60 protein-coding genes (1 of these 60 cut by a window edge) are annotated in these 57,364 nt (G+C 39.2%); 22 read left to right on the forward strand and 38 right to left on the reverse strand.

The genetic code is table 11. The features are described from left to right. Positions 1 to 156: 156 nt before the first annotated feature. The 8 genes from M2419_RS26915 to M2419_RS26950 form a co-directional block, all read right to left on the reverse strand. On the reverse strand, positions 157 to 1,359 hold the full coding sequence (locus tag M2419_RS26915) for an IS256 family transposase (protein WP_259256302.1): 1,203 nt from the start codon (positions 1,357 to 1,359) through the stop codon (positions 157 to 159). Between the two features lie 420 nt (positions 1,360 to 1,779). Next, the gene (locus M2419_RS26920) at positions 1,780 to 2,781 is read right to left on the reverse strand and encodes an NADPH:quinone reductase (RefSeq protein WP_202883759.1); all 1,002 of its coding nucleotides are present in this window, start codon (positions 2,779 to 2,781) and stop codon (positions 1,780 to 1,782) included. A gap of 63 nt (positions 2,782 to 2,844) precedes the next feature. Next, positions 2,845 to 3,684, reverse strand: a complete 840-nt coding sequence (locus M2419_RS26925) for an AraC family transcriptional regulator (RefSeq protein ID WP_259256304.1) — start codon at positions 3,682 to 3,684, stop codon at positions 2,845 to 2,847. A 156-nt stretch (positions 3,685 to 3,840) separates the two neighbouring features. After that, positions 3,841 to 4,419: a Crp/Fnr family transcriptional regulator gene (locus M2419_RS26930; protein WP_072963426.1), complete on the reverse strand. Its 579-nt coding sequence runs from the start codon at positions 4,417 to 4,419 to the stop codon at positions 3,841 to 3,843. Between the two features lie 92 nt (positions 4,420 to 4,511). Then, positions 4,512 to 4,922, reverse strand: coding sequence for a nuclear transport factor 2 family protein (locus M2419_RS26935; RefSeq protein WP_259256306.1), 411 nt, complete (start codon positions 4,920 to 4,922; stop codon positions 4,512 to 4,514). Positions 4,923 to 5,051: 129 nt separating this feature from the next. Continuing rightward, positions 5,052 to 5,921 carry an alpha/beta fold hydrolase gene (locus M2419_RS26940; protein ID WP_259256307.1) on the reverse strand — a complete coding sequence of 290 codons (870 nt, stop codon included), beginning with the start codon at positions 5,919 to 5,921 and terminating at the stop codon, positions 5,052 to 5,054. Between the two features lie 21 nt (positions 5,922 to 5,942). Next, a complete protein-coding gene (locus M2419_RS26945) occupies positions 5,943 to 6,488 on the reverse strand; it encodes a carboxymuconolactone decarboxylase family protein (protein WP_259256308.1) in 546 nt (181 codons plus the stop codon). A gap of 223 nt (positions 6,489 to 6,711) precedes the next feature. Then, positions 6,712 to 7,287 carry an isochorismatase family protein gene (locus tag M2419_RS26950; RefSeq protein ID WP_259256310.1) on the reverse strand — a complete coding sequence of 192 codons (576 nt, stop codon included), beginning with the start codon at positions 7,285 to 7,287 and terminating at the stop codon, positions 6,712 to 6,714. 391 nt (positions 7,288 to 7,678) lie between these two features. Here M2419_RS26950 and M2419_RS26955 point away from each other — a divergent pair, with 391 nt between their 5' ends. The 5 genes from M2419_RS26955 to M2419_RS26975 all read left to right on the forward strand — a co-directional run bounded on the left by M2419_RS26955 (position 7,679) and on the right by M2419_RS26975 (position 12,377). Next, the gene (locus tag M2419_RS26955) at positions 7,679 to 8,662 is read left to right on the forward strand and encodes a type I glyceraldehyde-3-phosphate dehydrogenase (RefSeq protein ID WP_072963572.1); all 984 of its coding nucleotides are present in this window, start codon (positions 7,679 to 7,681) and stop codon (positions 8,660 to 8,662) included. A gap of 10 nt (positions 8,663 to 8,672) precedes the next feature. Then, positions 8,673 to 9,284: a pyridoxamine 5'-phosphate oxidase family protein gene (locus M2419_RS26960; RefSeq protein ID WP_259256311.1), complete on the forward strand. Its 612-nt coding sequence runs from the start codon at positions 8,673 to 8,675 to the stop codon at positions 9,282 to 9,284. Positions 9,285 to 9,317: 33 nt separating this feature from the next. Next, complete coding sequence (locus M2419_RS26965; RefSeq protein WP_259256312.1) at positions 9,318 to 10,097, forward strand: MBL fold metallo-hydrolase; 780 nt, start codon at positions 9,318 to 9,320, stop codon at positions 10,095 to 10,097. A 60-nt stretch (positions 10,098 to 10,157) separates the two neighbouring features. Continuing rightward, positions 10,158 to 11,648, forward strand: coding sequence for a catalase (locus M2419_RS26970; RefSeq protein WP_259256313.1), 1,491 nt, complete (start codon positions 10,158 to 10,160; stop codon positions 11,646 to 11,648). Between the two features lie 444 nt (positions 11,649 to 12,092). Next, positions 12,093 to 12,377: a DUF983 domain-containing protein gene (locus M2419_RS26975; protein WP_310442779.1), complete on the forward strand. Its 285-nt coding sequence runs from the start codon at positions 12,093 to 12,095 to the stop codon at positions 12,375 to 12,377. A gap of 143 nt (positions 12,378 to 12,520) precedes the next feature. Here the strand turns inward: M2419_RS26975 and M2419_RS26980 are convergent, their stop codons facing one another. Together M2419_RS26980 and M2419_RS26985 are read right to left on the reverse strand one after the other, a co-directional pair. Beyond that, complete coding sequence (locus M2419_RS26980) at positions 12,521 to 13,495, reverse strand: transporter (protein ID WP_259256315.1); 975 nt, start codon at positions 13,493 to 13,495, stop codon at positions 12,521 to 12,523. 84 nt (positions 13,496 to 13,579) lie between these two features. Continuing rightward, positions 13,580 to 14,506 carry a hypothetical protein gene (locus M2419_RS26985; protein WP_259256316.1) on the reverse strand — a complete coding sequence of 309 codons (927 nt, stop codon included), beginning with the start codon at positions 14,504 to 14,506 and terminating at the stop codon, positions 13,580 to 13,582. A gap of 689 nt (positions 14,507 to 15,195) precedes the next feature. Here M2419_RS26985 and M2419_RS26990 point away from each other — a divergent pair. Then, a complete protein-coding gene (locus M2419_RS26990; protein WP_259256317.1) occupies positions 15,196 to 15,792 on the forward strand; it encodes an isochorismatase family protein in 597 nt (198 codons plus the stop codon). 372 nt (positions 15,793 to 16,164) lie between these two features. Here the strand turns inward: M2419_RS26990 and M2419_RS26995 are convergent, their stop codons facing one another. The 3 genes from M2419_RS26995 to M2419_RS27005 all read right to left on the reverse strand — a co-directional run bounded on the left by M2419_RS26995 (position 16,165) and on the right by M2419_RS27005 (position 18,349). Continuing rightward, on the reverse strand, positions 16,165 to 16,743 hold the full coding sequence (locus M2419_RS26995) for a Crp/Fnr family transcriptional regulator (protein ID WP_072963389.1): 579 nt from the start codon (positions 16,741 to 16,743) through the stop codon (positions 16,165 to 16,167). Positions 16,744 to 16,906: 163 nt separating this feature from the next. Then, on the reverse strand, positions 16,907 to 17,770 hold the full coding sequence (locus tag M2419_RS27000; protein WP_259256318.1) for an alpha/beta fold hydrolase: 864 nt from the start codon (positions 17,768 to 17,770) through the stop codon (positions 16,907 to 16,909). Positions 17,771 to 17,803: 33 nt separating this feature from the next. After that, the gene (locus tag M2419_RS27005) at positions 17,804 to 18,349 is read right to left on the reverse strand and encodes a carboxymuconolactone decarboxylase family protein (RefSeq protein ID WP_072963384.1); all 546 of its coding nucleotides are present in this window, start codon (positions 18,347 to 18,349) and stop codon (positions 17,804 to 17,806) included. A 617-nt stretch (positions 18,350 to 18,966) separates the two neighbouring features. Here M2419_RS27005 and M2419_RS27010 point away from each other — a divergent pair. Next, entirely contained in the window at positions 18,967 to 19,542 is a 576-nt protein-coding gene (locus M2419_RS27010; RefSeq protein ID WP_072963569.1) for an isochorismatase family protein, read from the forward strand. 71 nt (positions 19,543 to 19,613) lie between these two features. Continuing rightward, positions 19,614 to 20,342 carry a pirin family protein gene (locus M2419_RS27015; protein WP_259256324.1) on the forward strand — a complete coding sequence of 243 codons (729 nt, stop codon included), beginning with the start codon at positions 19,614 to 19,616 and terminating at the stop codon, positions 20,340 to 20,342. A gap of 220 nt (positions 20,343 to 20,562) precedes the next feature. Here the strand turns inward: M2419_RS27015 and M2419_RS27020 are convergent, their stop codons facing one another. Beyond that, complete coding sequence (locus M2419_RS27020) at positions 20,563 to 20,901, reverse strand: hypothetical protein (protein WP_259256325.1); 339 nt, start codon at positions 20,899 to 20,901, stop codon at positions 20,563 to 20,565. Between the two features lie 558 nt (positions 20,902 to 21,459). Further along, positions 21,460 to 22,323, reverse strand: a complete 864-nt coding sequence (locus M2419_RS27025) for a restriction endonuclease (protein ID WP_259256326.1) — start codon at positions 22,321 to 22,323, stop codon at positions 21,460 to 21,462. A 368-nt stretch (positions 22,324 to 22,691) separates the two neighbouring features. Here M2419_RS27025 and M2419_RS27030 point away from each other — a divergent pair, with 368 nt between their 5' ends. Further along, a complete protein-coding gene (locus tag M2419_RS27030; RefSeq protein WP_259256328.1) occupies positions 22,692 to 23,426 on the forward strand; it encodes a pirin family protein in 735 nt (244 codons plus the stop codon). A 528-nt stretch (positions 23,427 to 23,954) separates the two neighbouring features. Here M2419_RS27030 and M2419_RS27035 read toward each other — a convergent pair. From M2419_RS27035 to M2419_RS27045, 3 genes are read right to left on the reverse strand one after another with little or no spacing between them, the layout of a single operon-like run. Beyond that, on the reverse strand, positions 23,955 to 24,359 hold the full coding sequence (locus M2419_RS27035; protein WP_259256329.1) for a hypothetical protein: 405 nt from the start codon (positions 24,357 to 24,359) through the stop codon (positions 23,955 to 23,957). 5 nt (positions 24,360 to 24,364) lie between these two features. After that, the gene (locus tag M2419_RS27040) at positions 24,365 to 25,567 is read right to left on the reverse strand and encodes a hypothetical protein (protein WP_259256330.1); all 1,203 of its coding nucleotides are present in this window, start codon (positions 25,565 to 25,567) and stop codon (positions 24,365 to 24,367) included. 41 nt (positions 25,568 to 25,608) lie between these two features. After that, the gene (locus M2419_RS27045) at positions 25,609 to 25,806 is read right to left on the reverse strand and encodes a hypothetical protein (RefSeq protein WP_259256331.1); all 198 of its coding nucleotides are present in this window, start codon (positions 25,804 to 25,806) and stop codon (positions 25,609 to 25,611) included. A gap of 499 nt (positions 25,807 to 26,305) precedes the next feature. Here M2419_RS27045 and M2419_RS27050 point away from each other — a divergent pair, with 499 nt between their 5' ends. The 5 genes from M2419_RS27050 (at position 26,306) to M2419_RS27070 (ending at position 30,318) form a co-directional block, all read left to right on the forward strand. Further along, complete coding sequence (locus M2419_RS27050; protein WP_259256332.1) at positions 26,306 to 26,719, forward strand: OsmC family peroxiredoxin; 414 nt, start codon at positions 26,306 to 26,308, stop codon at positions 26,717 to 26,719. A gap of 5 nt (positions 26,720 to 26,724) precedes the next feature. After that, positions 26,725 to 27,768: an alpha/beta hydrolase gene (locus M2419_RS27055; protein ID WP_259256333.1), complete on the forward strand. Its 1,044-nt coding sequence runs from the start codon at positions 26,725 to 26,727 to the stop codon at positions 27,766 to 27,768. A gap of 321 nt (positions 27,769 to 28,089) precedes the next feature. After that, positions 28,090 to 28,956, forward strand: a complete 867-nt coding sequence (locus M2419_RS27060) for an AraC family transcriptional regulator (protein ID WP_259256334.1) — start codon at positions 28,090 to 28,092, stop codon at positions 28,954 to 28,956. Positions 28,957 to 29,109: 153 nt separating this feature from the next. Beyond that, positions 29,110 to 29,535, forward strand: a complete 426-nt coding sequence (locus tag M2419_RS27065; protein ID WP_259256335.1) for a DUF4440 domain-containing protein — start codon at positions 29,110 to 29,112, stop codon at positions 29,533 to 29,535. Positions 29,536 to 29,565: 30 nt separating this feature from the next. Next, positions 29,566 to 30,318, forward strand: coding sequence for an SDR family oxidoreductase (locus M2419_RS27070; protein ID WP_259256336.1), 753 nt, complete (start codon positions 29,566 to 29,568; stop codon positions 30,316 to 30,318). A 363-nt stretch (positions 30,319 to 30,681) separates the two neighbouring features. Here M2419_RS27070 and M2419_RS27075 read toward each other — a convergent pair whose 3' ends face one another. The 10 genes from M2419_RS27075 to M2419_RS27120 all read right to left on the reverse strand — a co-directional run bounded on the left by M2419_RS27075 (position 30,682) and on the right by M2419_RS27120 (position 37,042). Beyond that, complete coding sequence (locus M2419_RS27075) at positions 30,682 to 31,128, reverse strand: GNAT family N-acetyltransferase (RefSeq protein ID WP_259256337.1); 447 nt, start codon at positions 31,126 to 31,128, stop codon at positions 30,682 to 30,684. Positions 31,129 to 31,158: 30 nt separating this feature from the next. Beyond that, complete coding sequence (locus M2419_RS27080; protein ID WP_259256338.1) at positions 31,159 to 31,659, reverse strand: hypothetical protein; 501 nt, start codon at positions 31,657 to 31,659, stop codon at positions 31,159 to 31,161. Positions 31,660 to 31,761: 102 nt separating this feature from the next. After that, positions 31,762 to 32,553 (reverse strand): AraC family transcriptional regulator, encoded by a 792-nt coding sequence (locus tag M2419_RS27085; protein WP_259256339.1) that lies wholly within the window; start codon positions 32,551 to 32,553, stop codon positions 31,762 to 31,764. Positions 32,554 to 32,582: 29 nt separating this feature from the next. Continuing rightward, positions 32,583 to 32,777 carry a hypothetical protein gene (locus M2419_RS27090; RefSeq protein ID WP_259256341.1) on the reverse strand — a complete coding sequence of 65 codons (195 nt, stop codon included), beginning with the start codon at positions 32,775 to 32,777 and terminating at the stop codon, positions 32,583 to 32,585. Continuing rightward, positions 32,765 to 33,556: an aldehyde reductase gene (locus M2419_RS27095; protein ID WP_259256342.1), complete on the reverse strand. Its 792-nt coding sequence runs from the start codon at positions 33,554 to 33,556 to the stop codon at positions 32,765 to 32,767. Before M2419_RS27095 ends, M2419_RS27090 begins: the two co-directional genes overlap by 13 nt. Before the next feature lie 13 nt (positions 33,557 to 33,569). Then, positions 33,570 to 34,481, reverse strand: coding sequence for an oxidoreductase (locus tag M2419_RS27100; protein WP_259256343.1), 912 nt, complete (start codon positions 34,479 to 34,481; stop codon positions 33,570 to 33,572). Between the two features lie 88 nt (positions 34,482 to 34,569). Continuing rightward, a complete protein-coding gene (locus tag M2419_RS27105; RefSeq protein WP_259256345.1) occupies positions 34,570 to 35,325 on the reverse strand; it encodes an SDR family oxidoreductase in 756 nt (251 codons plus the stop codon). Positions 35,326 to 35,410: 85 nt separating this feature from the next. Beyond that, positions 35,411 to 35,854 (reverse strand): carboxymuconolactone decarboxylase family protein, encoded by a 444-nt coding sequence (locus M2419_RS27110; protein ID WP_072961334.1) that lies wholly within the window; start codon positions 35,852 to 35,854, stop codon positions 35,411 to 35,413. Between the two features lie 66 nt (positions 35,855 to 35,920). Next, positions 35,921 to 36,496: a Crp/Fnr family transcriptional regulator gene (locus M2419_RS27115; RefSeq protein WP_259256347.1), complete on the reverse strand. Its 576-nt coding sequence runs from the start codon at positions 36,494 to 36,496 to the stop codon at positions 35,921 to 35,923. Positions 36,497 to 36,820: 324 nt separating this feature from the next. Beyond that, positions 36,821 to 37,042 (reverse strand): hypothetical protein, encoded by a 222-nt coding sequence (locus tag M2419_RS27120; RefSeq protein WP_259256348.1) that lies wholly within the window; start codon positions 37,040 to 37,042, stop codon positions 36,821 to 36,823. A 165-nt stretch (positions 37,043 to 37,207) separates the two neighbouring features. Here M2419_RS27120 and M2419_RS27125 point away from each other — a divergent pair, with 165 nt between their 5' ends. Further along, complete coding sequence (locus tag M2419_RS27125; RefSeq protein ID WP_259256349.1) at positions 37,208 to 37,402, forward strand: hypothetical protein; 195 nt, start codon at positions 37,208 to 37,210, stop codon at positions 37,400 to 37,402. A 148-nt stretch (positions 37,403 to 37,550) separates the two neighbouring features. Here the strand turns inward: M2419_RS27125 and M2419_RS27130 are convergent, their stop codons facing one another. Further along, positions 37,551 to 37,898, reverse strand: coding sequence for a helix-turn-helix domain-containing protein (locus tag M2419_RS27130; RefSeq protein ID WP_259256350.1), 348 nt, complete (start codon positions 37,896 to 37,898; stop codon positions 37,551 to 37,553). Positions 37,899 to 38,003: 105 nt separating this feature from the next. Between M2419_RS27130 and M2419_RS27135 the strand changes: the two genes are divergently transcribed. Continuing rightward, the gene (locus tag M2419_RS27135; protein ID WP_259256352.1) at positions 38,004 to 38,966 is read left to right on the forward strand and encodes an aldo/keto reductase; all 963 of its coding nucleotides are present in this window, start codon (positions 38,004 to 38,006) and stop codon (positions 38,964 to 38,966) included. 413 nt (positions 38,967 to 39,379) lie between these two features. On the opposite strand, the gene M2419_RS27140 is transcribed toward M2419_RS27135, so the two are convergent. Together M2419_RS27140 and M2419_RS27145 are read right to left on the reverse strand one after the other, a co-directional pair. Next, a complete protein-coding gene (locus M2419_RS27140; RefSeq protein WP_259256353.1) occupies positions 39,380 to 39,817 on the reverse strand; it encodes a nuclear transport factor 2 family protein in 438 nt (145 codons plus the stop codon). A gap of 30 nt (positions 39,818 to 39,847) precedes the next feature. After that, on the reverse strand, positions 39,848 to 40,858 hold the full coding sequence (locus tag M2419_RS27145) for a hypothetical protein (protein ID WP_259256354.1): 1,011 nt from the start codon (positions 40,856 to 40,858) through the stop codon (positions 39,848 to 39,850). Between the two features lie 97 nt (positions 40,859 to 40,955). Here M2419_RS27145 and M2419_RS27150 point away from each other — a divergent pair, with 97 nt between their 5' ends. Next, positions 40,956 to 41,522, forward strand: a complete 567-nt coding sequence (locus M2419_RS27150) for a TetR/AcrR family transcriptional regulator (protein WP_139419373.1) — start codon at positions 40,956 to 40,958, stop codon at positions 41,520 to 41,522. A 135-nt stretch (positions 41,523 to 41,657) separates the two neighbouring features. On the opposite strand, the gene M2419_RS27155 is transcribed toward M2419_RS27150, so the two are convergent. Continuing rightward, complete coding sequence (locus tag M2419_RS27155) at positions 41,658 to 42,023, reverse strand: helix-turn-helix domain-containing protein (protein ID WP_259256355.1); 366 nt, start codon at positions 42,021 to 42,023, stop codon at positions 41,658 to 41,660. Between the two features lie 115 nt (positions 42,024 to 42,138). Here M2419_RS27155 and M2419_RS27160 point away from each other — a divergent pair, with 115 nt between their 5' ends. Beyond that, on the forward strand, positions 42,139 to 42,768 hold the full coding sequence (locus M2419_RS27160; RefSeq protein WP_259256356.1) for an NAD(P)H-dependent oxidoreductase: 630 nt from the start codon (positions 42,139 to 42,141) through the stop codon (positions 42,766 to 42,768). A 469-nt stretch (positions 42,769 to 43,237) separates the two neighbouring features. On the opposite strand, the gene M2419_RS27165 is transcribed toward M2419_RS27160, so the two are convergent. Next, positions 43,238 to 44,422: a hypothetical protein gene (locus M2419_RS27165; RefSeq protein WP_259256357.1), complete on the reverse strand. Its 1,185-nt coding sequence runs from the start codon at positions 44,420 to 44,422 to the stop codon at positions 43,238 to 43,240. Between the two features lie 266 nt (positions 44,423 to 44,688). On the opposite strand from M2419_RS27165, the gene M2419_RS27170 reads away from it, so the two are divergent. The 4 genes from M2419_RS27170 to M2419_RS27185 are packed head-to-tail and all read left to right on the forward strand — an operon-like array spanning position 44,689 to position 50,348. Continuing rightward, on the forward strand, positions 44,689 to 45,912 hold the full coding sequence (locus M2419_RS27170) for an ATP-binding protein (protein WP_259256358.1): 1,224 nt from the start codon (positions 44,689 to 44,691) through the stop codon (positions 45,910 to 45,912). A 3-nt stretch (positions 45,913 to 45,915) separates the two neighbouring features. After that, on the forward strand, positions 45,916 to 46,995 hold the full coding sequence (locus M2419_RS27175) for a hypothetical protein (protein ID WP_259256359.1): 1,080 nt from the start codon (positions 45,916 to 45,918) through the stop codon (positions 46,993 to 46,995). Then, entirely contained in the window at positions 46,988 to 48,859 is a 1,872-nt protein-coding gene (locus M2419_RS27180; RefSeq protein WP_259256362.1) for a metallophosphoesterase, read from the forward strand. The genes M2419_RS27175 and M2419_RS27180 overlap by 8 nt, the downstream gene beginning before the upstream one ends. A gap of 10 nt (positions 48,860 to 48,869) precedes the next feature. After that, on the forward strand, positions 48,870 to 50,348 hold the full coding sequence (locus tag M2419_RS27185) for a hypothetical protein (protein WP_259256364.1): 1,479 nt from the start codon (positions 48,870 to 48,872) through the stop codon (positions 50,346 to 50,348). A 176-nt stretch (positions 50,349 to 50,524) separates the two neighbouring features. On the opposite strand, the gene M2419_RS27190 is transcribed toward M2419_RS27185, so the two are convergent. From M2419_RS27190 to M2419_RS27210, 5 genes are all read right to left on the reverse strand, one after another. Next, the gene (locus M2419_RS27190) at positions 50,525 to 51,247 is read right to left on the reverse strand and encodes a hypothetical protein (RefSeq protein WP_259256365.1); all 723 of its coding nucleotides are present in this window, start codon (positions 51,245 to 51,247) and stop codon (positions 50,525 to 50,527) included. A 15-nt stretch (positions 51,248 to 51,262) separates the two neighbouring features. Further along, on the reverse strand, positions 51,263 to 52,690 hold the full coding sequence (locus M2419_RS27195) for a hypothetical protein (RefSeq protein ID WP_259256372.1): 1,428 nt from the start codon (positions 52,688 to 52,690) through the stop codon (positions 51,263 to 51,265). Positions 52,691 to 52,984: 294 nt separating this feature from the next. Beyond that, entirely contained in the window at positions 52,985 to 53,602 is a 618-nt protein-coding gene (locus M2419_RS27200; protein ID WP_259256373.1) for a hypothetical protein, read from the reverse strand. A gap of 92 nt (positions 53,603 to 53,694) precedes the next feature. Beyond that, on the reverse strand, positions 53,695 to 55,557 hold the full coding sequence (locus M2419_RS27205) for a UvrD-helicase domain-containing protein (RefSeq protein WP_259256374.1): 1,863 nt from the start codon (positions 55,555 to 55,557) through the stop codon (positions 53,695 to 53,697). Next, a protein-coding gene (locus M2419_RS27210) for an ATP-dependent endonuclease (RefSeq protein ID WP_259256375.1) crosses the window boundary here: on the reverse strand, positions 55,550 to 57,364 show its 3' portion. It continues 177 nt past the right edge of the window; 1,815 of the gene's 1,992 nt are visible here — the last part of the coding sequence; its start codon lies off the right edge, out of view; the stop codon is at positions 55,550 to 55,552. Before M2419_RS27210 ends, M2419_RS27205 begins: the two co-directional genes overlap by 8 nt.

Consider the following 57,364-nt stretch of genomic DNA (forward strand, 5'->3'; position numbering starts at 1 on the left):
AATGGTCAAGTTGAAGGCCAGGTAAACCGAATAAAAAACATCAAAAGGAAAATGTATGGGAAGGCAGGCTTTGAGTTATTAAGAAAAATGGTTCTCGCTAAATGGGACTGTCCCACTAAGTGTGTAAATAGAAAATACGGAGTTCAGTTATGTTCCTTATAACTGGACTCTTTTTTCAAATAAAGTTAAGAACTGATTTAGGATAATGCCCCAATTATGAATAGGCATAGTCCACTTTTTAGAGATTTCTCTCAAAGCCAAATATACAGATTTTAGTACGGCATCATCGCTGGGAAATGACAGTTTATTCTTTGTGTATTTACGGATCTTCCCATTCATGTTTTCGATGATATTGGTCGTATAGATTATTCTTCGGATCTCAAGTGGAAAGTCGTAAAAGACGGTCAGTTCGTCCCAGTTCTCCTTCCATGATCTTACTGCATAAGGATACTTGGATTCCCATCTATCGGCAAAATCCGCCAGTGCGGCCTGTGCAGCCTGTTTATTGGGAGCATCATAGATAGGCTTCATATCCGCTGTAAAGGCCTTTTTATCCTTCCATACAACATATCTGCAGGCATTTCGGATCTGGTGGACAACACAGACCTGGGTGCTGCACTCAGGAAATACACTCCGTATGGTAGCGGAGAAACCATGGAGATTATCGGTCGCTGTAATCAGCATATCCTCTACTCCCCGGGATTTTAGGTCTGTCAGGATTCCCATCCAAAAACTGGCACTTTCATTCTTACCCAGCCACATGCCCAGAACTTCTTTATAGCCATCCCTGTTTAGGCCCACAGCAAGATAAATGGTCTTATTGACCACTTTGGAGTTCTCCCTGACCTTAAAAACAATGCCATCCATCCAGACAATCAGATAGACGTTGTCCAGCGGGCGGTTTTGCCAGGCGATCACATCACCCGCCACACGGTCGGTAATCCGGGAAATCGTCGATTCAGAAAGGTCAAATCCATACACATCGCGCATCATATTTTCTATATCCGAAACACTCATGCCTTTGGCATATAGCGAAACGATCACGTTCTCAACTCCGTCAATCATGTTCTTGAGTTTGGGAACGATGATCGGATTGAATGTACCATCGCGATCTCGGGGAACCTGAATCTCCAGATCTCCCTGATCACCACGAACCTTTTTACTCGTATGTCCGTTCCGAGAATTGCCCTGACAACTGCGCTCATGCTTTTCATAGCCAAGGTGGCCGTCCATTTCTCCTTCGAGCATTTGCGATACTGCACGTGCCTGTAATTCGCGGAAAAATGATTGCAGCTCTAAACCGTCCTTAAAACTCTTTAAGAACTCCTTGTCGTTTAATAGTGACTCCTTGTCAATCATACTCTTATAAAGTTAGTAAATAAAAAATGCGAAGTCCTTTCAAACTCCGCATTTCTATAACTTACACACTTTATGAGACAGTGTCGGATTTTACTTTTCTTGAAGCTCTAAAATATTGTACAGTATCCTTTAACTAAAAGCCATTAACTCATGACCTTTCTCACATACCGAAAACACCCTTGCAGCACCTTCAACAATAAAGGCCGCGTATTTACATACATCTATTTCCTGCAAAAGATATTGCCTCTTTTTGAGCCGCCTCGGTTTAAACTTTTCTTCAATAGCAGTATCGTCTTCAAGACTTAAACTCAATCCTGATTTTCTTCAATATATCTAAATAGGATTCGTAAATGCTGGTCAATGAAGAACTCTTACTAAAGGTATGTAAAGCGATTTTTAAACAACGAGTTTACTGAATGATTATAACGATACCAAAATCTTTCCCTTAACCTTGCGCATTTCTACTGCCTCATGTGCCTGGTCAATCTGCGCTAAGGGAAATATTTTTCCAATGGTTGGTCTATAATCGCCGGTCGCAAGACAGTTAGTGATATCTCCTACGGCCTTCCTTTTAAACTCTTCAGGAATCGTGTAGACATAAGCAAAACGTAATGCAACATTGCGTTTAATAAGGTCTAGTACTCCCACTGGTACAGTCTGTTCTGGCGAACTAACAGAATAAGTACTAATAGTGCCAGAATTATCCAGGCATCGAACATCGACATCGTAATTTGCCGCTAGATCCACTTCTACTATTTTAGAGACACCAGTACCCTGTGTTGCCATTCTGATTTCATCTTCAACATTTTCACTTCCCAAATGGATAACTAAATCAGCTACTTTCGAAAGTACTCCCTGCTTATCTTTAATATCACGTACAGTTGTGGCAACCCACGCTCCGGCCCACTTGGCCAAAAGAATGGCGGCCTCACCAACTGCTCCCGCTCCCCCTTGTACCAAGATCTTTTTGCCCTTTATATCTCCATCAGCAAATAAACAATAGTGTGCTGTTAAAGCAGGTACACCTAAGGACGCACCGACCTCAAAATTTACATCACTTGGCAACAAGACAGCACGATGAGCTTCGACAATTGCATATTCTGCTGCGGAGCCATCACTCTTTCCGTATTGCGCTTCATAAATCCAAACTCTTTGGTTAATTCTACTCTCCTCGACCCCTTCTCCGACCAGATCGATTACCCCAGCACCATCCTGATGCGGTATTATTCTTGAAAAAGGCATACTTCCCGTAAAGCCTGTCCTTGTTTTTATATCAGAAGGGTTAACTCCGGACACAGCGATTTTCACACGAACTTGTCCGGGACCGGGAAGAGGTATCGGAATTTCCTGCACTTTTAAAACTTCCGCAGCAGAACCTTGCTTTTCATAAAAAGCTGCCTTCATCTTGCCTTCAAAACTCATAACTAAAATATTTTTCGGGTATTTATCTTCTTAATATTGTACTGACCTTTTACAGAATCTGTGTTATGCCACTAGCTCAGTATATTTTTTGCGATATTGTCCTGGGGAAACTCCTTCCTTAGCCTTGAAAAATCGGCTAAAAGTCTGGATATTATCATAACCTAACTCATATGCGATTTCCTTGATTGATAGATTTGAGTAATTAATTTGCCGCCTAGCATGAATCATAATCCGATCATGAATAATGTTTAAGGGCGCCCTATCAGAAATCAGAGAAAACAGATTGGAAAGCGTTTTGGGAGATTTGTTCAGCTGGGAGGCATAGAAGGCTACGTCATGATGCTCTGCGAAATGTCTTTCAACCAAATAGTTAAATTCCCTGATAATATCGCCCTGACTTGCATCAATACGGTCAAAATTTTTATTCTGTCTTAAAATCCGGACAGAAAGGATAAGGAATCTCTTTAAAAGTGCTTGCAGCATATCTTGTTGCAATATATCCGAATTCTTCATCTCACTGCAGAAAATATCCCATGATTTCTCAAAATCACTCAACATGCTTTCCGAGATGGTTACGATAGGAATTTCGGCGGCTCCAAAGAAGAGCAGCCCCTTGCTACCAACCTCATTATCATGATTGACAATACAATAAAATGGCTGATTAAATCTTACCATTCGTGCAGATTCAAAAGTGATTTCATCTATGCGATGAAACTCTGTAAGAAAAATGATCTGGTTATGTTCAAGTACATAGGGAACTTTGTCGATGACCATATCAAGCTTTTTACCCGTATTCCATATAAATGTCATGTCAGTTTTTTTGACATTCAAAATGATATCTTTATCGGTTGGATTTAAATCGTAAATCTGTAAAACCTCATGCGAATTGTTAGTAAAGATCATAATTTGCTTTTCCCTGTTTTTTAATGTCCTATCAAGGTTACGTGTCTTGACATAACATTTGGTTAAACTCTTTAGTCTTCACAAACATACAATAGAGTTTTCAACTTGACGTTGACAAATATCAATTAGTAAAAATGTTTTGTTGCTATAGAAGTACTATTTCACACGTGGTTTTCTAACTCGGCTTAAAGTTTCTTTTGATACTCCTAAATAGGAGGCAATGTGATGAAGCGGAAATCGTTGTGCTATTTCAGGATAACATCGCAAGAACCGCTCATAACGTTGCAACGCATTCAAACTAATTGCCGCGTCCAGACGTTTCTGGGAAGCGATCTGATTATTTTCACTCATTTTCCAGAACATCCTCTGAATTGCAGGTATCTTAAGTAGCACCTCAAGGTCCTGTCTTTGAAAAACTAATAGATCTGTATCTTCCCAAGCCTCGATATAATAAATTGACGGAATACGATTTATAAAACTATCGCGATCTGTAATCCACCAATTCTCAATACATAACTGGTTGATACACTCCGTACCATTCTCCGGAATTGTGAATTGTCGGGCAGCACCTTTTAGTATAAATCCCGTGTAGGCGCAAATTTTACCTTCCTCAAGAAACAATTGCCTACGACGAAGTTTTTTTGGTTTCATGATACTGGCAACACGTTCTTTTTCACAAGTTAGCAGCTCCACATCGCTGTATCGTTCGATATAGTTAAAAAGCGGGTCATACATTATTTATTAATTTTTTTGGTAGCTCATAAATAGTACGTGTACCAAAAATAATAAAAAATCCCGCTTTTCAAAATACAGATTCAGACAACTTACTACAATTTTCGCTCAGATTCTTCGATCTGAAGGTCGTTCACACTAGCAAACCTCCTCTGCATCAGTCCATTTTCGTCATATTCCCAATTTTCATTCCCATATGCACGAAACCACTGTCCCTCAGCATCACGAAATTCGTATTCATAACGAACGGCGATTCTGTTATCTGTAAATGCCCACAATTCCTTTTTTAACTTATAATCAAGCTCCCTCTCCCACTTTCCAGTTAAAAATTCAATGATCTGCTGCCTACCGTTAATGAAGGTGGATCTATTTCTCCATTCACTATCAATGGTATATGCCTGCGCAACTTTTTCAGGGTCTTTAGAATTCCAGGCATCTTCTGCCAACTGAACTTTCTTTAAAGCTGTCTCCAGTGTAAACGGAGGTAAAGGATGTCTCTGTTCCATATTGTAATATTTTAGATTTATAATATTTTTAAAATTTTAGCTATCTTATAGCTGAGATGTTACTACCAGTAGTTCATTAGGGTACTGGTAGTAAAACATTTCTATCTTCTATTTGCTTAGCAATGAATCCTAAACTGAAAGAACCTTTCTATCAAGAAAATCATCTATGATCGCAGATATTTCCTCACCATGAGATTCAAGAGCAAAATGCCCTGCATCAAATAGATGAAACTCTAAGTTCTTAACATCTTTTTTGAATGCCTCAGCTCCTGACCCCGGAAAAATATAATCGTCTTTTCCGTAAACAATCAGCATTTCAGGTTGATAATCTCTAAAGTACTGCTGCCAGCTAGGATATAATGGCACATTTGTTTGATAGTCATAAAACAATGCCAGCTGTATTGCGCCGTTTTCTGGCCTTTCGAGATGTCTAAGATCAATTTCCCAATTGTCAGGTGAAATAACACTCTGATCAGGCACATTGTGTGTATACTGCCATTTCAAACCATTAAGATCATGGAAGCCTCTTAACGTATTTTCGGCTTCTTTGTTGTTTCTGTCAGCCCAGTATGCCTTAATAGGATCCCAAAAGGCTTCTAATCCCTCTTCATACGCACAGCCGTTCTGCACAATAAGGGTATCAATCTTCTCAGGACTTGCGCTCGCGATTCTGAAACCGATAGGTGCACCATAGTCCATCAGATATAAACTATACTTTTGAATATCGAGCTTATTCAGCAGAGCGGTAATTATTTTGGCGAAATTGTCAAATGTATATTCAAATTCTGCCATCGGGGGCTGCTCGCTTCTACCATACCCAGGATAATCAGGAGCAATCAAATGGTATTTATGAGACAAGGACTGGATCAGATTGCGGTACATATGTGAGGACGTAGGATACCCGTGAAGCAAAACTAATGTCGGCTTGCTCTTATCTCCAGCCTCTCTGTAAAAAATGTCTACTCCGTTGATTTTTTCTGTTTTAAAAGTTGTTTTCATTGTTTAAATATTTATAAGTGATTAATTCTTTTCAATTGGTGCCAGTTTTGGAAAATCAATATCTGTATCGGCGAGGATATTGACATAGTTTGTGAAAATACTAAGTGAAACCTGAGCTAAAATTTCAACGATCTGCTGATCTTCATAGCCTGCAGCTCTTACATTGGCTAACGCTTCCTGAGAGACCGCACCACGGTTATCCAAAATTTCTTTGCTGAAAATCAATGCTGCATTTATCTTTGGATCCGTAGAATTAGCGTTTCTCGCACCGACAACATCTTCATCTTTGATACCCATTTTGCCAGCTACAAAACTGTGGGCTGAATTACAATAATTACATCCGTTTTCATTTGCGACTGTCAAAGCGATCAACTCGCCCAATTTACCGCCAAGTGAAGAAGCGGCAAGAGCACTGCTAAATCCAAGGTAACCGTTAAGTACCGCTGGAGAATTAGCCATCGTTCTCATCATATTGGGAACCATGCCCATTTTGGATTTTACAACATCTAAAAATTCTTTTGCTTTTCCGGTAGCTTCTGCCGGATCTACTGTTTTAATACGTGCCATAATATTGTTTTTTAATTTTTAATTTGTTTTAAGTAATTTGATAGTACAAAGTTGATCATAATAACAAAGCGTCTGTTAGTCACCATTTCCCGAATAGTTATCAATTTTTCCTATTCTAAAAAATATTCGTTTTTCCCATTTTCAAATAGTAACTACAGCTAGCGAAGGATTTTTGAGAGATTAGGACACAAGGTTTTACGATAGCCAAATTGACCTGTCGGATCTAATGGTAGTTTAGTATACCCACTAATTTTTGGCCGTTCGGACTTGTCCAGTCAATTGCCAGTTCAGAAATAATCTGGTCGACAGTTGTAATAATGGCTCCAGCAGCGCGCATGCGAGCTAGCGCCAGTTCATCACCATACTTCGTATATGAAGCAGATGCATCGGCAGAGACCTGCACTTCATAGCCCTCATCTAGCATCTGTAAAACCGGGAAAGTAACACAGATTTCCGTTGTAACTCCGGCTACAAACAACTTTTTACGTTCCAAGGCTTTTACCGCATGATTAAAACCATCGTGATGCATTGCATTCACAATGCCGGGACGCTTGATACGCGCTGCAAATGCCTCTGGTAAAATCTCCTCAAGTTCCGGAATTAAAGGACCCTGGACATTTTCTTCCATACTGGATGTCAATACGACTGGAAGGTTTAAGGCAGCTGCAATTTTAGCCAGTTTAATGGCATTTTGCTTGACAAGATTGATGTCATGTGAATGTGTCCAACCCATTGTACCTATTTGGTGATCAATTAAAAGTACTGCTGAATTTTCCGGATTAAAAGCTTTAGTGTGCATAGTCTTTCTGTTTAAATTAGTTGATTTCGTAACGACCAAATTGATCGGCGATTGACACAAATATGCCCTAATTTCTACTGTTCAACGATGACTTTTGCTAAAAAAAAGTATTGATAAATGTCATTATCTCGCAAACTTGAGTCACGAAGATCAAGAAAGTGTAAATTCCAAAAAGAGCAATATGCAACGTAATTTTTTACAACAATTTGCCTTAATCACAATTCATTTACAGCTATACACTTCTAGAAATTTCCAAAATATATAGGACTGATCTGGTGACTTTAGTCAAGGTAATTTTTTGACAAATGTCATCCTTTTTTAGCGAAATATGGAGGAACTTAGCCAATAGATAATACAAGAAAATAACATAAACAATATTAAAATGATCGTTATGAAAAAAATAGCAATTAATGGATTTGGACGTATCGGACGTGCGGCACTTAAAATAATAACAGAAACTGAAGGCCTGGAGGTCGTTGGAATCAATGATTTGATGAGTATCGAAAATGCTGCATATCTGCTAAAGTATGATAGTAACTATGGAAAATATGAGAAGGATGTAAAGATAGAAAATGATAGCCTCATAGTGGATGGAAAAAGAATAAAGTATACCAGCCTGCGGGAAATTGAAAGTCTGCCCTGGAATGATATCAGTGCAGAAATAATTATCGAAAGTACCGGAATTTTCACCAACAAGGCAGATGCGGAGAAACATCTAACTGCAGGTGCAAAATTTGTAGTAATCTCAGGTCCTACTAAAGATACGCCGACAGTCGTACATGGCGTCAATACTGAAGACGGCAAAGTTTCGGTATTTTCATGCGCTAGCTGTACCACCAACAATATAAGTCCCGTGATCGAAATATTGGGCAGAAGACTTGGTATCAAAAAGGCTATACTCAACACAACACATGGTTATACTGCCTCTCAGACATTGATAGATGCTCCATCTAAGAAAGAACCTAGAATGGGCAGAGCAGCAGGTATTAATCTTGCTCCAGCAGCCACCGGTGCCGCAATAGCTACGACAAAAGCACTTCCGCAGTATGCCGGTAAATTTGACGGTATAGCAGTCAGAGTACCAGTGCCCGTGGGATCCATATCGGATATTACTTTTGTTTCCGAAAGACCAACGACTATCGAAGAGATAAATCAAATCCTGATCGAGGAATCTCAAACGGATCGTTATCGTAAAGTTCTTGCAGTAACCGACGAGCCACTTGTATCTACTGATATCATTAAAAGTGCCTTTGCCGCCACTGTTGATATGGAAATGACAAGAGTTGTCGATGGTGACCTTGTAAAAGTGATGGCCTGGTACGATAATGAATGGGGGTTTACCAACCAAATGATCAGACAGATAGAGTCTATTTAATATTAGATCGATGAATTATGCTAATATCGCCTTCACCGACATTATAAAGGCTCTACAGGAAAAAAATGGCAGCCGAGCTGCCTACGACCGTATGCAAAAGTTCAGCTATGTAGATGGCCTTAGCATTACAGAAGAGAATTTTATCCGGGAAATGGACAGTTTCTACATGGCATCTTTCGGAGAAAATGGGTTTCCATATATACAACATCGCGGTGGATCAAAGGGCTTTTTAAAAATCATCAATAAAGATACGATCGGGATCATTGATTTTAGTGGTAACAAACAATTTATATCTGTTGGTAATATCACCACGAATCCGAATGTCTCTTTGATAATGGTATCCTATCCCAAACGTGCAAGATTAAAAATTTACGCTGAAGCTGAAATCTTGGAAATTAACGACGATCCGGGATTGTACGACTATCTAAAACCCGAAAATTATAAATTTAAGGCAGAGCGAATATTGCTATTTCATATTAAAGCATACGACTGGAACTGCCCTCAACATATTGTACCTCGCTATAGCGAAGTAGAAATCGAAGAGATAATACAATCAAAACTACAATACATTGAAAGACTGGAGACTGAACTATCCGATCTAAAGAAAAAACTGAGGCAATAATAATTGACTAACAAAAATTTATCCAAAAATACTATGCAGAGCAAACAAATATATGTCACTTACCTCGGTGGTCCCACAATAATTATTGAGATCGGAGGATTGACATTTATGACGGATCCCACGCTTGATCCGGAGGGAACTTTTTTTAAACTAAATGAAACGATGACAGAAAGGAAATTGGCAGGTCCTGCGCTCTATCCTGAAAAGTCTGTCGATATTGTCCTTTTGAGCCATGACCAGCACTTCGACAATCTGGACGGTTTAGGACGGTCTTTTTTGAAAGAGGTCGGTGAAGTTCTAACTACTAAGGCGGGTGCAGAAAGGCTTAAAGCAAATTCAATAGGACTTGACCCACATCAGCAGCGTACTTTCACAGCTCCGAGCGGAGAAAAAATTAAAGTTACCGCTACACCCGCACGCCACGGTCCAGCGGGAATCGAAAAAATTACGGGTGATGTGATCGGGTTTCATATTGAAGTTGATTCGCCTGATGGTATTCAGCTGTATATTACCGGCGATACGGTATACTACAATGAAATCGAGTCACTTTCCAAGCGTATTAGACCGGACTACATATTTATTTTTGCGGGGGCTGCACGACCACGGGGGCCATTCAATGTGACCATGGGTACAAACGATGCCCTTGATACGGCGGCCGCGTTTCCAAAGTCCATCTTGATCCCTGTTCACTCCGAGGGCTGGTCACATTACACAGAAAACAATACAAATCTAAGAGAAGCATTCCAAATTCTAGGAATTGAACATCAGTTAAAAGTACTTGAGCCAGGTGTTCTTACTGCACTCTCTATTTAGATAAAAAGTTTTTACTAGCAAACCATTTTTTAACAGAACAAATTAAAACAACGAATTATAATGACTAACAATTCGAAAATTACAACAAATGCCGGATCAACAGTACCTCACTATCAAGATTCACTTACAGTAGGACCAAGAGGTCCAGTGCTATTGGAGGATTTTTTCCTTCACGAGAAAATGGCCCAGTTTAACCGCGAGAGAATTCCGGAGCGTATCGTTCACGCAAAAGGAACCGGTGCATTCGGGAAATTTGTAGTTACTGGCGATATCACGAAATATTCCCGGGCAAAGATTTTTTCGGAAATCGGAAAAGAAACTAAAATGTTTGCACGATTTTCTACCGTTGGCGGTGAAAAGGGATCTGCTGATGCTGAAAGAGACCCAAGAGGTTTTGCATTGAAATTTTACACCGAAGACGGAAACTGGGATTTGGTGGGGAATAACACACCTGTATTCTTCATTAAGGATGCGAAAAAATTTCCTGATTTTATCCATACTCAAAAAAGAGATCCGCATACAAACTGCAAAAGTCCGACTGCGATGTGGGATTTCTGGTCACTGAATCCAGAATCACTGCATCAGGTTCTCATCCTAATGTCTGACAGAGGAACACCGAGAACCTTTAGAAATATGCATGGATTCGGGAGCCATACTTTCACGCTGATCAATTCCTCAGACGATGTTGTGTATGTTAAATTTCATTACAAAACAGCACAGGGAATTGAAAATTTTACTAATGAAGAATCGGTAAAGATGAAGGGTGAAGATCCTGATCATGCACAGCGTGATCTTGTTAATGCAATTGCTAATGGCGATTTCCCTAGATACAATGTTTCCATTCAGGTAATGACATATGAACAGGCAAAAAACTTCCGCTGGAACCCCTTCGATATTACCAAAACATGGCCACAGCAGGAATATCCATTAATAGAAGTAGGATATTTTGAACTCAACCAGATTCCGGCAAATTATTTCCGTGACGTGGAACAGGCGGCTTTTTCACCCTCAAATGTTATCGATGGAATTGGCTTCTCCCCTGATAAAATGCTGCAGGGACGGATTTTATCATATCCAGACGCGCAACGATACAGAATCGGATCAAATTATCAGGATCTACCTGTGAACGCATGCCCATTTATGGTAAATAATTACCACAGGGACGGTGCCATGAAATTTACAGACAACGGCGGGGCATCACCCAATTATTTTCCAAATAGTTTCGATGGGAATTACGAAGACCCGGTCTACAAGACGAAAACTTATCAGCTGGAAAGCAACACTGTGGCTCACTTCGACAGAAATGAAAATGATGATGACCACTATACACAGCCAGGTATTTTATTCGATAGGGTAATGTCCGAGCAGGATCGTCTGAACACCATCAGTAATATCGTTGGAGCAATGAGCGGTATCGAGGGGCCTAAACGAAACGAAATAATCATGCGCCAATTGTGTCATTGGTTTAGAGCCAGTGTTCCTCTGGGAATGGGAGTTGCCAAAGGCCTTGGAATTGATATGCAGGAATTGCAGCAGCATATGCCAAGATAATGTACAACTTAGAATTAGTTGAACGGAACAAAAAAAAAGCTATTTTTTTAATCCATCCGTTGCTATTCTTTCTAACAGTCCTCCACCGGTATATTTAGTTGCTAATGGAGATGTTCTAAAATAGACAACAGCATGAACCCGAAGGAAGCCTTTTAATAAGGCTTCCTTTAAAATATCACATTGAACTGAAAATATGATCTTGCAGGCATGTCAGTTTGAACTAAACAGCGTGATTATAGCAACAATTAGCCTGTGGCAGAATGCAGAACAATGAATTAGTAAGTATAAATATCACTAAGAAATTTTACTAAAATGAACAACAGAGAACATCCCATTCAACCAAAGTATGTCTCGCAATGGGACGGAGTAATACAGGCAAAATGTCCTAGATGCCGTATAGGTAAAGTATTTTCCGGACCGGCGTACGGTTTAAAAATGCAAAAAATGAATCTTAACTGCCCGCATTGTAATCTAAAATACGAACGTGAACCGGGTTATTTTTATGTCGCTATGTTCGTCAGCTATGCCATGAGCGTAGCAGAAATGATCACAATAGCCGTAGCAGCCTATATAATTGGCTTACCTTTAAACTTTGAACACCTTTGGTACTACCTCAGTATAATCTTTGCGGTTGTTATTTTGTTAGCGCCATTTAATTACCGCTATTCACGCATGGTTCTTTTATACTGGCTGACACCGGGTTTAAATTATGATCCTCCGAAATCTTGAGAACCAATAACAGATGAAATCCAAATTTAATACTCTGCGGTAAGTTCATCCCGCAAGGTAGGTTGAAAAAATACTTTGTACTGGCCTGCCAAAAATATACTTATGATTTACTCCATCCAACCTTCTTTTATTATAATCCCAGATTATTTGGTGATTGGAATTGTTACTCTAAGAACAGAACGGGTTCCCGCGGGCCTATTCCGGGCATCGGTCTCAAACATAACCTTGGCCTCAAACAAAAGTCCCTGAGGCGCAAAATAGGCTAGTCCGGGTCCAATACCGAGCACGCTTTCGCGCGTATCGCTTATTTGATACTTATTTTGGTAGTAGTTTCGGTCGCCAGCGAAACTATCCTGTTCAAACTGCTTCAGATAGTACGCAACCCCCTCAACACGTAGCGCCGGTATAATGGCGTAATCCACTGAATAGTTCCCATTATAAAAAGCGCCAGCTCTTTCCATGGAACCGATCGTCCTAGAATTGAGGTTCAATTGATTCCTTGCACTTATGCTGATCTTGTCAGTCAACATCATGGTAAAAGCATGGTACCCACTGAAACCCCACAGGTGTGCAGAAGGATTGATCTGATATTCATTTGAGTAACTTCCAAGAGGAATGTTAACATCAATTTCAGCACGATGGTGAAATGCTTTTCCGAATAACTTTTTGTCGGACCACTGAATGGCCGTACCATAAGTGAGGTCACCAACTACCGAAGGATTAGCCCTGGGAATATGTGGGCCACTGCCCGAACTATTAATCTGAACAACCGGAATTAGAACCATGAAAGCTAGCTTTCCCTTAAAAACCTCAACCGGTGAAAGATATATTAGCTGATTTATCTGAACGATGGAGTTGATCTTCAGGTCTGAGGATGTCTTTCTTCCTGCCCCGTCATAGATAGAACGAGTATTGAAGATCTGGGCAAAACCTTGATATACGAATCCCGGCTCACCTGCAAATCCATCAAAAATGTTTGCACTACCAAGATTTGGCGGCGGAAGTACCGGATCCTGCCCATAAACAACACCGCACGAAATTGCCGTAACTAACGTTACCGATAAGAATCGGATAGCTCCTTTCATTTTTCTAATAAATTCCCTTTTACATGTTTTCATTCTACAAATTTATTTAACGGCTTAGGGCTGGACGTTGACATTAGACAATAAATTTTCGTGACAAAAGTCAATTTTATTTACACTTTACTTGAGGTCAGATATTTTCGAAATCATCTTATCTGCATACTGTCTGTAAATTAAAATGGTCCCAAAAGAGAATATAGACATACCAAGTGCGGCAAAAGACAAAACGGAAATGACCTCTTTGGGAAGTATAAAAGCCAGAAAAGGAAAAGCATATACCGCTGGCACATGCATCTTAAATAATTTCAGCATCAGGTACATAAAAAGAAGGTCCGCAACCGAAACTATGAGCCAGTTGTTTACTGTGAGGAAGAAAAAGACCCCTATCGATGCTGAAAGAAATAAAACCGCAATTTGTTTCAGGGCAATTTTTATACTATACATCTTCATTGAAAGTGATTCATAGGTCACAACAGCAACAGGTGGAATTATTGCCATCTGGCCATAGCCAAGAACTGTAGCGATAGCAACCCATGCCACCAGGATTCCGAAGTAGAGCAATAATGTCCTGCTATCAATCGTTGACTTACGGTCACTCCCTTTATTTAAACGGAATATATAGACTGAAACCATTAGAACAGCTGTTGTTGATAGGATTGCAGCAAGAAATGAAAATGAATGTGCTTGGGAAACAATGGGCAGGAATCCTGTAGCTAACGCTGGGGGCAAGCTATACCTAAAGCTATACATCAATATAAGCATTAATATAAGTACAGCGACCAGTTTCATGCCGTAAGGTATTTCCAAAAAATTGATGGAAAATCCAATTATCGCCGTAAGAGAAGGCAATATAAATATCTTCTCTGGCTGTCTCATCCAGGACTGTTCTCGGAATGCAAAAATTGCGACTGCCATCGCAGCAATTTCTGGAAGAATTACCTCTCGATCTGCAAAATGTACCGCCGTTGCCACCATTAGTAGAATAAAGATAAAAGCAGCTGTGTATGATAATATCTCTTGCTTTTTGCTTAGGTTGTGATTGTTCATCTTATCTGTTAATTTTATATTGTTAAGTATTTTATTTTAAGAATCAGAGGCCTTACTGATTCCCTCCTGTTTATTTTCTAAATATTGTAGAACCACCATTAAGCTCTTGAATCATAAAGGGCAAATCCTTCACAGATTAGTACTTTTTTCCAGATTTTGATGATGACACTACAAAGTTGCGATTTTCGGAAAGTTTAGGGTTAGCCACAATTTCCCAAAGAGTTGGCATTTTTTCATTATCTACATTTTTCTTCCTAAAATCCTGGTATAACCAGATTCTAAAATGCCCTGTATAATGAAAGGCTTTTTAAAGTGAACAACAGAAAAGAGCAAATAACTCAATTTAGAATTGGACGTATTTCTAAGCTCATAATTTCATTAGAAAAAGCATATAATCTTAAGCAGGAGGTTTGATCAATAATAAACTACTGAACTCTGATACCTGTAATTCTGTATGAATGCCTGGGAGCAATTCCATTCGGTACAAAGCGGAATTTATTCTCCTCTAGCCAATTAAAAAATCATGTTTTATGAATGTCTTTATGAGCTATGCCTGTTTATTGTAAGATCTAAGCATAATCATTGACTTTTGTCACTAATCTTTTGTGATAAAGGTCATCGTCTCCGGGACGTGTACAGGGCTACATTTGCTATAGAAACTTTATTTAATAATTTAAAAAACAAGTCTTATGAAAAAGTTTAAAATCGAAGACACAGTAATTTTACTGATCGATCACCAAGAAGGAACAATTAATTTTTCTGCGAACCGTGCACATGAAGTAATCATCTCCCGTGCCCGTACGTTAGCACGATTAGCCAAAGGGCTCAACATTCCTGTTATTCTAACCTCAAGCCAGGAGGATCTGCAACAAGGTCCACTCTTAAAAGACCTACAGGAGATTTTACCTGTTCAGTTCGCTGAACGTGTTAAACGCGACGGTATTACAAATGCCTGGGATGATGAAAACTTTAGAAATGCCGTATATAAGGCAGCTGACGGCAAAAAAAATATCGTGATGGCCGGTTTGACTAACGATGTTTGTATTGTATGGCCTGCAATAGACATGCAGGAAGAAGGTTTTGATGTTCAGGTTGTTATTGACGGCGGGGGATCACCTACTGAGATCGCCGAAGATGTGGCCCGCAAAACATGGGAAGCTCAAGGTGTAAGAACAACGACGATCAGTCAATTTATATCCGAGATCATCGGCAGCTGGGCTTCACCTGAAGGTGAAATTGCCAAACCAATTGTGATTGAAGAGGTCTATTCACTTCTGTTCAAATAAATCCAGATCAGTAAAACGAAGCAGCTTTTAGGATCTCTGGCCCAAAGACTGGGAAGACGACGAGCGAAAAAGATCTGCTTATCCATTCAGCAGTTAGCTGATTTATCCAAATAAACGGAAGGCCTGAAAGAAATCAGATACTTCCGTTTATTTTTTTCTGCTCTTAAGTATACACCCCAAACCAGTAACAAATCACAATTATTTACCAAATGGTTCCTAATTGCGTATGTTTTTATATAAATAAATCAAACTTTAAGCACATCTTACTCAGAAAAAGCGCGCTTAAAAGATTGGTATTGTAATGCCTTTAAGTGAAATCAAAAGAAAAACTATTTAGACCTAAAATAGCTAAAAATGAAGAGAAAGATCGGTTTAGCGCAAGCGCTGCTTTCTGATCCTGCTAAGCGTTTCTCTGGATATTCCAAGGTAGGAAGCTATCTGATGGAGCGGAAATCTCTGAATCATTTCGGGATGAAGCTCGACAAAACTTTCATATCGCTGTAAAGCACTCAGACTTATTGCGTCATCGACACGCTTTACCGAAGCTATGTGGTTATTTTCACTCATTTTCCAGAACATTTCCTTAATTGCGGGAATCTCTAACAATGGATCAAGATTAGGCCGTGGTAATACAAGGAGCTCCGTATTTTCCCAGGCCTCAATAAAATATTTTGAAGGTGTCTGATTGATATAGCTATTCCTGTCAACTATCCACCAATTCTCAATGGCAAGTTGCAGAATATATTCGAGACCATGACTATCAACACTGAACTGTCTCGTCGCTCCCTTTAGAATAAAGCCCGTATATGCACAACTACTGCCCTCTTCTAGAAAATACTGCTTTTTCCTAAGCTTTTTTAGCAGGAATAATGACTGTATCTTCTCCTTCTCATCCTGGGACAAAGTTGATTTGCTGTAACGCTCTATATAATTAAAAAGTGGTTCGTACATTGGAAGTATTTTTAGACTGCGACTGGTAAAGTCGCTATAGATCAAATTTAAGAAAAAATCCCATCTTTCTAGATATCGGCATTCTACTTAAACAGACAAAATAAAATCGCTCAGACATTTTTTTCAGAGCGATTTTATAAATCTAATGCTTAAACGTAAATTCTTATTTAACCTTTCTGTCAAGAAAATCTTCGATGATGGCCGAAATTTCCTCACCGTGTGACTCCAGTGCAAAGTGCCCTGTTTCAAATAGATGGAATTCAAGGTTTTTCACATCTTTTTTAAATGCTTCAGCTCCCGATCCAGGAAAAATATAATCATCCTTACCGTAAACGATCAACATTTCTGGTTGGTAATCCCTGAAGTATTGCTGCCAGCTTGGGTATAGAGGAACATTGGTCCGATAATCATAGAACAGAGCCAGCTGTATTGCTCCATTTTCTGGTCTCTCTAAATGTCTAAGATCTATTTCCCAATTATCAGGGGAAACGACACTCGGGTCAGGGACGTTATGGGTATACTGCCATTTTAGTCCATTTGTATCATGGAAACCTCTTAATGTGTTTTCAGCTTCTTTATCGTTGATATTTTTCCAGTAAGCCTTGATCGGATCCCAGAAGGCTTCAAGTCCCTCTTCATAGGCACAACCGTTCTGTACAATCAACGAATCAATTTTCTCAGGATTTGCACTCGCTATTCTAAAGCCAACAGGTGCCCCGTAATCCATTAAATAAAGACTGTATTTTTGAATATCAAGCTTATCCAACAGAGCGCCGATAATCTTTGAAAAATTATCAAAGGTGTAGGCAAACTCACTTATCGGCGGTTGCTCGCTCCTTCCGTAGCCAGGGTAATCAGGTGCGATCAAATGATACTTATGAGAAAGGTCCTTGATGAGATTTCTGTACATATGTGAAGAAGTGGCATAACCGTGCAACAGGACCAGAGTCGGCCTATTCCTATCACCGGCTTCTCTATAAAAGATTTCCACACCGTTTATTTTTTCAGTTTTGAATGTCGTTTTCATTGTATAAGATATTTAGAATGTTGGTCTTTCCGATTAATTTTGAGATAGCACGGTCAGTTGTGGAAAATCAATATCGGTATCTGCTAAAATGTTCGCGTAATTAGTGAAGATGCTCAATGATACCTGTGCCAATATTTCAAGTATCTGAGGGTCATCGTAACCCGCTGCCCGTACTCTTTGTAAAGATTCATTTGAAACTGCACCTTTTGTCTCAAGGATCTCTTTTGAGAAAAGCAATGCGGCATTTACTTTTGGATCTATTGAAAAAGCATGTCTGGCATTCTCAATGTCCTCAGTATTTATTCCGATTTTCCCACCGATGTAGCTGTGTGCGGCATCGCAGTAGTTACATCCATTCTCGTTCGCCACGGTCAATGCGATAAGTTCACCTAATTTGCCCCCTAATGAAGAGTAGTTAAGACCTGCGTTGAAGCCTAAATAGGCATTGAGTACAGCAGGAGAATTTCCTAAGGTTCTCATCATATTAGGAACCATTCCCATTTTACTTTTAACAATGTCAAAAAGTTCTTTTGTTTTTCCGGTAGTTTCTTCCGGATTTAATGCTTTAATGCGTGCCATAATATTATATTTTTAATTTTTTTTTATTGTCAATATGTTTCTCATTATCAACAGTACAAAGTTGCATGTTTACATAGGGTATGAGTTAGGCAGCATTTCCCGAAGTGTTATCAATTTTTCCAGTTCCTGATATTTTCTTTTAATAGGTCCCTTATAAAAAAAGAATAGTCCGGTATAACTAACATTTCAGGAGGCACTCCCCTCTTTTATAATTACTCGGGAGTAAGGATATGAGCTGATCAGAGCAAGAAGGCTTAACTTCTCAATAGTTTACTTTAAAAGAATTCAGCAGGAACAGCTTAATTTATATCCAGAATTTAAGTGTCCCCTTTTTATATGCTTATACTTTAAATCATCCAAGAGAAAATATGCTATACAATAGTATGATTACGGTTTTGCACAGCTTAAAATCACTGAATATTTTCTGACGTTTTGTTAATCCAAAACAAATTAATCGCCTATATCTAAGTTTCTTACAGGTAATAATTGACTTTTGTCACAGTTTTTTTGTAGCATATGTCAACGAGCTAGGAAATACAATGAACATAACTTTGTCATATACAAAAGCACTAAAGAGCTTAATGTTAAAACAAGTAAATAATATAAAATATCTAATTATGCACACAAAAGCATTTAACCCAGAAAACGCAGCAATGCTGCTCATTGATCACCAAGTAGGAACTATGGCATGGACCCATTCGCATGACATCAATTTGGTAAAACAAAATGCCATTAAACTTGCCAAAATCGCAAAGGCACTCAACATGCCCGTGATACTGACTTCCAGTATGGAAGAATATGTTCAGGGACCATTGATTCCAGAGCTGCAGGAACTTTTACCCGAGGCATTCGCAGCACGGATCAAACGTCCGGGAATTGTAAACGCCATGCACCATGATGGTTTTAATGAGGCAGTAAAAGCCCTCGGACGAAAAAAATTATTTGTGGCGGGAGTTACCACAGAGATCTGTGTTACTTTCCCGGTTTTACAGATGCTGGACGAAGGTTACGAAGTACAGGTTTCCGCAGATGCGTCCGCTTCCTACACACAATATGGCGACAATTTAGCCCTGGAGAGAATGAGACAGGCTGGTGCTATAATTACAACTGTTGACCAGATTATTTCTGAACTTGCCATTGACTGGACAAGCCCAAATGGACAAAAACTCGTGGGAATTTTAAACTACCACTAAGTACATGACCGCAAGAGGTGCAGCGTAAAAATTGACGATGTTCCTTTTGCTTTAACTATAATATTAAAGCTATGAGAATTATTAGAGCTTCTGAAAAACATACCCACGGAAATCGTTCTTTCCAGGTCAACATTTTATATCCAGGCGCCAATCTCGGCAATGTGGATACCGGCTATCTAACGGTCGGTAGAATTGATCACGCATCTTTTAGACCTCCTGGTTTAGTTCCGATGCATCCTCATCAAGACGACGAAATCTTCTCCTATATCCGATCAGGAGAAATGGTTCATACGGACAGTACAGGACATCAAGAACATCTAGATTCCTCTTATATGATGCTAATGAACGCGGGAACAGGGATTTCACATGAAGAACGTGCTGTGTCCGATGTAGAAATGCTGCAGATTTTCATGCGCCCTTCACAGAACAGCTTACCACCACAGGTACATTTTAGCGAGTTCGAAAACATCTATAGTGAAGACGTCTGGAGACTTGTTGCAGGCTATGACGCAAAAGCACCTTTAAAGTTAAGGGTACAGACCAATATATACGATATACACTTACTTAAAAAATCTTCGGTGACATTTCCGGATCATAAAATTCAGAATACATATCTGTTGTACTGTTTCAGCGGAAGCTTTAAGATCGGTGACCATACTATCACAAAAGGAGACAGTGTTATTGTTGATGAAAATCACACTTTAGAGGCACTTTCTGATAGCGATCTTGTATTGTTTGAAATAAGAAAGGATGCGGTGTATAGCGAAACAGGAATGTTCAGTGGAAATAGATTTCATTAGTATCATTCATTAGCAAAATATCTCTAAAAAGCCCTTGAATTAATCAAAGGCTTTTTTATTTTGTTTACCAAAGCACGTTAATAAATAATCCTACACTCCTACATCATTTTATAATATCTCTTAACTGTTGCAAACCATGACCAGTTGTTATTATTATTCTTTCCTTGAAAAAAATAAAAAATAGAGATCAAAAGAGGCCTTTAAAATAGAGTTTACTTTCCTAATTTAGCTGGCGCACTGTAATATGTACTTTTCCTTCTTCATCTTTCCAAAAAGGTCCCTTCACCTTTATCTTATCCCCTACCTCATATTTTTTAAAGCTTCCAGCATTTTTGCCTAAATTGACAATACTTATCGTTGCGACATAGTCTTTCCCATCCTCACTTTTAATCGTTGCCATATATCCATCCTTACCATTTTCTGTGTGCATCACAGTGCCTGTAACAGAAATTGTTTCCTCCTTGTTTTCGACCCGCACATCATTATTTTTTCTTGTCGTACAGCTTGTTGTTAATAGTAGCCCAAAAGTTAAAAGGAGTATAGTGTATGAAGCCTTCATCTGATATTATTTAATAGTAGAACAAAAGTAAGATTTTTCCAAGATGAACCATCCTATTACAAATGAATTTTGTGTTAAAGCCAAAATTGCTATCAAAACAATGACAAAAATGCTGTGATCTGTCGTCATCGTTTTATTATTAGAAGCGTTATCAATAGCATTTCATCATTGCATTCACCTTTCAAAAATATGATCAAATAAATTTACTTTAATAATGTCTCAGTGCAAGCATAATTTGTAACATAAAAATCGAAAACTTAATCGAATCCACTATGGTCAGATAACTCAACAATCTTTGTAGCCAGAATAAGGGTCGGATCAATCAGGGCGATCTGTTGACCGTCTATCTGGATTTAGGCTTCCTCGGGAAATAGCAACGGGAGTTCAGTACAGCCCAAAATGAGCGCCTTTGCCCCCTTTCTGGCCAGGAAATCTGCCGCCTTAAGGATATTTTCCTTACAGGTCCCCGTTTAAATCTTTGCGATATCATCCGGGCAAAACAGACCTTTCAATCCGCAGACGCAGTCCATATACGATTCTCTCAAGTAGCTCCTCAGGCTACAGATCTCTAAAGATTATACCGTTCTTGGTCAGTTTATAGGATCTTTTCTCAAAAATCTCTTTCATGATCATCCAGACCTGATCCATGATCTGAAATGATCTCTTTGAGCTTGCGTCGATTTCGCAAAGAAACCCAGTAAAAGAAATTTTTTCTATATCGTACTGCCGATCATCATACTTCCGCACCAATTTACCCGCGACAGGGGGATAATCAACCGTTATTGTCTTTAAAAAAGTTTTATTGCGGTGAAGTTCATCACAGAAGGCACGAAGATACTTATTGAAAGGAATTGTACGCCCTTCCGGGGTCTGTATCATAGCATAATCTGCGAAATGCATTGCCATGATCCGATTCTCCTCACTGATCTGTATACTTCCAAGATCGATGGTTAGGATATTAGGACGTCTAACGGTTATATTGTTGTGTATCTCCAGTTCCGCCAGGGTCACGTCCCGAACAGCTTTCCCTGTACCATCGTCAAATTCACGTAGTTCGACAAGCTTGATTCCAAGATGTTCCGCATAGGTCACTGTATCCCTGGTAAAGCCCATTTTAGAAACTATTATGCCACTTGCGATAGCACAGTCGATCATGATATTATGCAGTTTCATAACCGTGTCCTTGGTTACTTTATCTTTTAGAAATTTGCATTCGATGGCACAGAGAACCGGTTTGCCCTGATCCAGCTGTTCCGTCAATACATCCACCTGATGCTTCACTGTCGATTTACCTACAACCTTGCAGTCTTTACCATAGCCCTTAACTTTTATGCCGTACTTCGCGCCGAGCATTTCATAGATATATTTCGTGATTGCCTCGTATTCCTGCCAGGTCAAATCTGACGAACTCTTATTTTCCATAGTTTAATGATCAAATACCGGAACCATAAAATTAAGCGATTTAGTTTATCGGATAGGGAACAAAATAAATTATCGGTGATTTTAGTGTTTTATCCTCCGTCGACCCTATCCTCAAAATAATGAAATACCCACCACCATTGCCCTGTTGTCGACACCCGCAGGCCGTAAATCGCCACTTTGATCCTTACTTTAAAATTCATTCATCAAGAACTTACATATTCCTCAACCTCAAAACGTTGACATTTATCACAATAGAAAATTAAAATCAGCGGCCTCGATAAACGATTGTGACAAATATCAACGTCCGAAGGAATGATACAGCGATAAATTTGTAAAAGAAAAATGAATATTAATTTAAATAAAATATTATGTTACAAAAAATATCAGGCCGTACATTTAGAGATCATGGCCCTATTAAAATCCTTCATCCGGGTCCAGAGAACACCGGTGATTCAGGTATTGGAAGTATCGGAAGAATAGATCACGCAACGTTTCGGGGAAAACAAACAATTCGTATGCATCCTCATGTAAATGATGAGATTCTCTCCTATTTCCGGACAGGAAAAGTAAAGCATTCGGATTCCGAAGGTTTCAGTGAAGATCTTGGTCCCAAAAAGATAATGCTGATGAAAGCTGGTAAACGGTTCTATCACGAGGAAGAAATTGATGGCGTTGCTGAACCCCATGAGGGGCTGCAGATCTTTATCCGTCCTGGAGAAAAAGACCTGATACCCGAAGTAATTTTCCAGGACCTTGATGAGCTTTACAGCGAAAACAAATGGCGCCTACTGGCATCGCCATCAGAAGAAACCAAGTTACGTTTCAGTAGCCAGACCTGGATATTTGATACCAGGTTATCCTCAGACAGCAGCTTTGAATTGCCCAAATTGCCGAAAGACAACCTCACCGGACTGCTGTATGTCTATCAGGGTTCCGTAACGATAAATCCGGAATTAAGTTTGGAAAAAAATGATTCGCTTATTTTCAGAGATGAAAAATTCACGATCAGTACTTCAACGGGAGCGGAATTGGTCCTGTTCTTAACAGATGAAAACAGTCCTATTTTTAAGGAAGGTATGTACAGTGGGAATACAAGAGGTTAACATTATAGAAACCAGAAGTAAGACTTATTTTTCCGGATATTAACGGATAATAGGTCTATTCTTATTTGCTAGGTGGCAGTGTTGGAAATTAAGAAAGAGCTATCCTATAAAGCTCCCGGTAAAACCTGTACGCGAATGAAAAATCGGAAACATATAATCTTTGACTGACCTGATGAGGACTGTCATGAAAAATTTCAATACCATTTTCAAATATAATGACTTGTGGGCCCCGGATAAATTTAAATGAAAAAAACTGAATATGCACACGCTTGAAAATCTACAAAACTATAATCTTAAACAGCTTAAAAAAACTCAGCAGGGACAACGATACCTGCTGAGCATATCCAAATATAATATCATGAACCTTTACGCAAATCAGTTCGATAATATTCAATAATAATAATCAGGGATTTATAAAATTATACTATTCTAAAATCCCACTGACTAAAGCACTTTCAGTTCGCTTGAAAGACAGACTTAATTAAACGCTCGATCTCCCCCACCCTGAACTGAAAATATTTTCGCTATTTATAGATCACGCACACAGCGTATCTGCGTACTACGTGAACGGGCATAATCGTTGGTTCCCGTCGGCAGTGTATTCATTGCCCGACGCTCGACCTGAACTGATCTTAGACCTCCTGAATTCGTTGTGCCCATGTGAAGTGCGAATATCCCACCGCCTGAACCGTCCTCCAACTGTCCATCCTGCGTTTGGGACCAGTACCAGCCTTCATTCGCAGCAGACAGGGGGTTAGAGGCAGAATTCTGATTATCCTTATAGCCTGCCGCTGGAAAGAAAATTCCTTTGGTCGCGCTGGTTGCATACCAGGCGCCCTGTAGTCCCGAAATTGTTTTATTTTCTACCTGACCAAGTGCCGCGAGAGCGTCAAAGTCTGCTTTGGTGGGTGTACGCCAAGTATAACCATCCATAATACCTATGCAAGGATCTCCCAAATTACTGGGATCATCGCTGTAAGCCCTTTCATCCCATAAGGATAAAGGTGGCCAAAAGGGAAATAGCTACCCAGTCCATTGGTGTACGAAAATGAATAAGAAGCACCATCATATTTTAGGTTACCGGGTGCCCACACAAGGCCTGCCACCTGATCGGGACTGGTTTTGATGACAATGTCCAGTGAATAACGTTCGCCAGGTTCAACGGCCAGTTCAGGGACTTCAAAATATTTCTCGACGTTTCCTATTTTGATGTTACCATATACCTTTCGGATCAGAGCTGATCCTGGGTATGGATTTTCCCCATTGAAACCAGGACGTGCAATGGTCATGGACCGACTTGTAATGACAGGAAGGTTGAATGCCGGAAATACCATTTTACGAACATCGGGCCCCTTGTACGTTAATGCGCCACTTTCAAGATCAACGTCAATATTCTTATAGATTTCACCAAAATATAGCTCAGCATCTACAATCGGCCCAATGGCACTTGCATCAACTTTTGTGGTGATTTCAGTGAATTTATGCTTGAAGAGTATGTCAAGCACATTCATGCCGGCAACAACAGTTTTGTCAATACGTGTGTAAAGAAGATCGTCGTTCCCGGATGTTGATGTCCACGACATGGTTAGCGCTAAATTCGCCTCTGCTAGAGAAGATCCCACATTGGATACCCATGGCAATGGATCGGTTCCATTGAGTGAATAGCAGATAAAGCTGTACTGTTTGTTGGGAACAAGCGTAAATTGCTGCGTATTGCTTCCGCCTGCAGTATATTCCGCCTCATCCACGTAGGCTCTCTGGGAATCATAAACCATTACCTTATACTTTACTCCTGCAACTACATCTTTGACAACCGCCTTTGTTCCGGAACCGCTCGCTTTTAGGGCAATATCCGAACTGGAATTGAATTGGCTCCCACCAACCTTCGACAGGCGCGCCTGTAGGTAAAGGTCCTCCCCCAGTTTTATGTTCCTTATCTGGACACTGCTGTTTGAAGTGACAGACTCTTCCTTTGAAGCTTTGAGTGTTGCAATATCTTTGTTGTCGATCCCGCCCAGAATCACCTGTACTTTGGCCACATTTTCTGCACCGGGGCTATTCTCCTTGGAACATCCTAACATACAAAAGGCAAATGCCAGCCCTATAATAGCGGAAAGATAATAATGAAAAAATTTTTTCATAACCTTACTGTCTTTTGAATCTTTAAGTACCAATGAATAAACTACCAATATACCTCCCTCTCCTCTGAAGAAGGGCCATTCCATTCTTCTTTGACTGTTCCCTGCTGAACGGAAGAGGTTGAAGCGGAACCGCTAGCAATTGAATGTTCGTGAATAACAGTGTTCTCTGAAATTGTCGGGCTCACATAACTGAGCTTGGTTCGAAGAGTGGGATCTTCTGATGTTCTTTTCGTTTTCATTTTGATGATGTCTAGATTAATAAATGACTGTCTGAAATTTTCTTTAACAGACTATAACAAAAGTCATCACTTACCGACTAATCTCAAAAAATAGTGATACCACATTACTAACACATCCCTATCACATTTTAGGCAAAATTTCCCCGTTTTGATTAAACAAACTATTTATAGCCGTTTTAGGGATCCTATTGATCTAAAAAAAACATTTTTTTTTAATTGAGAGATTAAATGCTTAGTGGTAAAATCGGGCAGTAAAAATTGCGGGAAAACTTTTCATATGAACCGATTTTATATCTTCTTCCTTAATATCTCCTGTAAATTTTATGGATACTTCAATCTATCAAACAAAAGATATACATTTGAGCTTTTCGGAAAGAAATTAAAAATTAGACCACAAAAGGAAAAAAGTACAATTTTTATCGACTTTTTGCTATTTATTTGGATTGCCTATATGACATACCTTTGTCCTATAAGAAATTAACAATCAAAAATAAAGAGTATGAAACGTAATGCTACCGCCGTTTGGAACGGTACAATCAAAGAAGGAAACGGACATCTAACCACGCAAAGTTCCGTTCTGAAGCAGACCCAGTATTCATTCAACAGCCGTTTCGCTGAAGGCGTCGGAACAAATCCCGAAGAACTGCTTGCTGCGGCCCACGCAGGATGTTTTACAATGAAGCTTAGCCTAGACCTCACACAGGCCGGTTACCACCCTGAAAAGCTGGAGACAAAATCTATCATTACATTAGACAATGGGAAAATCACTCAGTCTGAACTGCTGCTCCATGCTGAAGTGGACGGGATCTCATCGGAAGAATTTGAAAAAATCGCCAGAGAGGCCGAAAGAACCTGTCCTGTAAGCGCAGCATTCAGCTTCGAAATCATTTTAAACATCAACCTTAAAAAATAATCACAATGAGAACAATCTATTCAAAAGTTTTAACATTGGCGGCACTCGCCATCTTAAATTCCAATATCATGGCACAATCAAACCCAGCATCCCAGGACCCAAACATTGGCCGGGAAACAAGAGAATTTTTAAAAGCTTTGAACAGTGGCGACGGAAAACCGCTGGAAACTTTATCACCTAAAGACGCTAGACTAGTGTTGGTGGGCGCTCAAAAATCGGTAATCTTCGATTATTCGGATATCCAGGAGTCCGAAAAGACAATCACACAAGACGGACAGACCGTAAAAATCCATATCGTAAAACCCAAAGACGCAAAAGACGGTTTACCCGTGTTTATGTTCTTTCATGGCGGCGGATGGGTTTTGGGAGATTATCCGACCCATAGAAGACTGGTTCGTGACCTTGTTGTCAACAGTGGTGCGCTAGCTGTCTTCCCTGATTACACACCATCTCCGGAAACCAGATTCCCGGTTGCTATCAATCAGGCCTATGCCGCGACAAAATGGGTAGCTGAACATGGAAAAGAGATCGGGGTTGACCCAAGTAGGCTTGCTGTTGCCGGAAACAGTGTAGGTGGAAATATGGCCGCAGTGGTAGCGTTAATGGCAAAAGACAAAAATGGTCCTAAACTAAAACAGCAGGTACTTTTGTGGCCCGTAACAGACTCCGACTTCAGCAGAGCTTCTTACACAAAATTTGCACAGGAAAGATTTTTGACAACCCCGTTGATGAAATGGATGTGGGACAATTACTTACCTGACTTAAAAGAAAGGGACAACAAATATGCTTCACCTTTGAAAGCTTCATTGGAAGAACTGAAAGGTTTGCCTCCTGCACTAGTACAGGTTGCCGAGAATGATATTCTGCATGACGAAGGTATTGCCTATGGCAGAAAACTGGACGATGCCGGCGTACCAACGACTGTTACAGAATACAAAGGCTTTATCCACGATTACGGGATGCTGAACCCGCTAGCGCATATCCACGCTGTACAGGAATCTGTGCTGGATGCCGCGACTGCGTTAAGAAAAGCATTGTTTGCTAAGTAAAATAGCATCTGTTTTTAAAAAATTAACACCAAATAGGTATCTCTGTTTGGTGTTACTGTATTATATGATTGATTATTGGAAGCATGTATACTTGAGCACATTTTCTTGAAAAATGAGGCTATATTTGAGATTACTAAGAATGCTTATCACCTATTTTTTTGAGATCAACTCCCTCACTTATTGCTGGCTTGGAGGTATTCCAAAATTTATTTGCCCCTCTAATGGAATTTGTACAAATAATTAAAAAATCAGGATAATTAAGCACAATCAATAGTAATTCTTAAAGTATATGAATTAAATTTGAATTTAAAATTGCGCCGCATGCCAAAAAGTGATTCTATTTTAGTGAACAGCATGGATTCCAGCAGCAGTATTGCAGTTGGTATATGGGATGGTTCAACTCCCGGCATCCTAAAAGCGCTGAATCCGCATCGGCATGACCACTATACCTGCATGCTTATTGAAGCCGGAGAACTGGAAGTGCTGTTCGATTGTGAGCAGCTGACCATGCCTGCCGGAACACTTTTTATCTGCCCCCCGCACCAGGTTCATCAGATCACGGGGATTTTAGGCACATCTGGTTATTACATATCTTTTGAGGGCCATCATATCACCAGTTCGGCAAAGGACATTCTCGATGCATCTTTAGATGAAACCATTATATTATCACTCTCAACGCCGGAGCAACAATGGTTTACCTCGGTTCTGGACTCCCTGAAAAATCTGGAAAGTATAAACAATACCGCAAATAAAGAGGTGCAACAGCCCTTGCTGTCTGCTTTTATAGCGCAGGCGGTAATTTGTTACGAGTGTAAATTAGAATCCGGGGCTATAAGTCATAGCCCCCGGGGTATCAGTATCGCCACCGAATTCAGAAATCTTGTAAAGCGTGATTACCGCAGTGTAAAACGCCCCTCGGAATATGCCCAGAAGTTAAATATTTCGGTGGCCCACCTGAACGATGTCGTTAAAAAAGTGACGGGCATTTCTGCATCAGCACTGATCCAGAAAGAAATACTGAGCGAAGCACAGCGCCTGCTCTATTATTCCCAATTGAGTATTAAGGAAATCTCAGACCAACTTGGTTATGAAGATACAAAGTACTTTATCAGGCTTTTTACAAAAAAGGCAGGACGGTCACCTGGTGATTACAGAAAAACACTACGCTCCCATCCAGACCGGGATTAGACAAACCATCCTATTAAGCTTAATTACATTTTCATTTTTTGTCCACCTTTTACCTCTGTTTGTCAGTTTTCCTGCATTCATTTTTTGATCAATTTTGTACTGTAGATAAGCTGTACGGTACAGTATATCTTTTAATATAAATTCTTAGGTCTTATGGAAGGTCATAATTCAGCAGAAAGTCCAATTTATAAATTAGCAACCACCCCTGAGGGAATTGTAGATTCTCTTTTGGATCATTTTAATTCCAGGGATATCGAAGCTATGCTTGGCTTCTATGAGGATGATGCGGTCATCATTAATACCAGTGGCGAGCCCAAACGTGGAAAAACAGAGATCGCCCGTGAGCTGCAGCAGTCATTCGGATTCGGATTGCCGATAAAAATTGTTAACAGGAATATTTATTCTACCGATAATCTGGCCGCACTGGTGCTGGAGTGGAAAATCGTTGGAACAGGAAATAACGGCGAAAAAATAAATATTACCGGAACTTCAAGCGATTACGCAAAGAAAGGACCGGACGGATATTGGAGATGCTGGTTTGGAAATCCATTCGGCGTACAGGTACGAAGCTTATTTTAATCAATTTTTACAAATTTAAATAGTTCAGATATGAAAATTTTAGTAATCGGTGGCACAGGTCTTACGGGAAGGCTGGTCTCAAAAAAACTGGAAAAACTTGGTCATCAGGTGATCATTGGTTCCCCTTCACATGGAGTGGATATCATGACTGGAGAAGGTCTTTCCCAGGCACTGGAAAATACAGAGATCGTGATAGATTTATCCAACTCTTCTTCTCCTGAAGAAGAAAATGCAATCAACTTTTTTCTGACCGCAGGAAAGAATCTGGTGAATGCAGAGCTGGCAGCGAACATCAGGCATCATCTGGTTCTTTCGATTGTAGGAACGGACGATGCGCTGGAGATAGGATATCTTCGCGCAAAGAAACATCAGGAAGACAATATCAAGAACTCCGGAATCCCTTATACCATCATCCGTTCAACACAGTTTCATGAACATACCGATACGATAATCGCCGTTCAGGGATTGGCTGACAAGGTTTTTGTGTCAAAGATCGACTATCAGCCCATTGCGCTGGAAGATGTAACGGATTACATTGTTCAGTTCGCACTCGAGGAGCCTAAAAACAGTACGGTGGAGATTGCTGGTCCAACCAGAGCAAATATGGATGATTTTGTTGCGAAATATATCGAGATAAGCGGAAAGCCTTTAAAAGTTTTTTCTGACGAGGACAGCAAATATATGCATCTTGTAGTCCCTAAATCGCTGTTAGTCCCTGCTGGAGAATATAATGCAGGCAAGATCCATTTTGAGGATTGGGCGCTGAGTACTTTGACTAATTAAAGCATTCCGATCTATTACTTAGTTAACTGATCTTTCAGAGATCTTTTATTACAAATGCAGGTCGGCTCGCCTGCATTTATTGTTGATTATCACCAGCAATTGGTGTTTAAATTTTTTCACATATTAACGTGTCTTCTTTCCCGGGCTTTTCATTTCATTTTTTTGGCACAGAAAAGAGTTTCCTTTTATCGCCCCGACCCTTATCACATTTTGTGTTCCCATGAATCTTTTTTAAAAGATCTTGTTTCTTTTAATAGGATTCCATTGGCCTGAATAGTAAAAAGCGCCATCTAAATTCCATAGATAGCGCTTCGTCCGCTGATTGGAATGTATGGATTTAATAGTCATATCCTCATACCATCACTATTTTGATTCTATATATTTAACGTAAGTATGAAATTCTGTTTTAGTAAAGCCTAACTTTTCATACAGTTTCTGAGCCTTTAGGTTGTAATAAGAAGTAGATAGTACAACTTTTCCTCTCTCAGACGCTTTACTGTAAGCAAGCACCTCTTCGATCAAAGACTCCGCTATTCCCCTCTTCCTGTATTCCGGATTGACGAATATATCATTCAGTACCCAGATTTTTTCAGTTCCAACAGAAGTAAAAGATGGATATAGCTGGGTAAAACCACAAATCTTCTCATCGGATACAGCTATAAAAATTACACTCTCATTCTTCTCGATCCGTTCCTTTAGAAAGTCGTATGATCTGCTATATTCCATGGGCTGTTCATAAAATACCCTATATTCGGCAAATAGTTGAGCCAGTTCAGCCAGATGATCTGCCGTTGCCCGTAAAATTCTCATATTTATCTTTTTAAAAATTCTCTTATCATATTAGTTGATTCTCCGCAAGGAAAAGTACTTGCGGATCTTCTCAAAGATTGAACGGTTAACTGTGCTTTGTGGAGGTATAAAATCCGTCCTGTAAGTTTTGACACTTAAGTATCTTTTTAGATTGAAATAATCGTCTTCTGATACGATATTCTTCAATTTGAAATAGTTATATTCCATTTTGAGTTCTTCAAGATGATCCTCTTCATTGTAAATGATTTTTGACCAGGAATAAAATTTATCGATCAATCTTTTTTTATCTTCGTCCTCAACTGGATCTCCAAATTCCTGATCCTCAAGAACAGCGACACAGATATCGAGCACTTCCTTAGTCAGGGTAAACTGAAGTCCCTCTGCTTCTTCCCGGTCGTTGAAATATTCAGCAAACTGCCCTGAAGCGATATGTTTTTTGTGCTCGGGATGCAAGCTGATATATTTATGAAGCAAGGAGGATTCCCCACTGTTTATTTCTACCTCAAGTGCGACATTGTAGATCAGTTCCATGCTTAAGTTTTTGGCAATTTGATACATTTTAAAGATAACAGACAAGCTTACCCTGTTAAAGTGATAGGCAAATAGTTTTTCAGAATATTCTCTGATTTCGATTTAAAATTTGTTTGCTACCTCATTTGGTGTTTTTCCGAACTCTTTTTTGAACGCAAAAGAAAAATGCGAAAGATCTTCAAAACCTACTTCCAGATATACCTCGCCCGGCCGTTTGGATTGCTCAGCAATTTGAAAATAGGCTTCCTGCAATCTTTTTTTCTTGAGCCAGATTCCGGGCGTGGTTCCAAAAGCTCTTTGGAAATCCCGCTTGAATGTCGATAGGCTCCTGCCGGTAAAAAATGCAAATTTCTCCAGACTGAGGTTAAATCTAAAATTTTTGTTCATATACTCCTTTAAATTGATCTTATCTGGGACAGAGAAATTAAATAGAATATCGACCAGATCAGGATTCGATCTGAGTAGGATCATAACTAATTCCTCCCTCTTTATGTCAGCGAAATCGGCACTGATGTCCAGGTCTCCCGTATAATAGGGCTCCAGCGATGTGATAAAATTATTTATGAGATTGTTTTCCGGTATAAAAATGTATGAATCCCCACTAGCCGATGGCTTTACTTCATACACATGCCGTTCTGGGAACCTTCTCAGGAAGGCTTCATCAAGGGTAATGATAATTTTTTCAAATGCATCATTATCCTTGTATTTGGTATAACGTACCAAATGATTTTTGCGGGCGATACAGTAATCACCCGGTTGTATTGAGTAGCTTTTTTCGCCATCATAAGCCTTCATAGTCCCCTTCAATAAGTACAGGAAGTAGTTTTCCGTTATATAATTCTCGGGCGAAATCTCCGGGCCAAGATGACAGGATTGGATGTTGTTAAATTTCATAGTCTACTAAATATACTGATCTACGCAGATTAATTCTTGGGATCAGCGATCTTATAACTGTCCACACTTGCAAGTATTGCTTCCTCTTTGGAACGGGGATGCCAGTCCAGTATTTCTACTGCTTTTCTGTTTGACATGACCGTATACTGGTCTGCCGGAGTTGGCTGCATGGCAGCGATTTTTTCGGACAGCTGCGGCCGCTCCTTTCTGATCAACTGTGCCACATCATAAAACTCATCGCTCCTTCCGATGTCGCAAGGAATCGCTGTCCCGCAGCTTGGGGATGCAGCATAGCCTTGATGTGGATATCGGCGACATCGCGCACATCCACCACGCCGAAGGTAAAAGGCGCATTTTCCGTGATCAGCCCATCTATAATTCCCTTGATGACCGTATCCAGTGAAGCTGATGAAATTCCGCCCAGAATGGGACCAAAAATTCCAACAGGATTGATGACCGTTAGTTCCATTGCTGTGGTTTCATTCTTCATAAATTCCCAAGCAGCCTTTTCTGCTATTGTTTTTGATTTTATATAAGCCTGGATCGGTACATTCTCATCAGTCCAGTCCAATTCTGTAAAAACATGATTTTTGGGTTCGATGCTATAACCGATCGCAGCAAAGGAGGATGTGAGCACCACACGTTTAACGCCCGCTTTGTTTGCGGCTCTCAGGGCTCTCAAGGTACCTTCCTTTGCGGGGATGATAAGTTCATTTTCATCTTTGGGCTGCTCCGCTACAAATGGGGATGCTACATGCAGCACATAATCACATCCCTGTGCAGCTTCATCCCAACCACTATCGGAGAGTAGGTCGGCCTGATAAAAAGAGAGCTGATCAAAAGTACTGATACCGCCTTCGCTCAGGGCATCCAATATCTCATTTTTCCGGGAAAGCGTGCGCAGCGTGGTTCTCACGGTAAATCCGTGCCCAAGTAATGCAAGAATGGTATTTATTCCCAAAAATCCGGTGCCTCCGGTTACTAAAACTGTCTGATTGTTCATATTGGATTGGATCTTAAAATTTATAGGTTAACTGTATTGCGTTTTCGGCAAATTCCCAGAGCATTCCCGCAAGTGCTTCATCGTTCATTGCGGCAGTACTGTGACCGGAAAGAGCGGGATACCCGGCGTATTCTTTTTCGCCGTCCGGACCGTAGAATTTACCGCCTATAACTGATGGATCTGTGGCTGCAAACAGACTTGGCAGGGCTCCCTGCCAAGGATCCATCACCTGATCGAATGCGGCAAACATACCTTCCAGACTCTCTCCCGGGATGTTCCGCTGTAGGTCGGTCCGCGTGACCCCAGGATGTGCGGCAACAGAAATGGCTGATAAACAAGCCTTCTTGAATCGCCTATCCAGCTCATAGCTGAACAGGATATCCGCCAGCTTGCTAACCGCATATTCACGCCATTCATCATAGCCTTTTTCAAGTCTGAGATTGTCAAAATCTATGCCGTCCACTAAAGTTGCCGCACCACTGGAAAGGGTGACTACCCTTGCCTGCGGAGCCTGCTTGAGCAGCGGCAATAAATGTCCAGTCAGCGCAAAATGACCAATAAAGTTTACACCGAACTGCAGTTCAAATCCATCATCCGTTTTAGATTCTGGTGGAACCATTACACCAGCATTGTTCACAAGCAGATCAAGTTTCGAATGCTTTTGCGCAAACTTTTCTGCAAATTTTTTAATATTGTCCAGATTGCCAAGATCGAGCACCCCATAGTCCAACTCTCCTTTCCCTACTGTCTCGGACTGAATTTTTTGAATGGCATTTTGGGCCTTCTGTTCATCTCTTGCGGCAATGGTCACGCTCGCGCCTGCTCCATACAGTGCCTTTGCCGTTTCAAACCCGATACCGGTGTTTGATCCGGTAACGATCACGGTCTTTCCTGATAGATCAGGTATATTATTTATTGTCCACATAATCCTTTGTTTTTATTCTCCTACAAAATTCGTGGAATAGCCCTTATGGAGTTTTGTTGTGGAGTTCAAATTTTCTTTGTTGTGAAGGTCAGTCCTGTCGGTTATTTTCTTTAAGCCACTCTCTCCAGCTGCTGCTTTCCTTTTTGCTGTTCTGAGTGTTCATACTTCCATTGCGGAATGTTTTTCCAAGTGTACCCCAGATTGGCAAATTGAACACAAAACGTTTTTTGTTTTTTTTTATCAACCATTGTTTTGCAAGCTCTTCTAGGGTATGGACCTCCGCCCCACCGATCTCATAGGTTTTATTGGACGCGCCATCCAAGGATAACCGGTAAAGTTTTTCGGCGACAATTGCTGTTTCTATCGGTTGCAGCAGGATCCTTTTGGGCAGCAGGCCGATCGGGTATTTTAAAAATGTCGAAAGTATCTGATCAATAAATTCATGGAACTGCGTTGCCCTTAAGATGGTATAGGGTATACCGGATCGTTTCACCGCTTCTTCTGATGCCAGCTTCTGCCTGTAGTAAGCAAAGGGAACTTTATCCGTACCAACTACAGAAATATAAATCAGATGGACTTTGGAATCCGGGTCAATTGCGTCGAGCAGGTTCTGGGTGGCTTCTGTATCACGTTTTAAATCCGTCGCCAGATGAAAGATGATTTCCTTGCCGGATACCGCCTCTTTGATTCCCTTGTTTTCCAGCAGGTCCATCACAACGACATTTTGTTTTTTCGCTCTGTTCTGACGGCTTGCGATGGTATACTGCACGTTGTTTTCTTCCAGTACGCTGACCAGGCTTTTCCCGAGATTTCCGGTTCCTCCGGTGATCAAAATTTTCGACATGGTTATATGATTTAGGGGTTATTGGGTAAAGGGAGCTAATGAAATACTTCTGGTCATTTTCCTCAGCTCCCCGTAGGCCTGCACATTAATCTTCTATTTGCAGATGGGTGCTCAACGCAATCCGGTTCCAGCCATTGATGGTCACGACAAGCATGATGATCTGCGCGATCTGGTTTTCGGTGAAAAATTCGGACGCCTTGCCGTAGGTTTCCTCGCTCAGTCCGCTATGGTGGATAAGGGTAATCTCCTCTGTCATCGCAAGGATGGTCTGCTCCTGTTCTGTAAAGAATTTTGTTGCTTCTCTCCAGGCACTTAGCAGGAATATACGTTCAGGGGTCTCTCCATTTTTGATGGCATCTTTGGTGTGCATGCTGATACAGTAAGCACAGTTGTTGATCTGTGATGCACGGATTTTGACTAGCTCTTTTAACGTTTGTGAGATATCAATTTTTGAAAGATAACCCTCCAATCCTAACATTGCTTTGAATGCCTGTGGTTCCGTCGTGCTGATGTTGATTCGTTTTTCCATTTTTCTTTTTTTTAATTTTGATACTACAAAGTTGGAAAAATGTGAACCGGAAAAACTTAAACGGGTTTAAGAAAAATTTTTTTTTCGGATTTCGCTCAGGTACTCGGGTGTAAAACCCAGATAGGAAGCAATGAGATATTGGGGTACCCGCTGCAGAAATGCAGGTTGGTTCTTAAGGAACTGGCGGTACAGCTCTTCCCTGGAATGCTCGTAAAGCATCTTCACGCGCATCTGTGCTGCGGCATAAGCTTTCTGGTACACCATCCTAAAATACCTTTCCATAGCCGGATGCTTTTCCAGTAGATCATCGTAGGCTTTCTGGCGGATAATCAGGACCTGCGACGCCTGTACGGACTGGATGTAAAACTCTGTTGGCGTTTGATTGATGTAGGAGAACGTCTCTGTCATCCACCAGTTTTCTATCGCGAACTCAGTAGTCTGCTGAACACCTTTTTCATTGATGAAGAATTTCCTCAGGATACCTTCCAGCACGAAATAGCTCGCTTTGCAGACCTGGCCCTCGGTCAACAGGTTTTCCTTTTTTTTTAGCGTCTGCATCTCAAAATATCTGGCTATAGCCTCAAATTCCCCATCGGAAACGGTTATAAATTTATTGAGGTGTTTTTTGAACTGTTCAAGCATTATCTTAAGTCTGTCTTCATCGTGATTAGTGCCTTTAAGATAACAAAAAATAATGTATTTGTTGTGGATTTATGGGTTTGGGATAAGTAATATAGACTTTATTTTAATTCTACCTGACCACAGTGTTTACTATCTTAGAAAATTTTAATCTTGCTTACCAAAAAAATAAAAAGAGCCTGATTGAGAAAAAGATCTCAGTGCGGATTCCCGCATCTCTTTTTGCTTCATGAGCTTTAAATTTATATCACCAAAGCTCCGGAAATCTTTACCTCATTAAGTAATTTACCCGAATTTTTAAATGTGGATACAATACCGTCATTTGCTTTAAGCATATTGTGTATTGTACCAGTCAATATGAAGTCCCAGATTAAAAAAATCAAATGCGCTGACAGGCTGACCGTCTTTACGCTGAAATGCTATCCAGCTTTTTTCTGGGCCGCGTGTTATGGTAATATGATGGGTAATCCTGATTCCTATTCCGGATGAGTTATATTTCAAAGCATCAATGATCATTAGAATGATCGAATTTTGTAATTGGCATCTCATGGGTGCAAGTAAACAAAAAATTGAATTTGATTTTTGAGGGAAACCGTACTCATAAAATCTATTTAAACCTCGTTAAATCTATTGCAAATCATATGCTTCAAGAGCTAATTTTGATAACATGCAATTTTAGAATGTTCATATGCAAATAGGACTTATCCTTACCAGATGGGAAATCAAGAGGAAATAGAGAAAAAAATAATTGAGATTGTACATGCACAGCATCCGATTGACGGCGGAAACAATGGTGTTGATTTCGGCGCTTTCGAGCATGTTCTAAAACTGGACAGAAAAGAGAGAAATGAATTTCTGTTTCAGATGGCCAAAGAAAATAAAGATTTTCCAGAGCCTGAACGGTTTTAGGATAATATTGCCCAAATAAATCGGACCTTTTCATACATTCATATTTGGGAAAAAACTCCAATTTCAACCCCTGAGGCGACAAATGCATTGGTGAAGAAGATTATAGAATTCCCCAGCATTACCATGTATCGCATTCAATAGCTAATGGCTAGATTCTAAACAGCTGCTCAAGTTCATTTCTGTTATCCTCACCCCATCTGGCCGTCACCTCAATGACAGGTATCAGGCTCGCTCCTAACTTGGTGAGCTCAAATTCTACTTTTTGCGGAAGCTCGTCGTAAACTCTTTTGCTGATTAATTTATGCTCGATCAGTTGCCCTAGCTGTGCATCCAGTACGCGTCTGGAGGCATTGGGAATTTTCCGCTGGAGTTCACCCGGGCGTTTGATTCCTGAATGGATCGCCCAGAGTAGGTTTATTTTCCATTTTCCCTGAACCACCTGCAGGAAAAGATGTAAACCGCAATCTAAATTAACCGGAAGCTTTTTTTCGTACATAGCCACTATATTTTAAGAATCTGTAAATTGGGTATAGATAAATTTATCCGTAATTGACACGCTTAGCTTATGCCCTTAACTTTGCTGCAAAGTAAATATAAAAATATGGAACATAAGTTATTTGGATCAGGAACCGGGCTTTACGCCAGTGAAATAATATTGGGAGCTGCAAATTTTGGGACAAGAAAAGGTTATGGAACAGGTCCCGAAGAATCAGAAAAGATTTTAAAAGCGTACGCAGATGCAGGTGGTAATTTTATCGATATATCGGATGTATATCAATTTGGAGAGGCTGAAGAGATCGTCGGTAATTTTACGAAAGGTCAGCGGAGCAATTTTATCATCTGCTCAAAGTATACCAGAAGCAGTGAGCCCAGTCCTGCCATCAGCAATTTTGGAAATAACCGTAAATCCATGCGACAGGCTGTTGAACAGAGTCTGAAAAGGTTGAATACGGATTACATTGATATTTACATGCCCCATTATGATGACGGGGTAACTCCGCTGGAAGAAATAGCCATGGGGTTACAGGATCTGATCAGGGAAGGAAAAATATTGTATGCGGGACTGACAAATTTCCCGGCATGGAAAGCATCGGCCATGGCATCATCGACCAAACTTACCGCATTACAGATTGAATATAATTTATTGCAGCGTACAGCAGACCGTGAACTGATCCCTATGGCAAAGGAATTTGGTCTGGGGCTCATGATGTACTCGCCACTGGCTGGCGGACTGCTGACCGCCAAATATAGAAAGGGTGAATCTGGGCGCATCAGTCATTCTACTGATGCTGAATATTCAGAAGACGAGAAAACCAAACTGATCATCGATGAGCTCGTAGCAATTGCGGAAAAATACAGCGCTACGCCCGGGCAGATTGCATTTGCATGGACTTTATCAAAGCATGCGTTTCCTCTACTGGGTGCTCGAAAACTGGAACAATGTGAGCAGGGTATTAAATCCGCCGAAATCAATTTGACGGCTGAAGAAGTAACGAAGCTGGATGAATTAAGTGCCATTAGCCTCGGGTATCCGCACGATCTGCTGAATACTGTACGTGGTTAATTTAAAAGGCCTAAGGTAAGTAGTACTTTTTACCTTAGGCTTTTTTGGTCAGATTGAGCGTTATTGAATTTTACTAATCGATATTACGACTGCAGAAACCATGATATACTTCAAATTATTCGAATCTAACAATATTCATGTTGCAGGAACGTATAGAAGCGGTCATGCAAAAAGCCACCGAGCAGGTGGCTTTCAAATTAAAAATTTCAAAATTCCATGATTTTAATTGTCTTTCAAATTTTCATTCTCTAAGGAAAGTCCTATAAATAGCCTAAAAATAACCTCACTTTTCTTATTCAGTTATTGATAGTAACTCTCTTTATTTCCATAACGTCCGGTAGCATGGAACAATTCCATTGTTCTCATGCTACCCGCAATCCCCAAGAAGTGTTTGGGTAATCTATCTTTATAAATTATTTTTTCTCGATAACAAAAGCTTTTAGCTCAGCTATCTTTCCATCCTCGAATCGCCAAAGATCACAATAATCAAAATGTTCATATTTTCCATCTTTATTTTTTAGTCGGATTTCTCCGGTTACCATCACAAAATCGCCATCTTCGATAGTTTTTTCCACGCTGAATACAGGAGGCTCATAATAGAATTCTTTCATATAAGCGCGTACTTCTTCTTTCCCATTAAGGGTACGCTCCCCAACAAATACCCATTTTGTTCCTGGAGTACAATAAGCTAAAAAACTTTCATAGTCGCCCTCTAAAACAAATTCATTGGCATTGTGTAAGATTGTTGCATTTTTCATTTTTTTCTGTTGTTTTAAGTGATCATTTTTTGCCTGTGCACTTATATTGCATGCTACAAGCATTAATATGATGATGATTAATGATTTTCTCATATCAGAAGATTGTACTGAATCGATCCTAAGTTAACTTATACCGATCTCTTCAACTACATTGATTCCGAATCCTGATAAACGGCTGATAATATCATCCGATGAAACAATATTTTCAGGAAGATAAAGACCTCCCGCTTTCTGTACGGACTGCCCTTTTAGACCTAATATACTTTCTGCTATCAAATATATACCCACCGCAGTGAGATGGGAATTCCCTCTTGGCCCGGAAACTATCGTGCGAAGCTTAGTCCTTTCCCCGGACAATAAAGTTCCTTCAATCTCAATGTACAGATCATGCGATGCCCCCAACCCTTTGCTGCTGCCTATCGACTCCCCGACAATAAAATCAAATCGAATATTTGAAGCATCGGTAAAAGCTGCTATACTGGGAACATCCAAGGTACCCATTGGATAGCCCAAAGCTTGTGAATGATCATGCAGCGCGATCAATCTCGCATGATCTCTCGACTCTACTGATAGCCAGCTCCCATCCTGGCGAATAAGTGCCTTACCGACGAAACCTTTTACTTCTTCGGTAACCAATGGCCCAACAGGGTCTTTTGGATCATATAATCCTGCGGTCTCTACCTTGTTTACCCTGCTAAATCTGGCTGCCAGATGTTTGACTACAAGTGTCAACAGTCCCCCTTGCCAATGTCCGGCAAATACCATCGGCGCAGAGATCCTTTTATGTAAGCTTAGAAATACCATCGGAGAAATCTGATCGGCTAATTCACTTACAGATATACAAGAAATGCCATTTGTTAAAGCAGTTTCCCTCAAAACATTCCTGTGATCGTCTAATGCGGAAATGATAAGGTCAATTTTTCCGAAGTCGCTTAAATCAAAGCTTTCATCCAGATTAATATAGGCTGTTTCAGCATTTGCCAATTCCTTTATTAACATTTCACCACTTTGGGGATTTCGACCTGCAAGAATGAGCTGAGCAGTTCTATCTTCATTTCTGATCAGACGCGCTATGTTACTGCCTACTTGGCCGTAACCGCCAACAATTAAAATTCTTTTTTTGTTTGATTCCATAATGCAATATTAAATTAGGTCAAATGACCTATTGCAAATATAGGTCATTTGACCTAATTAAAAGTAATTTTTAATATTTTATTTTTAAATTTACCAGATGGACAAAAAAGAAGAGCGATTACATCAGATCTTATCGACGACGATCAATATACTTACCGAAAAAGGTGCCGAAAAACTTTCTATGAGAATGGTTGCTAAAAGTGCAAATATATCGCTAAGTAACCTTCAGTATTACTATAAGGATAAAGACCTCCTCTTCATCGCCACGGTTGAATTTTACTTTGAAAGCTGCAAGAAAGAACTTACCCATGCCATTAAGATGTTAACTGAAGGCAGCACCCCGGATAAAGATATTTTCCTGGAAAAAGTACTGAGTATGTTGCTGATCGATAGCAAATCAAGCCATCAAACTTTGATGTTCCAAGAAATATGGACTTTGGCTGCCAGAAACAAAGAGTTGCAAAAAGCTGTAGAAACATATTATAAGACATACTGTATTTGGATGATTGATCTGATCTCTAAATTTTGCAGTAAGCCGGATGAAATTGTAAGTTTCCTTATACCTTTTGTAGAAGGATATACCATTGTTCACAACGTTATTCCTCTTACCAAAGAAAAAGTCATTGAAATGATGCTAAAACTTATTTCAATAGTGGAAAGATAAATTAGGACGAGATAAAAAGTAACAAATATTCCTTTCTATATTTTTGCTTGGATAAATGCCAGAAAAAGGTTTCAAAAGAGGATGCGGAAAATATCGCTTCTCTACCTAACTTTAACTAAATCAAATTTTGACTGGTTATTTTTCCATGATTTTCTTTCTATGATTACGTCCCCAATTTGAAATCGTTAATGTCAATTCCCGCAAAGTTTGCCCATAATCTGTCAGCTCATAAACAACTGATAGCGGCTGGGTATTGGTGACCGTTCGGCTGATTAACTGATTAATCTCCATATCTTTCAATTCTCTGCTCAACATCTTACCAGAAATACCTTTTACTTCACGCAATAATTCAGAATAACGCATGGGCTGATAACATAAACAGGCTATTATGGATACTTTCCATCGTCCTCCGATAACATCCATGGCATCATGGATACACAATATATTGTAACTACATTCTTTAACAGGGTTGTCAATATTTTCTCCAGCAATATTTTCCATAATTCTACAATTTACTAAGATGGTTACCCAAATGTCACCATTACTTTTTGCTACAAAGTTACTAAAAGTCACCATCGGACTATACCTTTGTTAAAGAAAAAAAAGTTTTTACAAAATGGAATTATTACAAGATTTAAACTGGCGATACGCAGTTAAAAAGTATAGCACTGAAAAAGTGGATGAGCAAAAGATAGAATTAATCCTTAAAGCTATTAATTTAAGTGCATCCTCCTGCGGATTACAGCCTTATCGCTTATTTGTGATCTCAAATGAAGAATTAAAACTTAAATTGAAGGCAGATTCATTTAACGGACAGATTGCAGAATCTTCACATCTCTTGGTTTTTGCCGCTTATAATAAGATCACAACGCAAAACGTACAAGATTTAGTTTCTCTGACGGCCGAAGTAAAAAATGTATCAATTGAATCATTAGATGGATTATTTGTCTCCATTGATTCATTTTTTAGAAGTAGAACCGATGAGCAGAACAGACACTGGGCAGAGAAACAAACCTATATCGCATTAGGAACAGCACTTGTTGCTGCGGCTAACTTACGGGTTGATGCGACACCTATGGAAGGTTTTGATGCCGAGCTTTTCGACAAACTGTTAGGTCTTGACGAAAAAGGATTACACAGCACAGTTATTCTTTCTCTTGGATATCGTGATGAAGCAAACGATTATTTAGCGAACACGAAGAAAGTCAGAATACCGTTAGAGGAAATGGTACATACTCTAAACTAAGTTATCTCAAATAGAAAGAGATGTTTATTGAACCAACATCTCTTTTTATCTAGGAAACTTCTTCTTGGTATACTTTATATTTCTGTAATAGCTTTGGCACTAATGTACCTACATGCAAATAGTACCACTCCCATCCTATTCTTGTCAATAGCCTGTTTTCTCACTTTATACCAATGTAATGTCACTGATCATATTCCTCGCAAAACTGGACTTTCTTATGTGTGCGTTAATAATTGATAGATTGTCACCGGGTAGGCTTCTGTTTTATAAGGATAATTCAAAAAATATTTGCCTGTTTTACCCTGAAGGTAGATTTTACCGTATCCCTCGAGTCAAAAAAAATTAGCGGAAAACTAAAATCAGTAATAACTGTTTTAGTATTACTTTTCATAAAATAGGTTAATATAGTAGAAAGCCTTGGGTTCCCAGCCCAGGGCTTTTTCATTAATAAATTCATCAGAGTAATGTTTTACTTCTTCTGGATGACAATCCCGCCAAACCTTGCTTCCTGCACGATGAACTCTTTACCATCGATCAGGCAGAGGAATTCAGATTTAGAGTCATCTTCCCCCAGTACATTGCCGTGTATGTCTTTATAAACAATCTTCAGTCCGCCGGATAGGTCTGTATTGTAAAATTCAAGAAGCATTCGGTCCGGACTGTATTTATCTTTCGATGAACAGATACTGCAGATATATTTGGGGTAACGTGGATTATATTTCACTTCTTTTGTGCAGTTTGAACAGAACTGTTTGACCTCCCCTGCTTTTAAGTTCGGATGGATAAAAACTTTTTCCCAGGCATAGATTTTTTCATGTTGTTCGTAGCTGAGCTCTTTTTCTTTTTTTAGGCTGTTTAAAGTTTCGATCACTTTCCTGGAAAGCACAAAAGGCTGTAGAGATTCTTGCTGATGAATACTTAGAGCAGTGAACCAATTGGTGTCTGCCGTAATTTCTTTCCAGAAATCTTCGATATTTAAAAAGGTGCTAAGCTTTGCCGGAATACTTTCTGACTCTCTTTCATTTATACTGTATCTGAGGATTTCAAAATGCGTTCCAGTGTAGATCAGTTTATAGCGGAAAAGCTCATCTAAAAATGAAATAATCGGTTCATCTTTCTTTAGAATAGCTTTATGAATGGATTCAAGATCGGATAAGCTTAATTTTTCCGACTCTTTGCGCTGGGATTCCTTTTGCAATTTTAAAGTGGTATAATGTCTCTCAAGCAGATTCTCTCTCCTATCCGCTGTAAAAGCAAGGGATTCTCCTGAACTGATAAGCGTTTCCATCTTTGTATCGTAGAGCTTCTCAGCAAAAAAATCATTGTTTCTCAGTTTGTCATGGATCCTTTGGGAGATAAGCCGTAGTTTTCCATCAGGACTGTAGGATTCTTTGAGGCCATAGTCGAAGTATTCCTTATAATCATCGCTGGAAAGAATTTGGAGTGACTGTAGATTTATAAGATACTGCTTTACTTCACACTGTACGCCGGATTTTGAAGAATCCTCTTTGCCCTTGATGGTACTGACCACAAGAAGTCCTGACTCAAAGTCTATAAAAGTCTGCAGGATCTCCCAGCCTTTATCAGGGGAAAGCTCAAAATTACCGTGCTGGCATTTCCTAGGTCTGAAAAAACTGCTTTTTAGGATTTTCATGATCGTTTGTTTGTGCAAAAATAAAAAGAACTTTATTAGGACGTCCCCTTCGGGCGGGCTTTTCTTTACAATCTTTTCAGCATGAAAAGGATTTCCATTGCAATCCCTGACGCGGAAAACAGTTTTAGTACTGTTTTTGTTTCTTCCCGTCAACTTAAAAACCAGAAAATAATTTCTTCGAACCTTTTTTCTTTTCTTTTAGATAAATCCCATTTTTATTATATTTACTGCGCAACTGCGATCAATGTAATTGCATATAAGCTATTATGGAGAGTATTATACCTATTATTGACAGCAATGTCAACTTCACTCCCTTAGTTTTCTATCGAGATTTTCTAAAAAAATTGGCAAATTTTTATAGGGAAAATCCATCTGAAGAAATTGCATTCAGGCTATTCGGAAACGGGGACGACGATATTTACAACTCAAGCTACAGGATAGATCCTATAGCACTTCCTCTGCTATTGAGTATCTTGGAGCAGCTGAGTAAATTTCATAAAAATCCGTTAAGATTATTTTTAAACAATAACCATGCGACAAGTTCTGCCCTTGAATTTCTATACAGGGCAAATTTTTTTAAAACTGCGGGTGACAGGGATTATTACAACCAGTATGGAAACAGTATAATTAGCTATAAAGAAGAGTATCTCGGTTCTTTCAAAGGTAAGGAAATACGAAAAGATCACTTGATCAGGTCTTACAGAAAGGATGATTACTCAAATATTGATTTTCAGATTTACGATGACATTCTTCTACGTGATCAAATAAACTCACTTACTTCCTACTACGTTCAAGATCACTTTCGGGAACTACTATATGATAACCCAAATACCGTTGATTATCAAAACACTTACATCGACATACTATCCGAGCTGATCACGAACGGTGTAATGCATTCGGGATCGACAACATATGCGATGATGTTTGTTGACAAATTCCGGACGAAATTCGCAATTTCTGACAATGGAATCGGCCTAAAAAAATCACTTGAAGCTAAAATTACATTTCCCTTTTATTACAAAAAAGATGATTTTAAAAATTCCATTTCTCACAAAAAAACAGACTTTTCTTCCTATTATGTAGAAAACCTATTAGACATCTTTGAAGCTTTGTATTATTCCTCTCTTAAGGAAAGGGAAGGGATTCTTGATTTGATGCTAAATGTAGTCATTAACTCTAACGGTTACTTTAGACTTCACACTGAAAATTGCCAGATCATCATTTCAAATAGATTCAAATACATCTCAAAGCTTCATGAAATTAGACAACGGATATTAAATCTTCATAACATAAATGAAATATCTAACATGGAACAGTCTGATTTCAAAAATAGCATCAGTCAATACAAAAAACTGATTATGGAAGTTTTTGAGAATATGTTTAATACTGCAATAGACTACTATACTGAAGAGACAAAGTTTTCCTCCATCCGATTTTTTAATGTGAAATTTAAGGGGGTACATATTGAAGTTGAAATTCCTAACACGTAAATTATGATAATATCCAAATTAGACACTGGAAGTTTTATTTATTATAACTTACATGCTGAGGAAGTTATAACATCAAACTTTATAGAAGATATAAACTTAGGCATTTACTGCGATAGGCTCCAGTCAATCACAATGGAACGTGTAATTGCCGATATTAGAGCTAGTATTGCGGTAGGTTCCAATATTGCTTTTGATTTTAGAAAGTTAGAAGCAATCCAGTCCAATTTAAATACTTACTTTACAGAACTTAGAACAGAGGGATATAAAATTGTCTTTATAAATATTACCCGTGAGATAGTATTAGCATTGGGCTATGATTTTTTTAAACACCTAGATAATAGAGCGGCGGACATAACATTTTTTGATAAGATTACACTTGATCCGAGAATAAAAGAAGGCTATAAAAGATTCTATTTTTATGAAAGGGATAATAATTTTTATCCGGACGACTTTAAAATTGAGGATACTTTTAAAGAGTTCTTTAAAACTAGCTTAATTCCTTACTCCGATAAACATGAAGAACAACATACGTCTTCATTTGTTTATCTGACATCATATATAAACGTTAAGAAATTTATTTCGCACGAAAAATCACTATCTATGTATGCGATATATCTTCTTGCAGCCAATATACTGAAAGAATGGCGTAAAGACGGTCCCATTCCATTTTATTCAAAAGAAGATAAAGAAAAACAAGACACTCCAATATTAGTGTGCCAGAGCTTGAATAGCGCATACATTGTTTCGATTTTATCTAACTTACTTAAGCTAGATGTTTTGATTCTAGACAAAATAGGTCCTATCAATAAACTTTACAATTCTTTGGACAAAAACATCATTGAAAACAAAAATTATATTGTAGTATCAGATCTGGTCTGTCTAGGAACAGAGGTTAAGATCGTAAAAAATATTATACAATTTCTTGGTGGTTTTTACTTAGGTAATGTTTCTCTCATAAAAACTGAAACCCTTAAAAAAGCTCATATAAAACGTAAAGATGCGACACTGGCCATTTTTTCAATTGATAAAACAAATTACAAAGAATTAAACTACCAAATTAAAACTGATTTATCGGATGAATGATCTAATATTACATTTTTCAGATTTACATGTTTCTGACCAAAAGGGCGTTATTAGTAAGGCATATACAGACACATATCTTACTTTAGATGAAGACAAAAATGCAAATTATATAAACCACATCTTAGACAAAATAAAAGAATTATCTTTCAAAAAAAGGTTTTTAGTTATTACTGGAGATATATCCAATATTGCTGAAAGTAGAGAATTTGACGCAGCTGAGAAAATAATTCGTCTAATAATGGACGAACTCAATATAGATCCGAAACAGATACTTCTTATTCCTGGAGATCATGACATTCATAGGCATACCGTAACTGCCTATTATATTGAAGATAAGCATATCTCTGAAATTCAGAAAGTCAAATACAACAATTTTAACAAACTATATTACGCGATTAAAGGTGAGCACTTTGATTCCGAGCGACTTATATTTGACCATTTTATAGTTGACGAAATGGTATTCCTTGCAGTAAATACCAATTTTAATATAATGAATCAGGGAGGTACGGGATACCTTCCGACCGGACAATTTGAAACAGAACTTAAGAAATTCAAGGAAGCCTATCCAAGACATGAACTGATTCTTTGTCTTCATCACAATTTAGAAGGTGAGTATGAAGTATCCTGCCATGGACAATGGGATCCTGAAAACAAAAAAGATCTCGTGACAATATTTGAAAGGCATAATATTAAATGTATTCTAAATGGAAATGAACATACACCAAATTCCAAATATTTGGCAGGTCGTGAGGAAATAATTACCAGTGATGCAGGACCTATCTCTGCGAAAACTTCCATCAGTGCATCTTTTAAAATATACGAGATAGATCAGACCTTAGGTAGCTTGAATATGATAAATAGGGTGTTTGGACTTCATTCTGTAAAGGGACAGAGGGAAGGGAATTATGGAAATTGGATCGAAATTCCTGCAGATGGAATAAAAAATACTGATTTTAAAAACTTCTTGCTTCGTAAGCCTCCCGTTGCCTCGGAAGTTGGCCCAACAGATTTCTTACCAGATGATGAGCCAGATTCATTACCAGCTCTAAATGTTTCACCAAGTCAAAAAATCGCTAAACAGGACGTACAAGAAAGCGAGCAGTTGGTGGAAGAAATAAAAATCTTACATAGTCAAGCACAAACACCAAAGATTATTTATGAAGAATCTTTGGTGCAAAAAAAATTGTACAGCATCATTAAAGAAAAGAAATTATTTCATCAGGGACATTTTCATTGGAGCGAAACTTCGCGGGCACATAACTGGATCGATATTGCACGACTTCTTGAGAACAAAGAGGATTTATATTTTGCGCAAAATGCCATTATTGACGTTTTAGAAAAAATGAATCTTATTGAAGGAACAGACCTAATAATCGGCTTGGGGTATGAAGGCAATATGATCGCTAGCAAGACATCTATAAAACTTCCTGTACCGTACACTTATATGCCTTATTCTTATAGGTGGCTCGATCATAACAAATTTGAAAATGATCTTCATTACGATAATGAGGATAAGAAATACAAAAAAGTAATACTAATTACCGATGTTGTTAATGATGGCCGAACGATCAGAAGGCTTGTTGGTAGAGAAGACAGAAAGAAAGAATTCTTCGATAATGTCGAAAAAATAGTTGTTGTATCACTTTTTTATACTGGACATCAAGAACTAAATAACGATATTCTTAATTATAATAGTTTACCAGAGGATCTTAAGGATGGGGATGAAGAGGTGAATAATATAGAATTTTACACGGTGCAGCAACTTAAGATTGAAAAATGTCCTTATGGCGATGATTATAAAACCGAATGTTTCATCTTAAGAGACAATTTACATTGTGTCCACAAGTTCTACACGGAAGAGTAACTTATAGACTATGGACCATGATACGATTGCTCGGCTGATAGAAGCTGAGCCTGATACAAGAAAAAAGTTCGAGATATGGAGTAAGAACTATGATATATTAAGGTGTAATGGTAGGATTTTTACCAGAGATACAGACGGTAAAGAACTGAAAAGAATTTATTGCTGTTGTGAAAATTGTAAAAAAGATCCACAAAATGCTTTACATTCCAATCTTTTTCGTGAATTCTATAACCGAAGCTTTGACGAACTCCAAGACGAGCTTGAAAACCAAAAGGACTATGGTAAGAAACTAAAAATATGGGTCGATAGGTTTGGTATAGATTATTGTGTGATATACAGCGATCCAGAACGAAATAAGGAACTTTCGATTATTCCCCAATCCAATTCTCACCAGGAGATATCAACTTATAATAACATGCAGTATCGCCTTTGGAAAGATCATTACTTTGGGCCATTGGCAAAAGGAAGAGTTTCCGCAAGCGATCTTCAATCAAGAATAAAATCATATAATGATCAGTTGAGTAAATCCCCATTTGCGGATAAGATCCTGGAAGATACCAAAAAACAATTGTTGGAACAATATAGTACGAAAGCAAGTCCTTCCGTTAAAGTTTATTTTGATAATTTAATTCTTGGTAAACCCCTGGACTTTGAAGATAAGGTATTGGATGTTCCTGAACTAATTAACTATATAGAAGCCAACGAAGCATACCTTTTTTATTGCTACTTACATAAAGATAATATGATTCTAAAAGACGTTTTTTTGATTCATTCCGCAGATGTAATAGCGGAAACCGACAACGGAATGACCTGGGGCCAAATTGCGAAGTTTTTTACAATGAAAGCTGTAGCCAACAATGTTGATATTCCATATTCTGATAAAAATTTCATGAATCTCACTGATTCTCAAGGGAAGAAAATACCAAATAAAAGAGTAGCATTTGTTGCGAATCTAAGGGCATTTAATCCAGAGCAACAATTCCAGATTATAAACGAATTATGCGATACATATCCAGCTATTCCTGGAGTTATGGCTCTTAAACAACAACTTATTTTAGATTACAAGGAACTGCGCCAAAATTCCACTTTGGATGAAAATCGGGAAATGATTGAAGAAGTTAAGGGGCTTCTAAGCGACTATCCCCGCGCCGAAGCACCTTACAATTCCGCAATTGAAAAATTTGAAAAAGGAATCTATGAACGTAATGCGCTTGATGACCTACGCTTGAGCCTTGAATTACTGGTTAAAGAAATCCTGTCTAGTAATGCTTCGTTAGAGAATCAGCAGGCAGCTCTAAAAAGACACCTTGCCTCAAAAGGAGTTGTACCTGAAATGGCTAACATGATTTGGGCAACAATTGACAACATTACAAAATATCAGAACAGATATGTTAAACACGATGATAACGTAGGTAGAAAAGACAGTGAAATGCTATTTGACATGACAACTACAATACTAAAACAGATAATTAAGGCTTCATCCCACTAAAAATTTTCTTGGTTGAGGTGGATACTATCATTTAGGGTTCCATTTAAACGAACAATAAAACATTATGCTCCCCTCCTATACTGTTTATAATAAATGTTTTAGAGTGAACAACACAACGTAAGTGAGTCAGGAACTAGTTCCTGACTCAGTTGTTTTTAACTTGTCAATGTTCTTCTTCAGAAGGTTCTCCATACCTCAGAAACTGCTTTATGATGGTTTAAATATCTATACCCATCGTGGTTGGCCGGCCAGTTGTCATTGAAGTAAGTTTCAACCTGTTTAAAATTGGGATGCGATGCCAGGATATTCCTTCCTGCAAAAACAAGGTCTCTGTCATTATTCAGATTGTACCATTTCATAATGGGCAGCTGCACGATTGGAAACTTGATGTGTGCCCTTATAAGTTTGCTGCCGATCTGTGATCCTGCAGTGACCAGGGTAATGTTTTCAAACCCTGTCCTGTTTTCATCCTGTGAAAAAAAATCATAGCACAGCAATGACCCTAAACTATGGGCATAGATTATGTCAGGTCTATGGGATGAAATATGCTCCCGGAGCTCATCCCATAAAATTCTTTTTAGCTTTGCATCCTGCAGGTACTCCACCACCATATCAGGGTAGTCGTCCATCCAGTCCTTTATGGTCATCATCTTATTACTTCTCCTCTTAAAGAGAAAATCAAGAAAGGTCTTACCGATAAATTTCGCATAGTCAACCACACCGGCATCCTGATTATCAAAGTGGCTGTCAAACTTCATGAACCTGATATTTTCATCATTCCTGATATCAAGATGCTGTTTTAGTGCGTTACGCCAGTTTTCCGCCCAGCCGGGGATATTTTCCATGGTGAGGTCCTGTCCTCCTATTCCATGTATGCACAAGATTCTTGGTCTTTCCATATTTCAGTTGTTAGTTTATGACAAAGATTTGGATGATGCACTGATGCCTACACTGAGGATCAGGTGATTCGGGAGTCTGGTGATTTTTTTTCCATTGATCACAAGCTCTTTATCCTTAAGCTGTAGATCTTCGGTTGTCACTTTTTCCTTTTTACTGTTTCTTTCTTCGAAAATAACATAGATACCATCTCTAAGGAATGCTCCGCCCAATAAGGGGGCTATATCCAAGGAAGGCATTTCATTCCATATATGATCGTCTGCGTTTTTTCCGAACGCTTTGATTATTCCGTCAAAAAGCTTTGTTGCAAGATTTAAATAAGGGATGCCGTTCAATATATCCAGCGTTCTCATCTCCGGTACTGAATCGATCACTTTTTTTACTTTATCATAGTATACGTCCACGTCTTTATCTACTTCAAACAGATCAAATTTTAAATTAACAAAGTCAGTAAAGAGTACATTCTTAAAAATTCCTTTATGTAAAAATCCCGGCGCGTAATTTCCGTCCTTTACCTTAAAATCAATAGCAACGGTGACTTCATTTTTGCTTACAGCCGTTGAATTGGGATCTAATGTGTTGATGGAAACTTTGAAAAGCCCTTCTTTGGTGCCTCCTAGAAAATCCGGAAGGTGATCATTGTAAAATGCCAGCACATCTACTTTCAGTGCTTTGACTGCACTCTCAGGCACGGGAAGACTTCTCAGCTTTCCGCTGCTTGCGGGTATAATGGTATATTGTTTGCCCTGCTCCTGCCAGGAATCACCTCCAAGATCAAGAAAGGCAAGCTGTAGCGAACTCTGAGCCGATTTATCAAGATCCGATTCCACAAAAGATGGCGCGTTTACTGTTTCAAAATAGTTATTTATAGCATCCAGATAACCCTGTCCTATGTTTGGAGACTTTTTATCAGCTGTCGATTTGAGAATACTGCGACCTACCTCCACTGCAATTTTACCTACAACATAGTTTAGATCATTGACATCGACCGCTCCACCCTTGTGATGAAATCCTGCAACATGAAGCCATTCATGAAGCCAGTGTGCGGCCAGCGAAAGTGAATCGCCGGAGGTCAGCCAATAATCAAAAAAAAGTTTGTTTGTGTTGATCATAGGACTTGGAGGATACACAACCCCAACCACCCTGCGCTTTAGTTCCTCGACATTTATCGAAAGATTCACAATGCCGTCGGCTGTAGATTTCCATTCTTTCCCAGTCTGGATAACTTCGATCACTTTCTCATTACCGACTTCCTGCGCCCTTCCGTGCTCATCAAGTAGAACGCAATGAGAAAATTTGGCTGTACTTATCGCCGAAAGGAATTTTTTGTGGTTAATGATTTCTGCCAGTAGAGATACTGACTTTTCTGCAAATTCTGTTTGCTGTGCTGTAGACCCTGGATAGGTAAACTGATCCAGCGCAACGTTTGTTGTTAACTTACTCATAAATATGGCTATTAGCTTAATGGTTTACTAAATATAACATAATTATTGATCACATTTTTTATTTATGACATTAATTAATAATTATTTAATAGATTTCTACTGTCCTATTGGATAGCGTTTTAAGCTCAATGATTATAAGCCATATGCCTAGCGAATACATTTAGATTTTCAGGTACCCTAGGCTTTCGCTTTTAGCTATCTTCCAGAGAAATGTTCGGTTCATTCTGCCTGAATACCGGACTCCTTAACCGTTGAAAATAGCGGTCATGTTTTAGTGATTAACTATTTTTAGGATCAGGTATTGGGCAATAAAAACAATTTCCTCCTCATTTCTTTTACATCCGGCCAGACATTTCTTTTATATTCGCTCAGATAAGAATCGTTTAAAAATTTGGTAAGAGCTTCGCCATCGATAGTTTTGGATCGATCAATAAATTCTCTGAGAGTCAAAAGGACCTCTAATAGCTCTCTATTTGAAAAGATATTGACCAATAATTGTATCGAAATCAAATTATAATGTTGTGGCGCCACCTGCAGAACACCTATAAGCCTGTCAAAAGTACTACTGAAAGAAATCATGTCCCCCTGATAATAGAATTGATTTATTTTAAGAAAGAACTCTTCGGAAAGAAAATATTCCCCGGAGGGCGGACCTTCCTGCTCGTTAACAAGATCAGCCGCAAGTCCGGCAAGGTGGAGCAAACAGAACTGGTCAAGTTCTAAAAAAGCTAAATCTTTTGGCTGTTTCAAATATTTATACACCAGACCGCCATCAGAATTCGGATCAATGGTTTTGCCATGCTCAGCATCAATCGTCACAAAGTGCAATCGCGCAAGATCACTCATCAGAAAGCATACAATGACGTGTCCCGCTTCATGGATAGCAATATCATTAAATTCAGTAAATGGCATAAATTAATTTTTTAGAAAATTATTAGTTTAAAAGATGGGAAGTTAAAATATCCACTTGTCTTAAGTTTTGCTGTAAAAACGTTTTTCTGTTGCTATGGCGTCAACGGATATGTTTTAGCTGTAAAAGTGTTCTTAGGGCTTCCGAACATATTATGTAAACTTGTCCAGAATTGTGAGGGTTCGTATTCTTTTCTCCAGATTCTTCCTGTTCGTGTCGGAATCTTGTAAATCTTGGATCGCAGCAATATACAGGATTTTTTTGCCCTGCTGATACAGACATAACATAATCGTTTATCCTCTGCTAGAGCGCTTGGATTATCCAGATGCTTGTAAAATGGGAAATTTCCTTCTTCCATTCCCAGCATGATCACCGCTTCAAACTCAAGTCCTTTGGAACTGTGACGTGTTGTGATGGTTACCTGGTCCTCAGGAACGCCAAGATTCGCAAATCTTTTTATACTTGCATTTTTTAGGTTCAGAAACTCTGCTTCCCTTAACAGGTGGTCCAAATTCTGGTTTTCATTGGGATATATTTCCGAATCCTCAAGCGTCTCCTTAAGTCTCAACTTATCAATAACATAAGATAGCCACTGAAAACAATCACTTTTAGAGCAACCATTGTTTAGCACCTTGTAAAACTCTGTCTTCAGCCTGATTTCCTCCCAGTTTTTTCGGAAATCATTATGGGCTATTATGATCTTGTTTCTCCATACCCTAAATAAATCATCAAAGGACTGCGCATTTCTATCATGACTCCATAACGCGCAATCCTGAAGCCAAACCACAACCTCACTATTTTCAAAACTCCAGTTCACAATAAAAAATGGAATGTCCCGAGCTCGTAAATATTGAGCCATACTGTGAATATTGGGATTAGAATTGATAATTATACCGATTTCGTTTAAAGAAATATTTTTCTTTAACAGATTTGGGATAACTTTCTCCGCCACGATCCGAAATTGCGGTTCCAGTTCCTCATCGCAGCTGATAAATGTAAAATCAGCCACCTCTTCCTGCCGATTTCCTGAAATATACCGTGGATAAGGAGGTAGAGGTCCAAGAGCCTCTATTGAGGCATCGATAATATGCTGTGAACTCCTGTAATTAGAAACGAGTTCTATCTTTTTAATATGGTCACTTTCGGAGAGTTCCTCCAGAAAATCAGGATATCCTCCGTTGAACCCATAAATAGACTGATTGGTGTCCCCTACCGCATACAACCGGATATCCGCGTTGAAAACCAGTTCAAGCACCATTTCATGGAGTGCTTTTCCCAGATCCTGATATTCATCCACCAGGAGCCAGGGGAACTGACTCCGCAGGGTTTTTCTGACATACTCCTGTTCATTGACTATTTTCGCAGATAGGTTGATGATATTGATAAAATCGATATACTCGGTCTGCCCTATTTTCTTTTCATAAAGTTCTGCAGCCTTGGCAATCTGCGGTGTAGATCCCAAAAAAATGTTGCTCCGCCCCCTTAAGGTGAGTGATCTATGTTTGTTGATATCAGCGAGTGGCAAAGTTTTATGATCTGTAATTTTCAGTTCCTTTAACACAGAATGGTACAGACTGCTCTTTACATCATCGGGAAGTATCTTTATCGGAAATTTCACATTATACTGCGGATAAAGATGTGCAAATGGCTGGATCACATAAAGTAGGCTGAAACTATGTACTGTGCCTATAAAATCTTTACTGCTTGGTGTATAGCCATATTGCTTTAATCTTTTTCTGAGTTCCCTCACAGACTCACGGCTATAGCTTATGCAGGCCAGCCCCGCAGGTTTATGAATATAACTTTTGGCAAGTGTAACAGCTTTTAACGTCAAAATTCTGGTCTTGCCGCTTCCAGGCCCCGCAAGTATGACAGAATTGTTGTTGGAGCAATAGGCCTCATATTGCTTTTTATCCCTTTTTATCAGTTCAAGATCGTGAAAAAACAGACTATTCATAAGAATCCTTAATCTTTTTAATTATTTCTTCTATACAGTCCTGAACGTATTTGGGCACCAACTTCATCGTAAGCTCTGATGTCAGCCGCTGGGCAAAACGTCCTTTGCTGATTTCACTCTCGATCCTTGCTAACGCACCCCAAAAATCGCCGCTGTCCAGACGGTTTTCGAAATTCTCCTGCATTTTTTTGCCACCTGATTTCAGATCTCGGAAAATAGATTTGATGATGTCCAGCCCGGAGTCCCCGCAATTCTCCATCATGTCGACTTCCAGTGTGTAATATCCAACGAAGCACCCATAGTCATTTAATTCTAATTCATCAGAATTTTCCTTTGGCTGTATACCTAGATCATGTAGGATTTTATTGATATTATCGAGCCCTGCCCACCCGAATTCTTTACTTCCCTCCGTTTCCATTATGTGATTTACTCTTTTTCTCACTTTTACTCCTTCATCTTCAAATTCGTGCACCTCATAGTAATCTCCATCGGTACATACCACCCAGGGAATATCTAAAGCCTGAAGCAATTGAATGTAGGGCTTAAAGTTTGTGGAATTGATATTGCAGACCACAATCCCATAATTATCCAGCGGTTCATCCATCAGTTCTGCAGCCGCGGGAATGATATATTCCTCTGTAATGCCCTCCACAAGAATAATACCCTTACCAAAGTAGATTTCACCCCGTTTGGCATCAATGTAACGTTCAATATCATTTTTCTCCCCTTCACTCAAAGACAGTCTGTTTGTTGAATATGCCTTGCTATCAAAGTCTACTTTCCTTATATGAACAACATACTCAAGCGGAGTAATCGATGCAAGATGCGTCGAATGTGAAGTGAAAATGACCGAAGTGTTGCTGGTGTGTAGTACCTCCCTGTAGATCAGTCGCTGTAGTGTCGGATGCAGATGGGCTTCTGGCTCTTCGATAGCCAAAATGGTAAATGGCTGATGCCTATAGTTATGCTCATCCATAAACGCATACAAGAGGTCCGAATCTTCTTTTGCTATCTCATCTGTTAAAATATATTTATCCTGCTCGCTTCTATTGTAAAGTTTAGTTAAGATTTCACCGCCTTCATTAGTCAGTAGTTCATTAAACTGCTCTTCTTTAATAACAGGAATTACCGTTTTGTCTTTCAGCAAAAGCAGCATTAGCGAAATATAAAGTAAATTCGCAAGCCCTAAACTTAGTTCCGAAACTGGTCTTTCTTCAATTCCCATGTAGACCTGAAGGCTGTACAGTAGCTTTTCGGTATCCATGTCAAATGTTCTAAACGTAATTTCATTATCCGTCTGAAGCCCCGATAAATTAGCAAAACGACTGGTAAGGGCCTCCTTTATATGCACAATCTCGTCCAGTTCCAACAGACCCTCTGCAGCATCTTTCAGATCCCCTGCTATCTTCTCAAGATCTTCTTTTGAAATTTCATATTGCTTTACAAGCTTGTATAAAGGTGAGTTCCTATTGGATTTCAGTTCCCTTTCAACATCCCTTAAAGCTTTTATAACATAGATATTTATAAAGCTTCGATCTTCATGGGTAAACTTTTTGTCTTCCATATTACCTTTAAAAATCTGATATTGGTAATTAATGATCTTACCAAATTCATTTCTTTCGGGAGCAAACCGGTATGTGATTTTCAATGTTGGCGGATCGTCAGATATAACCGCATCTGCAAACTGCGCAACAAGCTTACTGTTGTGCTCATAATTGCGGATCTCTAAACTGATTTCTATTTCTGCCCCGTTCTCCATTGCATCTTCGATGCTTTCATGGAAATCATCCTCGCCCATCTGCCGGTC

This window comes from Sphingobacterium sp. BIGb0116 (assembly GCF_024808035.1).
Classification (GTDB): domain Bacteria; phylum Bacteroidota; class Bacteroidia; order Sphingobacteriales; family Sphingobacteriaceae; genus Sphingobacterium; species Sphingobacterium paramultivorum.

Excerpts from the sequence above, each read along its gene's own strand:
- M2419_RS26955 (WP_072963572.1), top strand. The coding sequence starts at position 7,679 with ATGAAAAAAATAGCAATTAATGGATTTGGACGTATCGGACGTGCGGCA.
- M2419_RS27030 (WP_259256328.1), top strand. The coding sequence starts at position 22,692 with ATGTTACAAAAAATATCAGGCCGTACATTTAGAGATCATGGCCCTATT.
- M2419_RS27150 (WP_139419373.1), top strand. The coding sequence starts at position 40,956 with ATGGACAAAAAAGAAGAGCGATTACATCAGATCTTATCGACGACGATC.
- M2419_RS26970 (WP_259256313.1), top strand. The coding sequence starts at position 10,158 with ATGACTAACAATTCGAAAATTACAACAAATGCCGGATCAACAGTACCT.
- M2419_RS27130 (WP_259256350.1), bottom strand. The coding sequence starts at position 37,898 with ATGTACGAAAAAAAGCTTCCGGTTAATTTAGATTGCGGTTTACATCTT.
- M2419_RS27005 (WP_072963384.1), bottom strand. The coding sequence starts at position 18,349 with ATGGCACGCATTAAAGCATTAAATCCGGAAGAAACTACCGGAAAAACA.
- M2419_RS26920 (WP_202883759.1), bottom strand. The coding sequence starts at position 2,781 with ATGAGTTTTGAAGGCAAGATGAAGGCAGCTTTTTATGAAAAGCAAGGT.
- M2419_RS27065 (WP_259256335.1), top strand. The coding sequence starts at position 29,110 with ATGGAAGGTCATAATTCAGCAGAAAGTCCAATTTATAAATTAGCAACC.
- M2419_RS27025 (WP_259256326.1), bottom strand. The coding sequence starts at position 22,323 with ATGGAAAATAAGAGTTCGTCAGATTTGACCTGGCAGGAATACGAGGCA.
- M2419_RS26995 (WP_072963389.1), bottom strand. The coding sequence starts at position 16,743 with ATGTACGAACCACTTTTTAATTATATAGAGCGTTACAGCAAATCAACT.
- M2419_RS27000 (WP_259256318.1), bottom strand. The coding sequence starts at position 17,770 with ATGAAAACGACATTCAAAACTGAAAAAATAAACGGTGTGGAAATCTTT.
- M2419_RS27070 (WP_259256336.1), top strand. The coding sequence starts at position 29,566 with ATGAAAATTTTAGTAATCGGTGGCACAGGTCTTACGGGAAGGCTGGTC.
- M2419_RS26915 (WP_259256302.1), bottom strand. The coding sequence starts at position 1,359 with ATGATTGACAAGGAGTCACTATTAAACGACAAGGAGTTCTTAAAGAGT.
- M2419_RS27175 (WP_259256359.1), top strand. The coding sequence starts at position 45,916 with ATGATAATATCCAAATTAGACACTGGAAGTTTTATTTATTATAACTTA.
- M2419_RS27045 (WP_259256331.1), bottom strand. The coding sequence starts at position 25,806 with ATGAAAACGAAAAGAACATCAGAAGATCCCACTCTTCGAACCAAGCTC.
- M2419_RS27115 (WP_259256347.1), bottom strand. The coding sequence starts at position 36,496 with ATGCTTGAACAGTTCAAAAAACACCTCAATAAATTTATAACCGTTTCC.
- M2419_RS27040 (WP_259256330.1), bottom strand. The coding sequence starts at position 25,567 with ATGAAAAAATTTTTTCATTATTATCTTTCCGCTATTATAGGGCTGGCA.
- M2419_RS26990 (WP_259256317.1), top strand. The coding sequence starts at position 15,196 with ATGAAAAAGTTTAAAATCGAAGACACAGTAATTTTACTGATCGATCAC.
- M2419_RS27110 (WP_072961334.1), bottom strand. The coding sequence starts at position 35,854 with ATGGAAAAACGAATCAACATCAGCACGACGGAACCACAGGCATTCAAA.
- M2419_RS27160 (WP_259256356.1), top strand. The coding sequence starts at position 42,139 with ATGGAATTATTACAAGATTTAAACTGGCGATACGCAGTTAAAAAGTAT.
- M2419_RS26985 (WP_259256316.1), bottom strand. The coding sequence starts at position 14,506 with ATGAACAATCACAACCTAAGCAAAAAGCAAGAGATATTATCATACACA.
- M2419_RS27185 (WP_259256364.1), top strand. The coding sequence starts at position 48,870 with ATGGACCATGATACGATTGCTCGGCTGATAGAAGCTGAGCCTGATACA.
- M2419_RS27195 (WP_259256372.1), bottom strand. The coding sequence starts at position 52,690 with ATGAGTAAGTTAACAACAAACGTTGCGCTGGATCAGTTTACCTATCCA.
- M2419_RS27020 (WP_259256325.1), bottom strand. The coding sequence starts at position 20,901 with ATGAAGGCTTCATACACTATACTCCTTTTAACTTTTGGGCTACTATTA.
- M2419_RS27080 (WP_259256338.1), bottom strand. The coding sequence starts at position 31,659 with ATGGAACTGATCTACAATGTCGCACTTGAGGTAGAAATAAACAGTGGG.
- M2419_RS27165 (WP_259256357.1), bottom strand. The coding sequence starts at position 44,422 with ATGAAAATCCTAAAAAGCAGTTTTTTCAGACCTAGGAAATGCCAGCAC.
- M2419_RS26975 (WP_310442779.1), top strand. The coding sequence starts at position 12,093 with ATGAATCTTAACTGCCCGCATTGTAATCTAAAATACGAACGTGAACCG.
- M2419_RS27170 (WP_259256358.1), top strand. The coding sequence starts at position 44,689 with ATGGAGAGTATTATACCTATTATTGACAGCAATGTCAACTTCACTCCC.
- M2419_RS27085 (WP_259256339.1), bottom strand. The coding sequence starts at position 32,553 with ATGAAATTTAACAACATCCAATCCTGTCATCTTGGCCCGGAGATTTCG.
- M2419_RS27200 (WP_259256373.1), bottom strand. The coding sequence starts at position 53,602 with ATGCCATTTACTGAATTTAATGATATTGCTATCCATGAAGCGGGACAC.
- M2419_RS27145 (WP_259256354.1), bottom strand. The coding sequence starts at position 40,858 with ATGGAATCAAACAAAAAAAGAATTTTAATTGTTGGCGGTTACGGCCAA.
- M2419_RS27140 (WP_259256353.1), bottom strand. The coding sequence starts at position 39,817 with ATGAGAAAATCATTAATCATCATCATATTAATGCTTGTAGCATGCAAT.
- M2419_RS26935 (WP_259256306.1), bottom strand. The coding sequence starts at position 4,922 with ATGGAACAGAGACATCCTTTACCTCCGTTTACACTGGAGACAGCTTTA.
- M2419_RS27055 (WP_259256333.1), top strand. The coding sequence starts at position 26,725 with ATGAGAACAATCTATTCAAAAGTTTTAACATTGGCGGCACTCGCCATC.
- M2419_RS27060 (WP_259256334.1), top strand. The coding sequence starts at position 28,090 with ATGCCAAAAAGTGATTCTATTTTAGTGAACAGCATGGATTCCAGCAGC.
- M2419_RS27190 (WP_259256365.1), bottom strand. The coding sequence starts at position 51,247 with ATGGAAAGACCAAGAATCTTGTGCATACATGGAATAGGAGGACAGGAC.
- M2419_RS26940 (WP_259256307.1), bottom strand. The coding sequence starts at position 5,921 with ATGAAAACAACTTTTAAAACAGAAAAAATCAACGGAGTAGACATTTTT.
- M2419_RS26930 (WP_072963426.1), bottom strand. The coding sequence starts at position 4,419 with ATGTATGACCCGCTTTTTAACTATATCGAACGATACAGCGATGTGGAG.
- M2419_RS27105 (WP_259256345.1), bottom strand. The coding sequence starts at position 35,325 with ATGTCGAAAATTTTGATCACCGGAGGAACCGGAAATCTCGGGAAAAGC.
- M2419_RS26960 (WP_259256311.1), top strand. The coding sequence starts at position 8,673 with ATGAATTATGCTAATATCGCCTTCACCGACATTATAAAGGCTCTACAG.
- M2419_RS26925 (WP_259256304.1), bottom strand. The coding sequence starts at position 3,684 with ATGATCTTTACTAACAATTCGCATGAGGTTTTACAGATTTACGATTTA.
- M2419_RS27035 (WP_259256329.1), bottom strand. The coding sequence starts at position 24,359 with ATGGATGGTTATACTTGGCGTACACCCACCAAAGCAGACTTTGACGCT.
- M2419_RS26950 (WP_259256310.1), bottom strand. The coding sequence starts at position 7,287 with ATGCACACTAAAGCTTTTAATCCGGAAAATTCAGCAGTACTTTTAATT.
- M2419_RS27100 (WP_259256343.1), bottom strand. The coding sequence starts at position 34,481 with ATGTGGACAATAAATAATATACCTGATCTATCAGGAAAGACCGTGATC.
- M2419_RS27180 (WP_259256362.1), top strand. The coding sequence starts at position 46,988 with ATGAATGATCTAATATTACATTTTTCAGATTTACATGTTTCTGACCAA.
- M2419_RS27095 (WP_259256342.1), bottom strand. The coding sequence starts at position 33,556 with ATGAACAATCAGACAGTTTTAGTAACCGGAGGCACCGGATTTTTGGGA.
- M2419_RS27155 (WP_259256355.1), bottom strand. The coding sequence starts at position 42,023 with ATGGAAAATATTGCTGGAGAAAATATTGACAACCCTGTTAAAGAATGT.
- M2419_RS27125 (WP_259256349.1), top strand. The coding sequence starts at position 37,208 with ATGGGAAATCAAGAGGAAATAGAGAAAAAAATAATTGAGATTGTACAT.
- M2419_RS27135 (WP_259256352.1), top strand. The coding sequence starts at position 38,004 with ATGGAACATAAGTTATTTGGATCAGGAACCGGGCTTTACGCCAGTGAA.
- M2419_RS27075 (WP_259256337.1), bottom strand. The coding sequence starts at position 31,128 with ATGAGAATTTTACGGGCAACGGCAGATCATCTGGCTGAACTGGCTCAA.
- M2419_RS26965 (WP_259256312.1), top strand. The coding sequence starts at position 9,318 with ATGCAGAGCAAACAAATATATGTCACTTACCTCGGTGGTCCCACAATA.
- M2419_RS27050 (WP_259256332.1), top strand. The coding sequence starts at position 26,306 with ATGAAACGTAATGCTACCGCCGTTTGGAACGGTACAATCAAAGAAGGA.
- M2419_RS27015 (WP_259256324.1), top strand. The coding sequence starts at position 19,614 with ATGAGAATTATTAGAGCTTCTGAAAAACATACCCACGGAAATCGTTCT.
- M2419_RS26980 (WP_259256315.1), bottom strand. The coding sequence starts at position 13,495 with ATGAAAACATGTAAAAGGGAATTTATTAGAAAAATGAAAGGAGCTATC.
- M2419_RS26945 (WP_259256308.1), bottom strand. The coding sequence starts at position 6,488 with ATGGCACGTATTAAAACAGTAGATCCGGCAGAAGCTACCGGAAAAGCA.
- M2419_RS27010 (WP_072963569.1), top strand. The coding sequence starts at position 18,967 with ATGCACACAAAAGCATTTAACCCAGAAAACGCAGCAATGCTGCTCATT.
- M2419_RS27205 (WP_259256374.1), bottom strand. The coding sequence starts at position 55,557 with ATGAATAGTCTGTTTTTTCACGATCTTGAACTGATAAAAAGGGATAAA.
- M2419_RS27120 (WP_259256348.1), bottom strand. The coding sequence starts at position 37,042 with ATGAGATGCCAATTACAAAATTCGATCATTCTAATGATCATTGATGCT.